This window comes from Kitasatospora sp. NPDC056184 (assembly GCF_042268405.1).
Classification (GTDB): domain Bacteria; phylum Actinomycetota; class Actinomycetes; order Streptomycetales; family Streptomycetaceae; genus Kitasatospora.
In genome coordinates, this window is the sequence record NZ_JBHJUI010000028.1 from 1 (window position 1) to 54,569 (window position 54,569).

At 73.6% G+C, this 54,569-nt stretch carries 52 protein-coding genes and 2 pseudogenes (1 of these 54 running past the window's edge); 25 read left to right on the forward strand and 29 right to left on the reverse strand.

Going from position 1 to position 54,569, the window contains the following annotated elements:
* Positions 1 to 2: 2 nt before the first annotated feature.
* The gene (locus ACFC0B_RS34760) at positions 3 to 368 is read right to left on the reverse strand and encodes an ATP-binding protein (protein WP_376095300.1); all 366 of its coding nucleotides are present in this window, start codon (positions 366 to 368) and stop codon (positions 3 to 5) included.
* 247 nt (positions 369 to 615) lie between these two features.
* Between ACFC0B_RS34760 and ACFC0B_RS34765 the strand changes: the two genes are divergently transcribed.
* The 3 genes from ACFC0B_RS34765 to ACFC0B_RS34775 all read left to right on the forward strand — a co-directional run bounded on the left by ACFC0B_RS34765 (position 616) and on the right by ACFC0B_RS34775 (position 2,401).
* Positions 616 to 1,479: a helix-turn-helix domain-containing protein gene (locus ACFC0B_RS34765; protein ID WP_376095303.1), complete on the forward strand. Its 864-nt coding sequence runs from the start codon at positions 616 to 618 to the stop codon at positions 1,477 to 1,479.
* Positions 1,472 to 1,675 (forward strand): DUF397 domain-containing protein, encoded by a 204-nt coding sequence (locus ACFC0B_RS34770; RefSeq protein WP_376095306.1) that lies wholly within the window; start codon positions 1,472 to 1,474, stop codon positions 1,673 to 1,675. Before ACFC0B_RS34765 ends, ACFC0B_RS34770 begins: the two co-directional genes overlap by 8 nt.
* A gap of 201 nt (positions 1,676 to 1,876) precedes the next feature.
* On the forward strand, positions 1,877 to 2,401 hold the full coding sequence (locus ACFC0B_RS34775; RefSeq protein ID WP_376095309.1) for a peptidylprolyl isomerase: 525 nt from the start codon (positions 1,877 to 1,879) through the stop codon (positions 2,399 to 2,401).
* A gap of 38 nt (positions 2,402 to 2,439) precedes the next feature.
* On the opposite strand, the gene ACFC0B_RS34780 is transcribed toward ACFC0B_RS34775, so the two are convergent.
* Positions 2,440 to 3,024, reverse strand: a complete 585-nt coding sequence (locus ACFC0B_RS34780; protein ID WP_376095312.1) for a TetR/AcrR family transcriptional regulator — start codon at positions 3,022 to 3,024, stop codon at positions 2,440 to 2,442.
* A 92-nt stretch (positions 3,025 to 3,116) separates the two neighbouring features.
* Between ACFC0B_RS34780 and ACFC0B_RS34785 the strand changes: the two genes are divergently transcribed.
* The gene (locus ACFC0B_RS34785) at positions 3,117 to 3,554 is read left to right on the forward strand and encodes a DoxX family protein (protein WP_376095314.1); all 438 of its coding nucleotides are present in this window, start codon (positions 3,117 to 3,119) and stop codon (positions 3,552 to 3,554) included.
* Between the two features lie 697 nt (positions 3,555 to 4,251).
* Here ACFC0B_RS34785 and ACFC0B_RS34790 read toward each other — a convergent pair.
* Positions 4,252 to 4,746: a peptidylprolyl isomerase gene (locus ACFC0B_RS34790; RefSeq protein ID WP_376095317.1), complete on the reverse strand. Its 495-nt coding sequence runs from the start codon at positions 4,744 to 4,746 to the stop codon at positions 4,252 to 4,254.
* Positions 4,747 to 4,870: 124 nt separating this feature from the next.
* Here ACFC0B_RS34790 and ACFC0B_RS34795 point away from each other — a divergent pair, with 124 nt between their 5' ends.
* Positions 4,871 to 6,712, forward strand: coding sequence for a tetratricopeptide repeat protein (locus ACFC0B_RS34795; RefSeq protein ID WP_376095320.1), 1,842 nt, complete (start codon positions 4,871 to 4,873; stop codon positions 6,710 to 6,712).
* A 17-nt stretch (positions 6,713 to 6,729) separates the two neighbouring features.
* Here ACFC0B_RS34795 and ACFC0B_RS34800 read toward each other — a convergent pair whose 3' ends face one another.
* Positions 6,730 to 7,383 carry a class I SAM-dependent DNA methyltransferase gene (locus ACFC0B_RS34800; protein ID WP_376095323.1) on the reverse strand — a complete coding sequence of 218 codons (654 nt, stop codon included), beginning with the start codon at positions 7,381 to 7,383 and terminating at the stop codon, positions 6,730 to 6,732.
* Between the two features lie 64 nt (positions 7,384 to 7,447).
* Between ACFC0B_RS34800 and ACFC0B_RS34805 the strand changes: the two genes are divergently transcribed.
* The 3 genes from ACFC0B_RS34805 (at position 7,448) to ACFC0B_RS34815 (ending at position 9,645) form a co-directional block, all read left to right on the forward strand.
* Complete coding sequence (locus ACFC0B_RS34805) at positions 7,448 to 8,041, forward strand: NAD(P)H-dependent oxidoreductase (RefSeq protein ID WP_376095569.1); 594 nt, start codon at positions 7,448 to 7,450, stop codon at positions 8,039 to 8,041.
* 184 nt (positions 8,042 to 8,225) lie between these two features.
* Positions 8,226 to 8,732 (forward strand): hypothetical protein, encoded by a 507-nt coding sequence (locus tag ACFC0B_RS34810; protein WP_376095326.1) that lies wholly within the window; start codon positions 8,226 to 8,228, stop codon positions 8,730 to 8,732.
* 289 nt (positions 8,733 to 9,021) lie between these two features.
* Complete coding sequence (locus ACFC0B_RS34815; protein WP_376095329.1) at positions 9,022 to 9,645, forward strand: hypothetical protein; 624 nt, start codon at positions 9,022 to 9,024, stop codon at positions 9,643 to 9,645.
* 99 nt (positions 9,646 to 9,744) lie between these two features.
* Here the strand turns inward: ACFC0B_RS34815 and ACFC0B_RS34820 are convergent, their stop codons facing one another.
* The 4 genes from ACFC0B_RS34820 to ACFC0B_RS34835 all read right to left on the reverse strand — a co-directional run bounded on the left by ACFC0B_RS34820 (position 9,745) and on the right by ACFC0B_RS34835 (position 14,265).
* Positions 9,745 to 10,227 (reverse strand): GNAT family N-acetyltransferase, encoded by a 483-nt coding sequence (locus ACFC0B_RS34820; RefSeq protein WP_376095332.1) that lies wholly within the window; start codon positions 10,225 to 10,227, stop codon positions 9,745 to 9,747.
* Positions 10,228 to 10,270: 43 nt separating this feature from the next.
* Entirely contained in the window at positions 10,271 to 11,518 is a 1,248-nt protein-coding gene (locus ACFC0B_RS34825; protein ID WP_376095335.1) for a beta-ketoacyl-[acyl-carrier-protein] synthase family protein, read from the reverse strand.
* 236 nt (positions 11,519 to 11,754) lie between these two features.
* A complete protein-coding gene (locus tag ACFC0B_RS34830; protein WP_376095338.1) occupies positions 11,755 to 12,921 on the reverse strand; it encodes an acyl-CoA dehydrogenase family protein in 1,167 nt (388 codons plus the stop codon).
* 114 nt (positions 12,922 to 13,035) lie between these two features.
* The gene (locus tag ACFC0B_RS34835) at positions 13,036 to 14,265 is read right to left on the reverse strand and encodes an LCP family protein (RefSeq protein ID WP_376095341.1); all 1,230 of its coding nucleotides are present in this window, start codon (positions 14,263 to 14,265) and stop codon (positions 13,036 to 13,038) included.
* Positions 14,266 to 14,446: 181 nt separating this feature from the next.
* On the opposite strand from ACFC0B_RS34835, the gene ACFC0B_RS34840 reads away from it, so the two are divergent.
* Complete coding sequence (locus ACFC0B_RS34840; protein WP_376095344.1) at positions 14,447 to 15,784, forward strand: UDP-glucose dehydrogenase family protein; 1,338 nt, start codon at positions 14,447 to 14,449, stop codon at positions 15,782 to 15,784.
* Between the two features lie 64 nt (positions 15,785 to 15,848).
* Here the strand turns inward: ACFC0B_RS34840 and ACFC0B_RS34845 are convergent, their stop codons facing one another.
* The 4 genes from ACFC0B_RS34845 to ACFC0B_RS34860 all read right to left on the reverse strand — a co-directional run bounded on the left by ACFC0B_RS34845 (position 15,849) and on the right by ACFC0B_RS34860 (position 19,286).
* A complete protein-coding gene (locus tag ACFC0B_RS34845) occupies positions 15,849 to 16,268 on the reverse strand; it encodes a CoA-binding protein (protein WP_376095347.1) in 420 nt (139 codons plus the stop codon).
* Between the two features lie 89 nt (positions 16,269 to 16,357).
* The gene (locus ACFC0B_RS34850; protein WP_376095350.1) at positions 16,358 to 17,593 is read right to left on the reverse strand and encodes a dipeptidase; all 1,236 of its coding nucleotides are present in this window, start codon (positions 17,591 to 17,593) and stop codon (positions 16,358 to 16,360) included.
* Positions 17,594 to 17,628: 35 nt separating this feature from the next.
* On the reverse strand, positions 17,629 to 18,171 hold the full coding sequence (purE, locus tag ACFC0B_RS34855; RefSeq protein WP_376095353.1) for a 5-(carboxyamino)imidazole ribonucleotide mutase: 543 nt from the start codon (positions 18,169 to 18,171) through the stop codon (positions 17,629 to 17,631).
* Entirely contained in the window at positions 18,168 to 19,286 is a 1,119-nt protein-coding gene (locus tag ACFC0B_RS34860) for a 5-(carboxyamino)imidazole ribonucleotide synthase (protein WP_376095356.1), read from the reverse strand. Before ACFC0B_RS34860 ends, purE begins: the two co-directional genes overlap by 4 nt.
* Positions 19,287 to 19,582: 296 nt before the next feature.
* On the opposite strand from ACFC0B_RS34860, the gene ACFC0B_RS34865 reads away from it, so the two are divergent.
* On the forward strand, positions 19,583 to 20,155 hold the full coding sequence (locus ACFC0B_RS34865; RefSeq protein WP_376095359.1) for a GtrA family protein: 573 nt from the start codon (positions 19,583 to 19,585) through the stop codon (positions 20,153 to 20,155).
* Between the two features lie 162 nt (positions 20,156 to 20,317).
* Positions 20,318 to 20,611: pseudogene (locus tag ACFC0B_RS34870) on the forward strand (ester cyclase); the annotation flags it as partial.
* A 25-nt stretch (positions 20,612 to 20,636) separates the two neighbouring features.
* On the opposite strand, the gene ACFC0B_RS34875 reads toward ACFC0B_RS34870, so the two are convergent.
* Together ACFC0B_RS34875 and ACFC0B_RS34880 are read right to left on the reverse strand one after the other, a co-directional pair.
* Positions 20,637 to 21,884, reverse strand: coding sequence for an ATP-binding protein (locus ACFC0B_RS34875; RefSeq protein ID WP_376095362.1), 1,248 nt, complete (start codon positions 21,882 to 21,884; stop codon positions 20,637 to 20,639).
* Between the two features lie 38 nt (positions 21,885 to 21,922).
* Positions 21,923 to 22,597: a response regulator transcription factor gene (locus tag ACFC0B_RS34880; protein WP_030300686.1), complete on the reverse strand. Its 675-nt coding sequence runs from the start codon at positions 22,595 to 22,597 to the stop codon at positions 21,923 to 21,925.
* A gap of 329 nt (positions 22,598 to 22,926) precedes the next feature.
* On the opposite strand from ACFC0B_RS34880, the gene ACFC0B_RS34885 reads away from it, so the two are divergent.
* Complete coding sequence (locus tag ACFC0B_RS34885; protein ID WP_376095365.1) at positions 22,927 to 24,435, forward strand: peptide MFS transporter; 1,509 nt, start codon at positions 22,927 to 22,929, stop codon at positions 24,433 to 24,435.
* Between the two features lie 110 nt (positions 24,436 to 24,545).
* Positions 24,546 to 26,708: a prolyl oligopeptidase family serine peptidase gene (locus ACFC0B_RS34890; protein WP_376095368.1), complete on the forward strand. Its 2,163-nt coding sequence runs from the start codon at positions 24,546 to 24,548 to the stop codon at positions 26,706 to 26,708.
* 105 nt (positions 26,709 to 26,813) lie between these two features.
* Here ACFC0B_RS34890 and hutI read toward each other — a convergent pair whose 3' ends face one another.
* From hutI to hutU, 4 genes are read right to left on the reverse strand one after another with little or no spacing between them, the layout of a single operon-like run.
* Positions 26,814 to 27,998 (reverse strand): imidazolonepropionase, encoded by a 1,185-nt coding sequence (gene hutI, locus ACFC0B_RS34895; RefSeq protein WP_376095371.1) that lies wholly within the window; start codon positions 27,996 to 27,998, stop codon positions 26,814 to 26,816.
* 37 nt (positions 27,999 to 28,035) lie between these two features.
* Positions 28,036 to 29,412: a formimidoylglutamate deiminase gene (locus tag ACFC0B_RS34900; RefSeq protein ID WP_376095374.1), complete on the reverse strand. Its 1,377-nt coding sequence runs from the start codon at positions 29,410 to 29,412 to the stop codon at positions 28,036 to 28,038.
* On the reverse strand, positions 29,403 to 30,587 hold the full coding sequence (locus tag ACFC0B_RS34905; protein ID WP_376095572.1) for an allantoate amidohydrolase: 1,185 nt from the start codon (positions 30,585 to 30,587) through the stop codon (positions 29,403 to 29,405). Before ACFC0B_RS34905 ends, ACFC0B_RS34900 begins: the two co-directional genes overlap by 10 nt.
* 17 nt (positions 30,588 to 30,604) lie before the next feature.
* A complete protein-coding gene (hutU, locus tag ACFC0B_RS34910) occupies positions 30,605 to 32,290 on the reverse strand; it encodes a urocanate hydratase (protein WP_376095377.1) in 1,686 nt (561 codons plus the stop codon).
* A gap of 136 nt (positions 32,291 to 32,426) precedes the next feature.
* Here hutU and ACFC0B_RS34915 point away from each other — a divergent pair, with 136 nt between their 5' ends.
* Positions 32,427 to 32,957 (forward strand): Uma2 family endonuclease, encoded by a 531-nt coding sequence (locus tag ACFC0B_RS34915; protein WP_376095380.1) that lies wholly within the window; start codon positions 32,427 to 32,429, stop codon positions 32,955 to 32,957.
* A gap of 47 nt (positions 32,958 to 33,004) precedes the next feature.
* On the opposite strand, the gene ACFC0B_RS34920 is transcribed toward ACFC0B_RS34915, so the two are convergent.
* Entirely contained in the window at positions 33,005 to 33,325 is a 321-nt protein-coding gene (locus ACFC0B_RS34920) for a hypothetical protein (RefSeq protein ID WP_376095383.1), read from the reverse strand.
* A 106-nt stretch (positions 33,326 to 33,431) separates the two neighbouring features.
* Between ACFC0B_RS34920 and ACFC0B_RS34925 the strand changes: the two genes are divergently transcribed.
* Complete coding sequence (locus ACFC0B_RS34925) at positions 33,432 to 33,911, forward strand: SRPBCC family protein (RefSeq protein WP_376095386.1); 480 nt, start codon at positions 33,432 to 33,434, stop codon at positions 33,909 to 33,911.
* A gap of 3 nt (positions 33,912 to 33,914) precedes the next feature.
* Here the strand turns inward: ACFC0B_RS34925 and ACFC0B_RS34930 are convergent, their stop codons facing one another.
* Positions 33,915 to 34,784, reverse strand: coding sequence for a MurR/RpiR family transcriptional regulator (locus ACFC0B_RS34930; RefSeq protein WP_376095389.1), 870 nt, complete (start codon positions 34,782 to 34,784; stop codon positions 33,915 to 33,917).
* 219 nt (positions 34,785 to 35,003) lie between these two features.
* Between ACFC0B_RS34930 and ACFC0B_RS34935 the strand changes: the two genes are divergently transcribed.
* Positions 35,004 to 35,444 carry a hypothetical protein gene (locus tag ACFC0B_RS34935; protein ID WP_376095392.1) on the forward strand — a complete coding sequence of 147 codons (441 nt, stop codon included), beginning with the start codon at positions 35,004 to 35,006 and terminating at the stop codon, positions 35,442 to 35,444.
* 118 nt (positions 35,445 to 35,562) lie between these two features.
* On the opposite strand, the gene hutH is transcribed toward ACFC0B_RS34935, so the two are convergent.
* On the reverse strand, positions 35,563 to 37,140 hold the full coding sequence (gene hutH / locus ACFC0B_RS34940) for a histidine ammonia-lyase (protein ID WP_376095395.1): 1,578 nt from the start codon (positions 37,138 to 37,140) through the stop codon (positions 35,563 to 35,565).
* Between the two features lie 171 nt (positions 37,141 to 37,311).
* Between hutH and fdhD the strand changes: the two genes are divergently transcribed.
* Complete coding sequence (gene fdhD, locus ACFC0B_RS34945) at positions 37,312 to 38,136, forward strand: formate dehydrogenase accessory sulfurtransferase FdhD (RefSeq protein WP_376095398.1); 825 nt, start codon at positions 37,312 to 37,314, stop codon at positions 38,134 to 38,136.
* Here fdhD and ACFC0B_RS34950 read toward each other — a convergent pair.
* Positions 38,129 to 39,334: a macrolide family glycosyltransferase gene (locus ACFC0B_RS34950; RefSeq protein WP_376095401.1), complete on the reverse strand. Its 1,206-nt coding sequence runs from the start codon at positions 39,332 to 39,334 to the stop codon at positions 38,129 to 38,131. The two genes, fdhD and ACFC0B_RS34950, sit on opposite strands and share 8 nt — an antisense overlap.
* A gap of 126 nt (positions 39,335 to 39,460) precedes the next feature.
* Here ACFC0B_RS34950 and ACFC0B_RS34955 point away from each other — a divergent pair, with 126 nt between their 5' ends.
* Positions 39,461 to 40,069, forward strand: a complete 609-nt coding sequence (locus tag ACFC0B_RS34955; protein ID WP_376095404.1) for a TetR/AcrR family transcriptional regulator — start codon at positions 39,461 to 39,463, stop codon at positions 40,067 to 40,069.
* Between the two features lie 13 nt (positions 40,070 to 40,082).
* Here ACFC0B_RS34955 and ACFC0B_RS34960 read toward each other — a convergent pair whose 3' ends face one another.
* The 4 genes and pseudogenes from ACFC0B_RS34960 to ACFC0B_RS34975 form a co-directional block, all read right to left on the reverse strand.
* Positions 40,083 to 40,454, reverse strand: coding sequence for a hypothetical protein (locus ACFC0B_RS34960; protein WP_376095407.1), 372 nt, complete (start codon positions 40,452 to 40,454; stop codon positions 40,083 to 40,085).
* Positions 40,455 to 41,207: 753 nt separating this feature from the next.
* A pseudogene (locus ACFC0B_RS34965) lies at positions 41,208 to 42,350 on the reverse strand (diguanylate cyclase domain-containing protein); the annotation flags it as partial.
* A 485-nt stretch (positions 42,351 to 42,835) separates the two neighbouring features.
* Entirely contained in the window at positions 42,836 to 43,987 is a 1,152-nt protein-coding gene (locus ACFC0B_RS34970) for an adenylate/guanylate cyclase domain-containing protein (RefSeq protein ID WP_376095410.1), read from the reverse strand.
* 220 nt (positions 43,988 to 44,207) lie between these two features.
* Positions 44,208 to 45,107 (reverse strand): biotin--[acetyl-CoA-carboxylase] ligase, encoded by a 900-nt coding sequence (locus ACFC0B_RS34975; protein WP_376095412.1) that lies wholly within the window; start codon positions 45,105 to 45,107, stop codon positions 44,208 to 44,210.
* Positions 45,108 to 45,353: 246 nt separating this feature from the next.
* Here ACFC0B_RS34975 and ACFC0B_RS34980 point away from each other — a divergent pair, with 246 nt between their 5' ends.
* From ACFC0B_RS34980 to ACFC0B_RS35005, 6 genes are all read left to right on the forward strand, one after another.
* Complete coding sequence (locus tag ACFC0B_RS34980) at positions 45,354 to 46,943, forward strand: acyl-CoA carboxylase subunit beta (protein ID WP_376095415.1); 1,590 nt, start codon at positions 45,354 to 45,356, stop codon at positions 46,941 to 46,943.
* A gap of 35 nt (positions 46,944 to 46,978) precedes the next feature.
* A complete protein-coding gene (locus tag ACFC0B_RS34985) occupies positions 46,979 to 47,200 on the forward strand; it encodes an acyl-CoA carboxylase epsilon subunit (protein ID WP_376095418.1) in 222 nt (73 codons plus the stop codon).
* Positions 47,201 to 47,402: 202 nt separating this feature from the next.
* Positions 47,403 to 47,528 carry a morphogenic membrane protein MmpB gene (mmpB, locus tag ACFC0B_RS34990; RefSeq protein WP_376095421.1) on the forward strand — a complete coding sequence of 42 codons (126 nt, stop codon included), beginning with the start codon at positions 47,403 to 47,405 and terminating at the stop codon, positions 47,526 to 47,528.
* 46 nt (positions 47,529 to 47,574) lie between these two features.
* The gene (locus ACFC0B_RS34995; RefSeq protein ID WP_376095424.1) at positions 47,575 to 48,174 is read left to right on the forward strand and encodes a nucleoside triphosphate pyrophosphatase; all 600 of its coding nucleotides are present in this window, start codon (positions 47,575 to 47,577) and stop codon (positions 48,172 to 48,174) included.
* A gap of 160 nt (positions 48,175 to 48,334) precedes the next feature.
* Positions 48,335 to 49,111: a hypothetical protein gene (locus ACFC0B_RS35000; RefSeq protein ID WP_376095427.1), complete on the forward strand. Its 777-nt coding sequence runs from the start codon at positions 48,335 to 48,337 to the stop codon at positions 49,109 to 49,111.
* 243 nt (positions 49,112 to 49,354) lie between these two features.
* The gene (locus tag ACFC0B_RS35005) at positions 49,355 to 51,127 is read left to right on the forward strand and encodes an acetyl/propionyl/methylcrotonyl-CoA carboxylase subunit alpha (protein ID WP_376095430.1); all 1,773 of its coding nucleotides are present in this window, start codon (positions 49,355 to 49,357) and stop codon (positions 51,125 to 51,127) included.
* Between the two features lie 166 nt (positions 51,128 to 51,293).
* Here ACFC0B_RS35005 and ACFC0B_RS35010 read toward each other — a convergent pair whose 3' ends face one another.
* Positions 51,294 to 52,265 (reverse strand): DeoR/GlpR family DNA-binding transcription regulator, encoded by a 972-nt coding sequence (locus ACFC0B_RS35010; protein ID WP_376095575.1) that lies wholly within the window; start codon positions 52,263 to 52,265, stop codon positions 51,294 to 51,296.
* Positions 52,266 to 52,501: 236 nt separating this feature from the next.
* Positions 52,502 to 53,956, reverse strand: coding sequence for an NAD(P)H-quinone dehydrogenase (locus ACFC0B_RS35015; protein WP_376095433.1), 1,455 nt, complete (start codon positions 53,954 to 53,956; stop codon positions 52,502 to 52,504).
* A gap of 78 nt (positions 53,957 to 54,034) precedes the next feature.
* Between ACFC0B_RS35015 and ACFC0B_RS35020 the strand changes: the two genes are divergently transcribed.
* Positions 54,035 to 54,472, forward strand: coding sequence for a gamma-glutamylcyclotransferase (locus ACFC0B_RS35020; protein WP_344331090.1), 438 nt, complete (start codon positions 54,035 to 54,037; stop codon positions 54,470 to 54,472).
* A gap of 9 nt (positions 54,473 to 54,481) precedes the next feature.
* On the opposite strand, the gene ACFC0B_RS35025 is transcribed toward ACFC0B_RS35020, so the two are convergent.
* Positions 54,482 to 54,569, reverse strand: the end of a protein-coding gene (locus ACFC0B_RS35025) for a hypothetical protein (RefSeq protein WP_376095438.1). It continues 764 nt past the right edge of the window; the window shows 88 of its 852 coding nt (coding positions 765–852); the start codon falls outside the window, past its right edge; it ends in the stop codon at positions 54,482 to 54,484.

A 54,569-nucleotide genomic window follows, 5' to 3' on the forward strand; every position in this document is an offset into this window, starting at 1 on the left:
GTTCACGCGGCGGCGTCCAGCTCGAACCAGGTGACCTTGCCGGTCTTGGTGGGGGTGGCGCCGAAGCGGTGGGTGAGGGCGTGGACGAGGTGGAGGCCACGGCCGGAGAGCGCGAACGGGTCGGTGGCGGTGGGCGGTTCGGGGAGGGTGGGGCTGTCGTCGCAGACGGAGACGCGGAGGGTGCGGGGGCGCAGCACGACGATGACGTGGGGCGCCTGGGACCCGGCGTGCTTCCACGCGTTGACGAAGAGCTCGTGGAGGGCGAGTTCGGCGTCGGCGATGGCGTCCGGCTGCCAGTTGGAGGCGAGGAGGGCGGCGCGCAGCTCGTCACGGGCGGCGGACCAGTCGGGCGGGTTGAAGGCACGCATGGGAGACCTCCGGGATGGTGAGGGGTGGGGAGGTGTCGACAGGCAGAGGGTGCCTACTGCCTGAGAAACGGACATTTCTGACGATCCGTCGGACCGTAGAACGACCATAGCGCGCGGTCACTAAAAATTTAGTGCAGAAGCCCAAAGTTCCCCCTGAAGTGGGGCTGCCGGCCGGAGGGTCCGTTCCAGTTGGACCCCCAAGTGGCCCGCGCGGCACACTGGCCCCACTCGATGCCGAAAGGACACCATGCCCGGTCGCAGCAACCCGACTCTTCGCCAGCGACGGCTCGGCGCGGAGCTACGCAAGATGCGCGAGCAGGCCGGACTCGGCGGCACGGAACTCGGCCGACTCCTCGGCGCAAGCCCGTCAGTGGTGACGCAGATGGAGAGCGCGAGAATCGGCGTGAACGCGGAGCGCGTGCGCTCCTTCGCCGCAGCCTGCAAGTGCACCAATCAGCCCCTCATCGACGCGCTGGTCGAGATGGCCGCCGAACGCGGCAAGGGCTGGTGGGAGGAATATCTGGGAGTCCTACCGACAGACTTCCTAGAGGTCGCAGAGATGGAGGCACATGCCCATAAGCTCTACACCTGGGCCACCACCTACATCCCTGGACTTCAGCAGACCGGGACCTACGCTTCGGCGGTCTTCTCCCGCATTTCCCCGCCGCTGCCGCGCCATGACATCGACGTCAGGACCGCGTTTCGCGTGCAGCGCCAGCGCGTGGTCAGAACCCGCCGGACACCATACGTCTCGTTCATCCACGAAGCCGCGCTCCGGATGCAGTTCGGGGGCCCCAGGGTCCTCGCGGACCAACTCGCAGCCCTGATCGAAGCTTCCGATCAACCCAGCATGTCCGTGCGCGTTGTCCCCTTCGACATGGACACCTTCCCTGGCGCTGGCGAGAACATCATGTACGCCGAAGGTCCGGTTCCGGAGCTCGACACCCTTCAGATGGACAGTGCCCAGGGCGTCCTCTTCTTCCACTCACAGGCAGACCTGGCAAACCAGCGTGCGACGTTCGCAGGGCTGGACTCCACGGCTCTCCCCGAGGAGGACTCACGAGATTTCATCCGGAATATCGCAAGTGAGCTGAAGGGCAAGTATGAGTAAGTCTGCATGGCAGAAGTCCAGCTACAGCGGCGCGTCAAATGAATGCGTCGAGGTACGCAACATGGACATCCTGGTCGAGCTACGTGAGTCCGACAGCGGAGAGATCGTCATCCGCACCACGCCTCGCAAGTTCGCCAAGTTCCTCCAGGACATCAAGAACGGCGAGTTCGACCACCACGCCGAGCACACGGCCTGACTCGAACCCCCGTGTGGCTCCTCGCCGAACAAGCGAGGAGCCACACGGGATCGATCACTACATCTTTAGTGAAGTGTGGCTGCAAGAGTACCGGAACGACAGGCTCAGAGGCCCTGTTCAGCACTCACGAACGGGTGAATCTGGGCCTGCATGACAGGATCAGGGCGGTCTGGCCACCCCGTAGAAAGGCTCTCCCTCGCCATGGGCTCGCAGCACTACGCCGTCATCACGACCAACCACGGCTCCATCACCGCCAAGCTCTTCCAGTTCCACACCCCTCGCACCGTGCGCAACTTCGTCGAACTGGCCGAAGGCTCCCGGGAGTGGACGGATCCCTCGACCGGGACCACCACCACCGCTCCCCTCTACAACGGGACGACCTTCCACCGCGTCATCCCCAACTTCATGATCCAGGGCGGCGACCCGCTCGGCGACGGCACCGGTGGCCCCGGCTACGCCTTCCCCGACGAGTTCCACCCCGAACTCTTCTTCACCAAGCCCTACCTCCTGGCCATGGCCAACGCGGGCCCGAACACCAACGGCTCGCAGTTCTTCATCACCACCCGCGCCACCCCCCACCTCAACCGCAAGCACACCATCTTCGGCGAGGTCACCGACCCCGCCGGCCAGAAGGTCGTCGACTCCATCGCCGCCACCCCGACCGGCCCCGGCGACCGCCCCCTCGAACCCGTCGTCATCGAGTCGATCACCATCGAAGTCCGCTAACCCCCCACCCGGAGTAGGAAGTCGACCCCGCCGACTTCCTACTCCACACCCTCCGCGCCACCCCCGAACACCACCCGCAACACCTCCTTCGCCAGCTCCTCCACGTCCCCCTCCCCCCGGCTCTCCGGCAGCGCGCCGTTCAGCCACAGGCTCGCGAACCCGTGCGCCAGCGACCACGCCGCAATGGTCGTCGCCCGCTCCTCCCCCGTTCCCGCCCCCCGTGAGAGCTTCCGGCCGCTCGCCGCCAGCACCGCCCCCGCCCGCTCGCGCGACGCCGCCAGCTCCGGGTCCTCCGCCCGGTACAGCTCCGGCCGGAACATCACCTCGAAGTACGCCCGGTGGTCCACCGCGAACCGCACGTACGCCACCCCCGACCCGTACGGATCCCCCGCCGCCCGCTCCAACGCGTCCGCGAACTGCTCGAACCCCTCCGCCGCGACCGCCGTCAGCACCCCCGCCTTGTCCCCGAAGTGGTGCGCCGGCGCGGCATGCGACACCCCCGCCCTTCGCGCCAGCTCCCGCAGGCTCCACCCCGACGGCCCCGACTCCTCGATCGCCGCCAGCGCCGCGTCCAGCACCGCCCGCCGCAGGTTTCCGTGGTGGTAGCTCTCGGCCTTCCCCATCCCCGCTCCCTCTCCTCTCGACGTCACATCTAGCCATTGACAAGATTACCCCGCCGCGCAAATCTTGTCAGTGACAAGATTGGAGCGTCCCCATGGCCCCGCTCATCGCCCTCCTCGGCGGCTTCGCCGTCCTCCGCCTGCTCGGACTCCTCGCCGTCGACGGCCTCGACGCCTGGCAGCCCGCCGTCCGCGGCGCCCTCGCGCTGATGTTCGTCACCACCGGCGTACCGCACTTCCTGCCCGCCTTCCGGCGCGACTTCGCCGCGATGATCCCGCCCGCGCTCCCCCGCCCCGCCCTGCTCGTCACCCTCACCGGCGTCCTCGAACTGGCCGGCGCCGTCGGCCTGCTCGTCCCGCCGCTCGCCCCCTACGCCGCCGCCGGGCTCGCGCTGCTGATGCTCGCGATGTTCCCCGCCAACGTGTACGCCGCCCGCCACCGCCTCACGCTCACCGGGAAGCCGGTCACCCCGCTGCCCGCGCGCACGGCGCTCCAGGTGCTGTTCGTCGCGGCGGCGGTGGCGGCGGTCTGACCGGAGTAGGAAGTCGGCCGATCCGACTTCCTACTCCGCAGCCGGGCCTCACCGAGATCGGCCAACGCGTACGCCGCTCCCCGGTGACCGCCGACAGCCCCGAACAGCTCCACGGCCCGGGCGGTCGTGAGCTGGTGGTGGTGCAGGCGGGCGCGGGCCTCCTCCCATGAGTCGGCGCGACCTCGGTCGTCCGCGTAGAGGCGGACGAGGTCACGCAGGCGCCGGCGGCGCCAGGGCTGGCCGGGTTCCGCCAGTTGGGCGCGGGCGAGGTCCTGGAGGAGCTCCTCCGTGGCGTACGGGTCGTCGGTGGAGTCGGCGAGCTGGGCGGCGGACTCGGTCGATATGTCGGGCCCGGATTGAGCGGGAGGAGGCGGAAGAGGCGGGCGTGGGGCTCGTCGAGGGCCTGGTGGGACAGGTCGAAGGCCGCCCGCACCGCCCGGTCCTCACCGCGGAGGCGGTCCGGGTGAGTATGGGCGGCCGCCAGCGCCTGAACGAGGGAGGCGGCCGGCCGAGCGGGAACGTCGGCGAGCAGGGCCACCGCGATGCGCGGGGCGAGCGGCAGCCCGGCGCAGAGGCGGGCGAGGGCGAGGACGTCCTCAGGTGCGTCGGCGGGGCTGGGGTCGGCGGCGAAAACGCGCGGACGCGGCCCGCCATGGTGTGCGGGCCGCGTCCGAATGCGGAGGGAAGGGGCGAGCCCTTACTCCACGATGCCGGACTTGGCGATGGTGACCTTCGCCTTGGGCGCACCGCTCTGCGAGCCGAGCGCCTCGATCTGCTTCACGAGGTCCAGGCCGTCGACGACCTCGCCGAAGACGACGTGCTTGCCGTCCAGCCAGTCGGTGACGATGGTGGTGATGAAGAACTGCGAGCCGTTGGTGTTCTTGCCCGCGTTGGCCATCGAGAGCTGGCCCGGCTTGGTGTGCTTGACCTGGAAGTTCTCGTCCGCGAACTTCTCGCCGTAGATGCTCTTGCCGCCGGTGCCGTTACCGCGGGTGAAGTCACCGCCCTGGAGCATGAACGCCGGGATGATGCGGTGGAAGGACGAGCCCTCGTAGCCGAAGCCGTTCTGGCCGGTGGCCAGCTCACGGAAGTTCCTCGCGGTCTTCGGGACGATGTCGTCGAAGAGCGTGAAAACGATGCGGCCGGCCGGCTCGTCGTTGATGGTGATGTCGAAGAAAACGTTGCTACCCATGCAGGGATCATGGCATGCCGGGCGCCCCGACGCGCGGCACCCCCCGGCCTCCGGTCACGCTCCGCCGACCGGTGATCAACCGGTTCGGTCCCCCGCGGGGCGGGGCTTGAGCCAGGATGGCGGCGTGGGAAACGGGGAGGACAGGGTCCGCAACGAGGTCAGCGGCAGCGAGGCCGGCAACGTGTTCCAGGCCGGGACCATGCACGTCGCCCTCGGGGCAGCAGTGGGTGGCGGGCCCGCGCCGACGGCGCTCGCGTCGCTGCCCGCGCCCCCGGTGGACCTGGTGGGGCGCGGCGAGGTGTCGGAGGCGCTGCTGGCACTGCTCGCGCCGTCGGCGGGGGACGGCGGGCCGGTGCTGGTGTCCGCCGTCGCCGGGCTCGCGGGCGTCGGCAAGACGGCGCTCGCGCTCTACGCGGCGCACGAGGCCGTACGGCGCGGCTGGTTCCCGGGCGGGGTGCTGTACGTACCGCTGCGCGGCTACCGGCCCGGCGCCGCGGTGAGCGGCGAGCAGGCGGTCGGCGCGCTGCTGCGGGCGCTCGGCGTCCGCGACCACGACGTGCCGCCGACGGCGGAGGAGCAGGCCGGACTGTACCGCTCCGAGCTGGCCCGGCGGGCGGCGGAGGCCGGGGCGGTACTGGTGCTCGCGGACGACGCCTCGGCGGCGGAGCAGGTGGCGCCGCTGGTACCGGCGGACTCCTGCCACCGGCTGCTGGTCACCTCCCGGGACAGCCTGCACTCCCCCGGCTTCCCGGCGCGGCTGGTGCCGCTCGGGGTGCTGGGGTCGACGGAGGCCGGGGAGCTGGTGGCGACGGCGCTGCGCCGGGCCCGGCCGGAGGACGGACGGGCGGCGGCGGATCCGCAGGCGCTGGCGGCGATCGCGGAGCACTGCGGGCACCTGCCGCTGGCCCTGCAGATCGCGGCGGCGCTGCTGGTGGACGACCCGGGGCTGCCGCTCGCCGATCTCGCGGAGGAGCTGGCGGACACCGGGAGCCGACTGGACGCCCTGCGGCACGGCGACGGCGGCGGGATGTCGCTCGCGGTGGCGGGAGCGTTCGAGCTGTCCTACCGGCGGCTGCCGGAGGAGACGGCCCGGGTGCTGCGGCTGACGACGGTGAACCCGGGGCCGGACGTGTCGACGGAGGCGGTCGCCGTCCTGGCCGAGCTGGGGAAGCCGGCGGCCCGGCGGCACCTGGCGGCCCTGGCCCGGGCGAACCTGCTGGCGGAGCAGCCGGTGGGCTCGGGGCGGTGGCGGGCGCACGACCTGGTGCGGCTGTACGCGGCGCGGCTCATGGAAGCGGACGGGGAGGAGGCCGGGGCGGCGTGGAGCCGGCTGCTCGGGTACTACGTGGGCCACGGTTACGCCGCACGACGCAACGGGGAACAGGAGGACATACAGCGCCCTGAAGTGGCGCGTTTCCCGGATGAGGCGAGTGCCGACGCCTGGCTACGGGCAGAGTTCGACAATCTCATGGCTTCCTTGGATTCCAGCGTCGCCGACCATCGGACCAGGCTCGACCTGGCCAGGATCCTCACCGACCATCTGGGGGTCCAGTTCTACCTGACTGCCCTTTCGACGGCCCAGCTCGTGATCAAGGCCAACGCAGAACGCGGAACCGGCCGGGTCTCGGCCACCCTCAACGTACTCCGCGATGCTCTCGCGATGCTGGGAAGGCTCGACTGGGCCCGGACCACCGAAGGCCGCAGGCATACGATCGAACCACCCACCAAGGCCGCCGTCCTCACCAGTGCTGCGGGAATGCTGTTCCAAGCCGGCCGGTACGAGGAGGCCGTCGAAGCCGGACACCATGCCCTCGTTGTCCACCGCGCAACGGGAGACCGGTTCGAGGAGGGTGTCGTCCTGAGTCTTCTCGGGCTCGTGTTCGGATCCATGGGGCGCCTCAAGGAGGCCGCTGATGCCCTCACCCAAGCCCTCGCCATCCACCAGGGAGCAGCAGCCGGAGCCTGACGAGTAGCCGCTCGCGTCTACTCCGCCTTGTGGGCGAGGAGGTAGGCCTGCTGGGTCCGCTCGTCCTCCTCCGGCTCGCGGACGAGGCGGGTGGTGACCTTCAGGCCGGCCTCGGCGGCCAGGGCCTCGATGTGGGCGGGCTGTTGGCGGCGGAAGTCCAGGGTGACCGGGTGGCCGAAGGGGTCCTCGATGCGTAGCGCGGCATCGCCTACCTGGAAGGCGAGGACCAACGGGGCGCCGGGGGCGAGGGTGCGGTGGAACTCGGCGAAGACCCTCGGCAACTGCTCGGCCGGGGTGTGGATGATCGAGTACCAGGCCACGACGCCGGCCAACTCGCCGTCCGCGTAGGGCAGGTCGAGCAGGGAGCCGACCTGGAACGGGATCTCCGGGTGCGCGGCGCGGGCCACCTCCACCATGCGCGGGGAGAGGTCGAGGCCCGAGACGTCCAGGCCGAGGGCCGCCAGGTGGCCGGTGATCCGGCCCGGGCCGCAGCCGAGTTCGGCGACGCGGCCGCCGCCCGCCGTCGTGACCAGCTCGGCGAAGGCGGCGAGCACGGCCCGGTCCCAGGTCGCGGTGGCCAGCGCGCCGCCGTAGCGGTCGGCGTAGTCCGCGGCGACGGCGTCGTAGAACGTCCGGGCGGCGGTGAGGAATTCGGGCTCGGTGGTGGTCACGCCGGTCGACCCTACCGGGGTTAGGATCGGCCGATCGGGAGGGGCGGAAGGGGAGGTTGTGAAGATGCGGGTCGGGGTCTATCTGGCACATCCGAGGCCGGGGAGCTTCAATCACGCGCTGTTCGAGGCCGTGGTGGACGAGTTGCACGGCCGGGGCGCCGAGGTCGTCGCGCACGATCTGTACGCCGAGGGGTTCTCGCCGCTGCTCACCGCCGACGAGACGGAGACGGTGGCCGCGAGCGAGGACGCGGGGGACGGGCAACTCGCGCTGCACCGGGCCGAGGTGGCGACGCTGGACGCCCTCGTGCTGGTGCACCCCAACTGGTGGGGCATGCCGCCCGCCGTGCTCGCCGGGTGGGTGCAGCGGGTGATGGTGCCGGGCGTCGCGTACAAGCTGGGGACGGCGGACGGGGAGCCCGTCGGGCTGCTGCGGGCCGGGCGGGCGCTGGTGCTGAACACCTCCGACACCCCCGAGTCCCGGGAGCGCGAGGAGTTCGGGGATCCGCTGGAGCGGATCTGGGCGGCGTGCGTACTGCCCTACGTCGGGGTGGCGGACGTTCGTAGACGGGTCTTCCGCACCGTGACCGATTCCTCGGACGGCGAGCGCGCACTGTGGCTGCGCCAGGCGCGGGAGGACGCGGCGGCGCTGATCGGCTGACGCGGACCGGAGGCATCGGGCCCGGGTGCGTAGACGGCGGGCGGCGGGCTGATCGTCCGGGGCCGCGCACCGGGCTGACGGCCCACCGTGCGTGCTAGAACCGTCGGCGGCAGTGACCGCTCACCCGCGATCACCGCCCCCTGCACCGTGCATCCACCGACAGTTCCTCCACCGAAGGAGAACCATGTCCGTCGCACGCACCGCACGCACCGCACGCACCGCACGCACCGTCCGATCCGGCCTGCTCGCGGCCTCGGCCGCGGTGACCCTGCTGCTCTCCGGCGCCGCCGCCACCGCGCCCGCCTCCGCCACCGCCACGACGACCACCGGCCTGGACGGCACCTACGCCTGCTCCGTCCCGGCCGGCTACGTCTACGACGGGGTGTCCATGAACCGCGCCTGCAGCGGCGGCGGCAGCTGGAACACTCCGCAGTTCCACCTGCGCACCCCCGTCGACGGCCTCACCGCCTGTACCGGCGCGCCGGGCTTCACCTACGACTCCATCGGCCACAGCACCACGTGCAGCCAGTCGTCGGGCGCCACCGCCAGCACCTTCCACCTGCGGATTCCGGCCATCGGCATGTGGGCGTGCAGCGTCCCGGCCGGCTGGACCTACAGCGCCACCGGCTCGGGCCTGGACTGCGCCGCCGTCCAGGGCGTGCCGGGCACCAGGTTCCTCCTGGCCCACTGACCGGGCTCGCCCGTGGCCACGGACGGGTGGCCCGGCGGCGGCCGGGCCACCCGTCCGCACCGGCTGCGCCGGGCGCGGCAGCGGGCGGCGACGCCGATCGGCTGACATGAACCGGAGGAAACGCACGGCGGAGCGTAGACGGCGGGCGGCGGAATGATCGTCGGGTGCGGAGCACCGGGCCGACGGCCCACCGTGCGTGCTAGAACCGTCGACGGCAGTGAACGCTCACCCGCGACCACCGCCGTCAGCACCGTGCACCCATCGGCAACTCCTCCACCGAAGGAGAACCATGTCCGTCGCACGAACCGCCCGTACGCTCCGGAGCGCCCTGCTCGCGGCCTTCGCCGCGCTGGCGCTGCTGCTCTCCGGCGCCGCCGCCACCGCGCCCGCCTCGGCCGCCACGACCACCACGACCACCACCACCGGTCTGGACGGCGTGTGGGCCTGCGACGTGCCGGCCGGCTACGTCTACGACCAGGTCTCCATGAACCGCAGCTGCAGCGGCGGCGGCAGCTGGAACTCGCCCCAGTTCCACCTGCGCACGCCCGTCGACGGGCTGACCGCGTGTATCAGCAACCCGGCGTTCGTCTACGACTCCATCTCCTGGGGCTACGCGTGCAGCCAGCAGTCCGGCGTGATCTCCAACGCCTACCACCTGCGCACCCCGTACGACGGTCTCACCGCGTGCGTGGGCACCCCGGCCTTCACCTATGACTTCACCGGCCGCAGCACCTCCTGCAGCCTGTTGTACGGGAGCAGCATCCCGTCCACCACCTTCCACCTGCGCACGCCGGTGAACGGCATGTGGGCGTGCGACGTCCCCCGCGGCTGGACCTACAGCGCCACCACCTCGAACCTGGACTGCGCCAGCGGCCCGAACGTCCCGACCACCAAGTTCCTCCTGGTCCACTGAGGCCGAGCACGGCCCGCGGAACGGACGGGCGGCCCGGCAACGGCCGGGTCGCCCGTCCGGCCCGCCTTCCCCGTCCGGCCCGCCCCCCGTTCGGCCCGGCTACAGCTCCAGCTCCGCGACCTCCTGGTCCCCGCTGAACCCGCCCGTCGGCCGGAAGCCGAGGCGGGCGTAGAAGCCCGCCGGGCCGCCCTCCCCGGGCACGTAGGTGACGCCGACCCGGGTGCCGCCGCGGCGGCGGATCTCGGCCGCGACCTGCTCGACCGCGAAGCGGCCGTAGCCCCGGCCCTGGGTGTCGGCGGCGATGTTGAGGCGCCAGAGACCCGAGCGCGGTTCGTCGCCGGGCTGGAAGACGACGTCGAAGAAGGCCATCACGAAGCCGACCAGCCGCTCGCCGTCGTAGACCAGCCGCGGCCAGGCGGTCCCGCCGTACGCGTACGCCTCGGCCAGCGAGGTGGCCACCGGGGCGACCAGGTGCGCCTGGTCCGGACGGACCTTCAGCTCCAGGGCGGCGTCGATGTTCTTCGGGGTGACCGGTTCGAGCCGCAGGGCGGGTGCCGCGGACGGTTCCGTGGACGTCAACATGCCCGTCACCCTAGTGAGCGCCCGCCCGCCGGTCGCCCGGTTTTCACGGCGCCGGCGTGAACACCAGCGAGGCGTTGTGGCCGCCGAAGCCGAAGGCGTTGGTGAGCGCCGCGCCGAGCGGGCCCCGGCGGGCGGCGCCCGCGACCACGTCGAGCTTGACCGCCGGGTCCTGCCGCTCCAGGTTGCGGGTGGGCGGGACGGCGCCGTCGCGCAGCGCGAGAACGGTCGCGAGCGCGCCCACCGCGCCGGCCGCGCCGAAGAGGTGGCCGGTCATCGACTTGGTGGCGGTGACCAGCGGGTGGGCGCCGATCGCCGCGGTGACCGACTCGGCCTCGACCAGGTCCCCGAGCGGGGTGGAGGTGGCGTGGGCCTGGACGAGCGCGATGTCCAGCGGCGACAGCCCGGCCTCGGCGACGGCCCGGCGCATCGCGCGGACCTGGCCCTCGGCGGCGGCCGCGGTGATGTGGTGGGCGTCCGAGGTGACCGCCGCGCCGGCCAGGGCGGCGTGGGCGCGGGCCCGGCGGGCGGCGGCGAAGCCGGCCCGCTCCAGGACGACGACGGCCGCGCCCTCGCCGATCACGAAGCCGTCCCGGTCGGTGTCGAACGGGCGGGAGGCGCGGCCGGGCTCGTCGTTGCGCAGCGAGTGGGCCCTGGCCTGGGCGAAGCCGGCCAGCGTCAGCGGGCAGATGCACGCCTCGGCGCCGCCCGCCACCACCACGTCGGCCCGGCCCAGGCGGATGAGGTCCAGGCCGAGCGCGATCGCCTCGGCGCCGGACGCGCAGGCGCTCACCGGGGTGTGGGCGCCGGCCCGGGCGCCCAGCTCGATGGAGACCCAGGCGGCCGGGCCGTTGGCCATCAGCATCGGCACGGTGTGCGGGGAGACCTTCCGGACGCCGGAGGCCTCCAGGACGTCGTCCTGGCCGAGCATGGTGAGCGCTCCGCCGGTGCCGGTGCCGATCACCACGGCCAGCCGCTCGCCGTCGACCTCGGGGGCGCCGGCGTCGGCCCAGGCCTCGCGGGCGGCGACCAGCGCGACCTGCTCGCAGCGGTCGAGCCGCCGGGCCCGGACCCGGTCGAGGACCTCGGTGGGTTCGACCGCGAGCTGTCCGGCGATCCGGATCGGGAGGTCGGCGGCCCAGTCCGCCTCGATCGGCCGGATGCCGCCGTCGCCGGCCAGCATGGCGGTCCAGGTGGAGGCGACGTCGCCACCGAGCGGTGTGGTCGCCCCGAGGCCGGTGACCAGCACCGGCTCTGCGACGGGGCCCCGGGTCCGGTTGTTGTCAGTACCCATCGAAAAAGCTCCATGGCTTCTGTGGAGGTTGTGGGACAGGCACAACTCCCCGCTCCGGTGGGAGTGGGGGGCCTTCGCCTCTCAACCCACCCTGCCACGGGAATGACGGCCGTTCAGGTGTGTCTGGCAACCGATTCACCGGACCGGCGATTGTGGGAACCCCATAGTTCCGGTGCAACGACAGGAGCCCCCGGCCGAGGAGGTCGGCCGGGGGCTCCGGTGGGTGCCGAAGGGTGTTACGGCAGGTTGCGGGCCATCACGATGCGCTGGATCTGGTTGGTGCCCTCGTAGATCTGCGTGATCTTCGCGTCCCGCATCATCCGCTCCACCGGGTAGTCCCGCGTGTACCCGTACCCGCCCAGCAACTGCACCGCGTCCGTCGTGATCTCCATCGCCGCGTCCGACGCGAAACACTTCGCCGCCGCACCGAAGAACGTCAGATCCCCGTCCCCCCGCTGCGACCTCGCCGCCGCCGCGTACGTCAGCTGACGCGCCGCCTCCAGCTTCATCGCCATGTCCGCCAGCATGAACTGCACACCCTGGAAGTCACCGACCGGCTTCCCGAACTGCCGCCGCTCCCGCACATACCCCTTCGCGTAGTCCAACGCCCCCTGCGCGATCCCCAGCGCCTGCGCCGCGATCGTCACCCGCGTGTGGTCCAGCGTCCGCATCGCCGTCGCGAACCCCGTCCCCTCCGCACCGATCATCCGGTCCGCCGGAATCCGCACATCGTCGAAGTACACCTCACGCGTCGGCGACCCCTTGATCCCCAGCTTCCGCTCCGGCGCACCGAACGACACCCCCGCGTCGCCCTTCTCCACCACGAACGCCGAGATCCCCTTCGAGCGCTTCTCCGGATCCGTCACCGCCATCACCGTGTAGAACTCCGACACACCCGCGTTGGTGATCCACCGCTTCACCCCGTTCAGCACCCAGAAGTCCCCCTCGCGCACCGCCCGCGTCCGCATCCCCGCCGCGTCCGACCCCGCCTCCGGCTCCGACAGGCAGTACGAGAACATCCCCTCGCCCCGCGCCAGCGCCCCCAGGTACCGCGCCTTCAACTCCTCCGAACCCGACAGCTGCACCGGCAGCGAACCCAGCTTGTTCACCGCCGGGATCAGCGACGACGAGGCGCACACCCGCGCCACCTCCTCGATCACGATCACCGTCGCCAGCGCGTCCGCCCCCGCACCCCCGAACTCCTCCGGCACGTGCACCGCGTGCAGATCATTCGCCTGCAACGCCTCCAGCGCCTCCCGCGGGAACCGGCCCTGCTCGTCCACCTCCGCCGCGAACGGAGCGATCTTCGCCTCCGCCAGCGAACGCACCGCCTCACGGAGCATCCCGTGCTCCTCGGAGACCCGGAAGAGATCGAAGTCCGCCGCCCCTGCGCTGCCCGCCATGATGCCTGCCTCTTCGGAGAGTCGATGTCGGAGAGTCGTTCCAGCCGCTCCAGCCCTGGAACCGGTTAATTACCGTTCAGTAGATCCTAGGCCTCCGACCTGCGGCTGCCTAGGTCAGTCGACGTCCGCCCCGAGGGTGTCGCCGGCGCCGCGCTCCTGGAAGTACTGCTCCGTGCGGTCGTTGCGGATCGCCTCCCAGAGCCGCTCCGCCGGGCGGTCGGCCAGCAGCACCACGCTCTGCTCGCCCCGGGTCGCGAAGCCGCCGAACGGCGCGTTCAGGAAGCGCACGCCGTCCGGGCGCAGCGAGCGCAGGCTCCAGGCGAGCTGGAACAGGTCGGTGTTGGAGAGCCGGTCGTCGACGCTGACCACCTCGCCGACCGTGCCCAGCAGACCGCCGAGCCGCGCCGGGCTGCCGAGCGTGCCGGAGTCCATCACCTTGAGCATCAGCGCCCGCAGGAAGTTCTGCTGGCGCTTGGTGCGGTCGAGGTCGCCGCCGGGCAGTCCGTAGCGCTCGCGGACGTAGAGCAGCGCGGTGGCGCCGTCCATGTGGTGGGTGCCGGCCTCCCAGGCGCGGGCCTCGCCGACGCCCTCGATGGTGCGCGGGACGGTGATGTCGACGCCGCCGACCGCGTCGGTGAGGGCGCGGAAGCCGTTCCAGTCGATCACCGCGAGGTGGTCGACGCGGATGCCGGTGAGGTTCTGCACGGTCTCGGTCATCAGCGCCGGGCCGCCCCAGGAGTAGGCGGCGTTGAGCTTGGCCTCGCCGTGGCCGGGCACCGGCACCCAGGTGTCCCGGGGCAGCGAGACCAGGGTCGCGGAGCGGCGGTCCTCGGAGAGGTGCAGCAGCATCATGGTGTCGCTGCGGGCCGCGCCGGCCTGCCAGGCCGGGGCCTTGGCGGCGCTGCCGGTGGTGGGGGTGTCGGAGCGGGCGTCCAGGCCGACCAGCAGGAGGTTGAGGCCGCTGTCCGGGACGGGCTTCGGCTGGGCGGCCTCCGGCGCGGTCGGGAAGGCGTCCGGGATGCGGCGGACGGAGGAGGCGTAGTGCTCGGCCGTCCACCAGAGGGCGCCGCCGGCGCCGAGGACGAGGGCGAGCAGGGTGGCGACGGTCCAGAGCAGGACCCGCCGGGTGCGGCGGCGCCGGGACGGCGGCTCGGGGGCGTCCCCGGGCAGGTCCTCGGGTCGGTCGCCGGCTCCCCCACCGGGCTCCTCCGACGGTTCCCCCGGCTGCTCCCCCGGCCGATCCCCCGACGGTTCCCGCGGCTGTTCCCGCGGCTCGAAGAGGCTCAGCCCGGAGGGGGCCGGCCGCCGTTCGGGCTCGCCCGACTGCTCGTCCTCCGGCTCCATGGGCGTATTGTGCCGTCGGCCCGGGTCCGTGTGCAGGGGCTTTGCCGAGCTTCGCGGACAACGGCCGGAACCGGGGCCCCGCGGGACGGTCTGGGACCTCCCCGTAGGGCCGGATAGCATCGGTGGGCGCGGCCGCCACCCGGCGCCGTGCGCCGCCCGTCGCCCGCCCGAAGGGGAAACCGTGACCCTCCGCATCTCCGTGATCGGCACCGGCTATCTCGGCGCCACCCACGCCGCCGCCATGGCGGAGTTCGGCTTCGAGGTGCTGGGGCTGGACATCGACCCGGAGAAGATCGCGACGCTGACCGCGGGCAAGGTCCCGATGTACGAGCCGGGCCTGTCCGAACTGCTGCTCAAGCACGTGGCCGGGCACGAGGGTTCGACCGGGCGGCTGCGGTTCACCACCTCCGTCGAGGAGGCCGCGACCTTCGGCGACGTGCACTTCGTCTGCGTCAACACCCCGCAGCGCAAGGGCGAGTTCGCCGCCGACATGTCGTACGTGGACGCCGCGATCGACGCGCTGGCCCCGCACCTGACCCGCCCGGTGCTGGTGGTCGGCAAGTCCACCGTGCCGGTCGGCTCGGCGGGCCGGCTGGCGGAGCGGCTGGCCGCGCTGGCCCCGGTCGGCGAGGGCGCCGAACTCGCCTGGAACCCGGAGTTCCTGCGCGAGGGCTTCGCCGTCCAGGACACCCTGCGCCCGGACCGGATCGTGGTCGGCGCCCACAGCGAGTACGCCGAGCGGATGCTGCGCGCGGTGTACGCCGAGCCGATCGCCGCCGGGGTGCCGTTCCTGGTCACCGACTACGCGACCGCCGAGCTGGTGAAGACCGCCGCCAACTCCTTCCTGGCCACCAAGATCTCCTTCATCAACGCGATGGCCGAGGTCTGCGAGGCGGCCGGCGCCGACGTCACCCAGCTGAGCGCGGCGCTCGCGCTGGACGAGCGGATCGGCGGCAAGTTCCTCAACTCCGGCCTGGGCTTCGGCGGCGGCTGCCTGCCCAAGGACATCCGGGCGTTCATGGCGCGGGCCGGCGAGCTGGGCGCCGACCAGGCGCTGACCTTCCTGCGCGAGGTCGACTCGATCAACATGCGCCGCCGCTCCCGGATGGTCGAACTGGCCCGCGAGCAGTGCGACGGCGGCTTCCTGGGCCGGCGGATCGCCGTCCTCGGCGCCGCGTTCAAGCCCAACTCGGACGACATCCGGGACTCGCCGGCGCTCAACGTCGCCGCCCAGATCCAGCTCCAGGGCGCGCAGGTCACCGTCTACGACCCCAAGGCGATGGACAACGCGCGCAAGATGTTCCCCGGCCTCGCCTACGCGCCCTCGGCGCTGGAGGCCGCCGAGGGCGCCCACGTCGTGCTGCACCTCACCGAGTGGCAGGAGTTCCGCGCGCTCGACCCGGCCGAGCTGGGCGCGGTGGTCGCCGAGCGCCGCCTGCTCGACGGCCGCAACGTCCTGGACGCCGAGGCCTGGCGCGCGGCCGGCTGGACCTACCGCGCCCTCGGCCGCCCGAGCTGACAGCACGCACCCCCCGGGCCCCGCCGGACGCCGGTCGTCCGGCGGGGCCCGGGAGTGTGCGGCGTCAGCCCCGGACCGGGCCGAGGCGGGGGATCTCGATGGCGGGGCAGCGGTCCATCACCATGTCGAGGCCGGCGGCGCGGGTGCGCTCGCGGGCGGCCTCGTCGATCACGCCGAGCTGGAACCAGACGGCCCGGGCGCCGGCGGCGACCGCCTCGTCGGCGACCTGGCCGGCGAGCTCCGAGCGGACGAAGACGTCGACCACGTCGACGTCGAACGGGACGTCCGCGAGGGACGCGTACCCCTGCTCGCCGAGCACCGTCTCCGCCTTGGGGTGCACGGGCACGATCCGCTTGCCGAAGCGCTGCAGCACCTCGGCCACCCCGTAGGCCGCGCGCCCCCGGTTGGAGGACAGGCCCACGACGGCCCAGGTGTCGCCCAGCTCGGTGAGGATCCTGCGGACCGTCTCCCGGTCGTCGTCCATGCCCTGCCTCCTCGTCTCCGGGCACCCCCGGTCGGGGTGCCTCCCCCTCGGCCCCAGCGCGGCCGGGGGTCCGGTCATTCCCGGCCCGGTCAGCCGTCCACGCCGGGCAGGCCCGCGAGGGTGGCGAGGGACGGGGTGCGGCCCTCGGCGCGCAGGCGGGCGGCGGCGGACTCGGCGTCGCGCAGGACGCGGACGGCGTTGTGCCAGGTGAGCTTGCCGAGGTCGGTCTCGGACCAGCCGCGGCGCAGCAGTTCGGCGATCAGGTTGGGGTAGCCGGCGACGTCGTCCAGGCCGTCCGGGAGGAAGGCGGTGCCGTCGAAGTCGCCGCCGATGCCGATGTGGTCGATGCCGGCGACCTCGCGCATGTGGTCGAGGTGGTCGGCGACGGTGGCCGCGGTGGCGATCGGGCGCGGGTTGGCCTGCTCGAAGGCGCGCTGGCAGGCCATCCCGGCCGGGGTGGTGTCGAGGTGGTCGAACCCGTGGGCCTCCATGTTCTCGTCCGCGGCGGCGGTCCACTCGATGGCGGCGGGCAGGATGAACTTGGGCACGAAGGTGGCCATCGCCACGCCGCCGTTGCCGGGGAGCAGGCCGAGCACGTCGTCGGGGATGTTGCGCGGGTGGTCGCAGACGGCGCGCGAGGAGGAGTGCGAGAAGAGCACCGGTGCCTCGCTGACCCGCAGGGCGTCGCGCATGGTGTCGGCGGAGACGTGCGAGAGGTCGACGAGCATGCCGAGCCGGTTCATCTCCCGGACGACCTCCTCGCCGAAGGCGGTGAGGCCGCCCGCGGCGGGCTTGTCGGTCGCCGAGTCGGCCCACGGGGTGTTGTCGTTGTGGGTGAGCGTCATGTAGCGGACGCCGAGCGCGTACAGGGCGCGCAGGGTGGCGAGCGAGCAGTCGATGGAGTGGCCGCCCTCGGCGCCGATGAGGGAGGCGATGCGGCCCTCGGCGCGGGCGGCCTCCAGGTCGTCGGCGGTGACGGCGAGCCGCAGCCGGTCGGGGAAGCGGTCGACCAGGGCGTGGACGAAGTCGATCTGTTCGAGGGTGGCGCTGACGGCGTGGTCCCCGGCGAGGCGGCTGGGCACGTAGACGGACCAGAACTGCGCGCCGACCCCGCCCGCGGTGAGGCGGGCGAGGTCGGTGTGCAGACGGGCGCTCTGGTCGGCGGCCAGGTCGAGCGCGTCGAGGTCGTAGCCGACCTGCTCGCGCATCGCCCAGGGGAGGTCGTTGTGGCCGTCCACCACGGGGGTGGCGCTCAGGACCGCCCGGGCGCGCTCCAGCAGGGCGGCGTCGTCGGCGGGGGTGGAGTCCAGCAGCTCAGAGGTCATACGAGCTGTTGTATCCGATAGGACTACTTTTGGGACTACTTCCCGAAGCCGAAGGAGGCCGAACCCGCCACCTTGGCCCGGAGCTTCTTGCCCTTCTCGGTGGCCTGGCCGTTCAGCTCGGCCTGGAAGTCGGTCATCCGCTCGGTCAGCTCCGGGTCGAACGCGGCCAGCATCCGCACCGCGAGCAGGCCCGCGTTGCGCGCGCCCGCCACCGAGACGGTCGCCACCGGCACGCCGGCCGGCATCTGCACGATCGACAGCAGGCTGTCCATGCCGTCCAGGTAGCGCAGCGGCACCGGCACGCCGATCACCGGCAGCGGGGTGACCGAGGCGAGCATGCCCGGCAGGTGCGCGGCGCCGCCGGCGCCGGCGATGATCGCCTTCAGCCCGCGCTTGTGGGCGTTCTCGCCGTAGGCGACCATCTCGCGCGGCATCCGGTGCGCCGAGACGACGTCGACCTCGTAGGGGATCTCGAACTCGTCGAGGGCCTGGGCGGCGGCCTCCATCACGGGCCAGTCGGAGTCCGAGCCCATGACGATGCCGACCACCGGAGAGGTCGGAGAGGTGGGGGCGCTCATTCGGTGATCGTTCCTCGCAGGTAGGCGGCCGCGTGGCGGGCGCGCTCGCGGACGTCGTCGAGGTCGTCCCCGAAGACGTTGACGTGGCCGACCTTGCGGCCGGGCTTCACGTCCTTGCCGTACATGTGGATCCGCAGGCCGGGGTCGCGGGCCATGCAGTGCAGGAAGGCGTGGTACATGTCCGGGTAGTCGCCGCCCAGGACGTTGACCATGACCGTCCACTTGGCGCGCGGCCGGGGGTCGCCGAGCGGCAGGTCGAGGACGGCCCGCAGGTGGTTCTCGAACTGCGAGGTGACGGCGCCGTCCTGGCTCCAGTGCCCGGAGTTGTGCGGCCGCATGGCCAGCTCGTTGACCAGGATCCGGCCGTCGCGGGTCTGGAACAGCTCGACGGCGAGGTGGCCGGTGATGTCCAGCTCGCCGGCGATCCGCAGGGCGAGCTGCTGGGCCTCGTCGGACAGCGCCGGGTCGAGGTCGGGCGCCGGGGCGGTGACCTCGGCGCAGACGCCGTTCTCCTGGACGCTCTCCACCACCGGGTAGGCGACGGCCTGGCCGCTGGGCGAGCGGACCACGTTGGCGGCCAGCTCGCGGACGAAGTCGACCTTCTCCTCGGCCAGCACCGGGACGCCGGCGAGGAACGGGGCCGCGGCCTCCTCCTCGTCGCCGACCACCCAGACGCCCTTGCCGTCGTAGCCGCCGCGGACGGTCTTGAGGACCACCGGGTAGCCCGTGCCCTCGCCCGCGAACGCGGTCACGTCGGCCGGGTCGGCGACGATCCGGTGCCGGGGGCAGGGGACGCCGATGGAGTCCAGCTTGGCCCGCATCACGCCCTTGTCCTGGGCGTTGACCAGCGCCTCCGGGCCGGGGCGGACGGCGACGCCGTCGGCCTGCAGGGCCCGCAGGTGCTCGGTCGGCACGTGCTCGTGGTCGAAGGTGATCACGTCGCAGCCCTCGGCGAAGCGCCGGAGGGTGGCGAGGTCGCGGTAGTCGCCGAGGACGACGTCGGAGACGACCTGCGCCGCCGAGTCCTGGGGAGTGTCGGCGAGGAGCTTGAACCGGATCCCGAGCGGGATGCCCGCCTGGTGTGCCATGCGGGCAAGCTGCCCGCCGCCGATCATGCCCACCACTGGAAAATTCGCGTTGCCCGGGGAAGTCACCCGGCCAGGATATCCGGGCCGGTCGGAGGGCGTGGAACCGCTCCCCGCACAACGGCGTCCCAGAGGACGGGCCCGGGTGGACGCGCGGGAGGGGCTGAGCCGATCGGCGGAACGGGGTAGCCTGGGCGGCTAGGTCCTGGTACGCGCGGTCCGATCATGTGCGTGCACGCAGGGCTCAAGGGGTTGACGGCGCTCAGGCCGCGGCACCCTTTCGTCCGCAGGCACGCAGGCACGCACGCACACGGAGGCAGCCCGGTATGGCGACGACCACGGCGTCGAACCCCTCGCTGGCGCAGAAACTGCGCGGCCTGTCGGGCGAGGCGGTGAAGTTCGGCGTGGTCGGCCTCAGCGGTGTCGTGGTGAACTTCGCCGTCTTCTGGGTCTGCATCAACGGCCTGCACCTGGCCTCGCTGCGCTCCAACATCGCCGCCACGCTGGTCGCGATCGCCACCAACTACCTGGGCTACCGCTACTGGCTGTACCGGGACCGGGACGCCGCCTCGCGCAAGCGGGAGATCACGCTGTTCCTGGTGTTCAGCGGCGCCGGCATGCTGATCGAGACCGGGGTGCTCGGCTTCTCGGTGTACGCGCTGGGGCTCTCCTCGCACTTCGAGCAGCTGGCCGCGAAGGTCGGCGGCCTGGCGCTCGGCACGGTGTTCCGCTTCATCTCCTACCGCACCTGGGTGTTCAAGGCCGTCCCGGAGCCGACCGAGGAGCAGCTCGCCGCGGCCCGCGCCGAGTCGGCCGCGGACGCGCCGGCCGCCGGCGTGGTCGCCCAGGCCGAGCTGATGCTGGCCACCGAGCAGATCCGGTTCGCCAAGGCCGAGTAGGGCCTCGTAGGACCGAGTAGTGCCTCGCAGGACCGAGCGGCGCCGAGCGGCCCGGCCACCCCCCTCCGGTTGCCGTCCGGGCCGCCACGGGAGGACAGTGGTGGCGGAGGGCGAGCACGGTCCGCGAACGATCGAGGCCGCGGGGGACGCAGGAGGCTCGCCATGACCTTCGTCCAGATCATCGACTGCCGGACCGACCACCTCGACGAGTTCAACGGGCTGCTGGACCGCTGGGTGGACCAGACCGAGGGCCGGCGGACGGTCGACCACGCGATGGTCGGCACCGACCGCTCCGACCCGCGGCACGTGGTGGAGATCGTCGAGTTCCCGTCGTACGAGGCCGCGATGCGCAACTCCGGCCTGCCGGAGACCGACCGGATCTACCGCGAGATGGTCGCGCTCTGCGACGCGCCGCCCACCTTCACGGACCTGGACGTCGTCCGGGACGCCCAGCTCTGACGCCGCGTTCCGGCGCCGGGCCTCACCCCTCGCGCTGGCTGCGGCCCAGGAAGAGCGCGAACACCGCCGGCCGCAGCGAGAGCAGCTCCAGCCGCCCGCCGTCCGCCTCCGCGAGGTCGCGGGCGACGGCGAGGCCGATGCCGGTCGAGTTGCGGCCGCTGACCGCGCGCTCGAAGACCCGGTTGCCCAGCTCGGCCGGCACCCCGGGGCCCTCGTCCTGCACCTCGACGACCACCGACGTCCCCGACGGCCGCGCCCGCAGGGTGATCGTGCCGGCGCCGTGCATCAGCGAGTTCTCGATCAGGGTGGCCAGCACCTGGGCGACCGTCCCCGGGGTGCCGACGGCGGTGACCCCGCGCAGGCCCTCGACCTGGAGCACCCGGCCGGTGCCGCGCAGCGACGGCCCCCACTCCTCGACCTGCTGCTTGACCACGTCGTCGAGGTCGAAGGCGACGGCCGTGGGGCTGCGCGGGTCGCGCTGGGTGGTGAGCAGCCGCTGGACGACGTCGGTGAGCCGCTCGACCTGCTGGAGGGCGATGGTGGCCTCCTCCTTGACGGTCTCCGGATCCTCGGCGAGCGCGGTGATCTCCTCCAGCCGCATGGAGAGCGCGGTCAGCGGGGTGCGCAGCTGGTGCGAGGCGTCGGCGGCGAGCCGGCGTTCGGCGGTGAGCATCCGGGCGATCCGTTCGGCGCTGGTGTCGAGCACCTCGGCGACCCGGTCGAGTTCGGGCACGCCGTAGCGGCGGTCGCGCGGGCGCGGGTCGCCGGAGCCGAGCCGTTCGGCGGTCTCGGCGAGGTCGGTGAGCGGGCGGGCCAGCCGCTTGGCCTGCCAGACGGCCAGCGCCACGGCGGCCTGCACGGCGAGCAGCGCGACCACGCCGAGCAGCAGCAGCATGTTGGCGATCTCGTGGTCGACCGCCTCGCGGGACTGCTCCACGGTGACGGTCTCGCCGCTGGCGCCGCGCTCGACGGCCGTGAGCAGATGGGTGCTGTCGGGCCGGGCTCCGCTGGAGACGACCCCCTGACCGGGGATGTCGACCTCGACGTACTGGCCCTCGGAGACCTGGTTGGCGAACTTGTCGCCGGTGACCGGCTCCTTGGCGGCGAGCCGGTTCTCCACCAGGGCGAGCACCCGGACCGCGGCGGCGTCCACCCGGTCCTGGGCGCTGTTGACGATGGTGCGCTTCTCGACCAGGGCGAGCGGGACGCAGAACACCACGACCACCACGAGGACGACGCACAGCAGCGAGTTGATCATCCGGCGTTTCACGCTGCCGCTCCCCGTGCTGGTACCTGCCCCTGCCGGGGCTAATTCTTCTCGAACCGGAAGCCCACGCCGCGCACGGTGGCGATGTAGCGGGGGTTGGCGGCGTCGTCGCCGAGCTTCTTGCGCAGCCAGGAGATGTGCATGTCCAGGGTCTTGGTGGAGGTCCACCAGGTGGTGTCCCAGACCTGCCGCATGATCTCCTCGCGGGTGACCACCCGGCCGGCGTCCCGGACGAGCACCCGCAGCAGCTCGAACTCCTTGGCGGAGAGGGTGAGCTCCTCCTCGCCGAGCCAGGCGCGGTGCGACTCGATGTCGATCTTGACGCCGTGCGCACCGGTGGTGAGCTGGTCGACGTTGCCGCGCCGGAGCAGGGCCCGGACCCGGGCGAGCAGTTCGGCGAGGCGGAAGGGCTTGGTGACGTAGTCGTCGGCGCCGGCGTCCAGGCCGACCACCGTGTCGACCTCGTCGGCGCGGGCGGTGAGGACCAGGACGGGGCAGCTGCGGCCGTCCGCGCGCAGCCGGCGGCAGACCTCCAGCCCGTCCATCTCGGGCAGGCCGAGGTCCAGGACGACGAGGTCGACCTCCTCGCCGAGCCCCGCGGCCAGTGCGGACGGACCGTCCTCGCGGACGAGAACCTCGTATCCCTCGCGGCGCAGTGCCCGGGCGAGCGGTTCGGAGATCGCCGGATCGTCCTCGGCGAGCAGCACACAGGTCATGTGGTGATGGTAGTCGGCCGGGGAATGCCCGTCGGCGCCGTGAGGTAGTTCACACTGCGTGATCGTTATACAGAGTGCGATCACACCCCAACCGACACGCCCGGACCGCTCGTTCGGTGAAGATCTTCCGTTTTGATCTTGCAACTGAAGGAATTTGGCCGGTCGTACCATGGATCATCGAAGCGAATCTGTCGCTGGCTTTACCATCGCCATACCTAATTGGCCTCTTTTGTCAGCTGATAACGCCAAATGTCGCCACGTAGAGTGGTTCTGTCCACGTCCGCCGCCACCCCCCTTGGCGGACGCTGTCAGGCAAGGAACCACTACTCATGGCGTCTACGACCATGGAGTCCGGCGTTCAGTCGGCCTCTCACGGCGGCAAGACCTTCCTCGGGCACCCCCGGGGCCTCGCCACGCTCTTCATGAGCGAGATGTGGGAGCGCTTCAGCTACTACGGCATGCGTGCCCTGCTGGTGCTCTACATGACCGCCTCCGTCACCGACGGCGGCCTCGGCATGAAGCTCGCCACCGCGAGCGCGGTGTACAGCGTGTACACCGCGATGGTCTACCTGCTGGCCCTCCCGGGCGGCTGGATCGCCGACCGCTTCCTCGGCGCCCGGAAGACCGTCGCCCTCGGTGGCTCGATCATCATGATCGGCCACTTCCTGCTGGCCCTGCCGGTGAGCGTCTCGTTCTTCGGCGGCCTCGTGTTCATCGCGATCGGCTCGGGCCTGCTCAAGGCGAACATCTCCACGATGGTCGGCCACCTCTACGACGGGCCCAACGACCCGCGCCGGGACGGCGGCTTCACGATCTTCTACATGGGCATCAACCTCGGTGCCTTCGCCGCCCCGCTGGTCATCGGCACCATCGGCCAGAACGTCAACTGGCACCTCGGCTTCGCCCTGGCCGGCGTCGGCATGGCCCTGGGCCTCACCCAGTTCCTGCTCGGCACCCGCCACCTGAGCGCCAAGAGCGACGTGGTCACCTCGCCGATCTCGGCCGCCGAGAAGAGCGCCATCTTCAAGAAGGCCGGCCTCTGGCTCGCCGCCGCCGTCGTCTTCTACGCGGTCGTCGCGCTGACCGGCCACTTCACCATCAACTGGGCGATCTGGCCGCTGTCCATCGCCGGCCTGGCGATCCCGGTCTTCGTCTTCGCCAAGGTGAAGCGCGACAAGGACCTCGACGCGACCGAGCAGTCCCGGATGAGCGGCTACATCTGGTTCTTCGTGGCCGCCGCCGTGTTCTGGATGATCTACGACCAGTCCGGCTCGACGCTGAACATCTTCGCGCAGGACCACACCTCGTCCACGCTGTTCGGCTTCGACTTCCCGTCCAGCTGGTTCCAGTCGCTCAACCCGCTGTACATCATGGCCCTGGCCCCGGTCTTCGCCTGGATCTGGGTGGCGCTGGCCCGCCGCTCCAAGAACCCCAGCACCACGGCGAAGTTCTCCTTCGGCCTGCTGATGATCGGCGCCTCGTTCATGGTCATGATGCTGGCCATGGCCGCCGCCTCCGGCGGTGCCGAGGTCACGCCGCTCTGGCTGGCGATGGTCTACCTGATCCAGACCGTCGGCGAGCTGACCCTCTCCCCGGTCGGCCTGTCCGTCACCACCAAGCTGGCGCCCACCAAGTACGCCAGCCAGATGATGGGCGTCTGGTTCCTCGCGGTCACCGCCGGCGACTGCGTCGCGGCCATCTTCCAGCTCGTCCTCGGCGACAACGTGGTGGGCTCCACCTGGTACTTCGCGGTCCAGGGCGCCATGGCGATCGTCGCCGGCCTGGCCCTCTACGCGTACCGTCGCAAGGTCGTGCGGCTGATGGGCGACGTGCACTGACGCCCGTTCCACCCGGCCCCGGGGCCGTCGCGGATTCCTGAGATCCGCGGCGGCCCCGGTCGCTCTTTATCCCCTCGACCCCGGCCCCGCGGGTGTGCCTATGGTGCCCCATGCCGACCGAACCCGAGCACGTCCCGACCGAGCCCGCGCCGACCGAGCACGTCCCGACCGAGCCCGTCCCGACCGATTCACTCCCCCGCCAGCTCGCCCGCACCCGGCGCCGCACCCTCGGCGCCCCCGCCCAGCCGGTCATCGGCGCCGACGGGCGCACCGTGCTCTTCCTGCGCAGCCGGGCCGGCGACGACCCCGTCACCTGCCTCTGGGCCCTGGACACCGACAGCGGCGAGGAGCGCCTGCTCGCCGACCCCGCCGCCCTCGGCGCCGACCGCTCCGAGGCCGAGCTGCCCGAGGCCGAACGGATCCGCCGCGAACGCGCCCGCGTCCACGCCCGCGGCGTCACCGCCTACGCCACCGACGCCGCCGGCCGGCTCGCCGCCTTCGCCCTGGGCGGCGAGCTGTGGCTCGCCGACACCGCCACCGGCGAGGTCCGACGCGTGCCCACCACCGCCGAGGTGTACGACCCGCGCCCCGACCCCGCCGGCCGGTGGATCGCCTACGTCGGCGGCGGCGCCCTGCGCGTCGTCCGCGCCGACGGCGGCGAGGACCGCGCGCTCGCCGAGCCCGAGCACGCCGAGGTCCGCTACGGCGTGCCCGACCACGTCGCCGCCGAGTCCATGCACCGCACCCGGGCCCACTGGTGGTCCCCCGACGGCACCCGCCTGCTGGCCGCTCGCGTCGACGAGCGCCCGCTGAGCCGCCTCCACCTCGCCGACCCGGCCGACCCCGCCCGGCCGCCGCGCGTCATCCGCTACCCCCTGGCCGGCACCGACAACGCCGAGGTCACCCTCTGGCTGCTCGGCCTCGACGGCGGGCGCACCGAGGTCCGCTGGGACCGGGCCGGGTACGAGTACCTCACCGCCGCCGGCTGGGACGGGCACGGCCCGTACGCCGCCGTGCAGAGCCGCGACCAGCGCACCGTGCTCACGCTCGCCGTCGACCCCGCCGACGGCGCCACCCGCGTCCTCGCCGAGCGGCGCGACGAGCACTGGGTCGAACTCGTCCCCGGCCTGCCCGTCCGCACCGCCGCCGGCGCGCTCGTCGACGCCGCGGACCAGGGTGGGACCCGGCACCTCACCGTCGACGGCGAGCCCGTCACCCCGCCCGGCCTCCAGTTGCGCTCCGTGCTCGGCACCGACGGCGAGCGGGTGCTCTTCACCGCCAGCGACGAGCCGACCGAGACCCACGTGTGGTCGTGGGAGCAGGCCTCGGGCGCCGTCCGGCTGAGTGACGAGCCGGGCGTGCACACCGGCGCGCAGCGCGACGGCACGCTCGTCCACACCGCGCACACGCCCGGCGCGCCCACCGGCCGCACCACCGTGCACCGCGACGGCGGCCACCCGGCCCGCACACTGGCCTCCCACGCCGAGACCCCCGTCCTCACCGCCCGCCCCGAACCGCTCCGGCTCGGCCCCCGCGAGCTGCGCGCCACGCTCTTCCTGCCCGCCGGCCACCGCCCCGGCGACGGCCCGCTGCCCGTCCTGGTCGACCCCTACGGCGGACCCGCCCTGCAGAAGGTCACCGCCGCCCCGCACTGGTGGGACCTCACCTCCCAGTGGTTCGCCGACCAGGGCTTCGCCGTGCTCGCCGTCGACGGCCGCGGCACCCCCGGGCGCGGACCGCGCTGGGAGAAGAGCATCTTCGCGGACATCGCCGACCCCGTCCTCGCGGACCAGGTCGAGGCCCTGCACGCGGCCGCCGCGCTGCGCCCCGGCCTGCTCGACCTCGACCGGGTCGGCATCCGCGGCTGGTCCTTCGGCGGCTTCCTGGCCGCCCTCGCCGTGCTGCGCCGCCCCGACGTCTTCCACGCCGCCGTCGCCGGCGCCGCCCCCACCGAGCACCGGCTCTACGACACGCACTGGAAGGAACGGTTCCTCGGCCACCCCGACGAGCACCCCGAGCGGTACGACGCCGCCTCGCTGCTGCCCGACGCCCCCGGGCTGCGGCGTCCGCTGCTGCTGATCCAGGGCCTCGCCGACGACAACGTGCTGCCTGTCCACGCCCTGCGGCTGTCCGCCGCGCTGCTCGCCGCCGGGCGCCCGCACGAGTTCCTGCCCCTCGTCGGCGCCGGCCACTCGCCGAGCGACGAGGCGGTGGCGGAGCACCTGCTCCACCACCAGCTGGACTTCCTGCGCAGGTCGCTGGACCTCGCGTAGCGACGGAGGCGGGGCCGGGGAGCGACTGCCCCCGGCCCCGCCTCCGTGGCGCGCGCCCGGACCTCGCGCAGGCTCAGGCCTCGCACGCTCAGGCCTCGCGCACACTCACACCTCGCGCACGCCCGCCCGCCAGACCGCCGCCGTCAGCGGCACGCCCGGCCGGTAGGCCAGGTGCACGTGCGAGGGCGCGTCCAGCAGCTGGAGGTCCGCCCGGGCACCCACCGTCACGGTGCCGACGTCCGTACGCCGCAGCGCCCGCGCACCGCCCGCCGTCGCCGCCCAGACCGCCTCGTCCGGCGTCATGCCCATCTCGCGCACCGCCACCGCGATGCAGAACGCCATCGAACTGGTGAAGCTGGACCCCGGGTTGCAGTCGGTGGAGAGCGCCACCACCGCCCCCGCGGCCAGCAGCCGGCGCGCGTCCGGGTAGACCGCGCGGGTGGAGAACTCGGCGCCCGGCAGCAGCGTCGCCACCGTCGCGGAGCCGGCCAGCGCGGCCACGTCCTCGTCGGTCAGGTGGGTGCAGTGGTCGGCCGAGGCCGCCCCCAGCTCGACGGCCAGCTGCACGCCCGGGCCGTACGTCAGCTGGTTGGCGTGCACCCGGGGCGTCAGCCCGCGCGCCGCCCCGGCGGTGAGGATCGCCCGCGCCTGGTCACCGTCGAAGGCGCCCTTCTCGCAGAACACGTCCACCCAGCGGGCGTACGGCGCGCAGGCGTCCAGCATCGGGCCGGTGACCAGCTCGACGTAGCCGGCCGGGTCGTCCGCGAACTCCGGGGCCACCACGTGCGCGCCCAGGTAGGTGGTCTCCGGCGTGTACGAGGAGGCGATCCGCAGCGCCCGGGACTCGTCCTCGACGGTGAGCCCGTAGCCGGACTTGCACTCGATCAGCGTGGTGCCCTGGCGCAGCGCCTCGCGCACCAGCCGGGCCAGGTTGGCGTCCAGCTCGGCGTCGGCGGCGGCCCGGGTGGCGGCCACCGTGGTGCGGATGCCGCCCGCCGAGTAGGACTGCCCGGACATCCGGGCGTTGAACTCGGCGGTGCGGTCGCCCGCGAACACCAGGTGGGCGTGCGAGTCGACGAAGCCGGGCAGCAGGGCGCGGCCCGCCGCGTCGAACCGCTCGTCGGCGGCGGGCGCCTCGGCGGCCGGGCCGACCCAGGCGACGGTGTCGCCGTCGATCACCACCGCCGCGTCGGTGAGCAGGCCGAGCGGCCCGGTCCCGGCCGCGGGGTCGTTGGTGACCAGCGTGCCGATGCCGGTGATCAGCGTGCTCGGAATGCTCGGGGAGGTCACGTCATACCTTTCGGAGGAACTCGGGGGGAGCGGCGTCTCAGCAGCTCAGGGCGTCGATCGAGGTCTTCAGCGCGCCCGGCACGTCCGGCACCAGCAGGTGCGCGCCGTCCCGGACGACCTGCCGCCCGCCGACCACCACGTGCCGCACGTCCGCCGCGGCGGCCGCGAACACCGCGATCTCCGCGCCGAGCCGCGGCGCGGGGCCGGCGGTGCGCACCGAGTCCAGCGCGATCACCGTGAAGTCGGCCGGCGCGCCCGCCTCGATCCGCCCGGCCTCGGGCCAGCCGAGCGAGGCGTGCCCGTCCTCCGTCCCGGCCCGCAGCAGCGCGTTCGCCGTCCAGTGGCCGCGGGTGCGGGTGCGCAGCCGCTCGTCCAGCTCCAGCGCCCGGGCCTCCTCGAACGGGTCGATGACGGCGTGGCTGTCGCTGCCGAGGGTCACCGGGCAGCCGCCGGAGGCCAGCTGCCGGGCCGGACCGATGCCGTCGGCGAGGTCCCGCTCGGTGGTGGGGCACATGCAGACGGTGGTGGAGGAGTCGGTGAGCAGCTTGACGTCCTCCTCGGTGAGGTGGGTGGCGTGCACGGCCGAGGTGCGCGGGCCGAGCACACCGCGGTCGGCGAGCAGCCGGGTCGGGGTGACGCCGTGCGCGGCGAGGCAGGCGTCGTTCTCGGCGGTCTGCTCGGAGAGGTGGACGTGCAGCGGGGCCTCGCGCAGCGCCGCCCAGTGGGCGACGGTGCCGAGCTGCTCGGCGGGCACGGCGCGCACCGAGTGGACGGCGGCGCCGATCCGGGCGTGCTCGCGCGGGCGCAGCGCGGCGGCCCGCTCGGCCCAGGCCTCGGCGTCGCCGTCGCTGAACCGGAGCTGCGGCTTGGCCGGCTCGGCGCCGAAGCCGGAGGACAGGTAGCAGGTGTCGAGCAGGGTGATCCGGATGCCGGCCCGGGCGGCGGCCTCGATCAGCGCCTCGCCCATCGCGTTGGGATCGTCGTAGCGGACGCCGCCGGGCGCGTGGTGCAGGTAGTGGAACTCGCCGACGGCGGTGATCCCGGCGAGCGCCATCTCCGCGTAGACGGCGGTGGCGAGCGCCAGGTAGCGGTCCGGGTCGAGCGCGCCGGCGAACCGGTACATGGTGTCGCGCCAGGTCCAGAAGGTGCCGGAGCCGACCTGGACGTGACCGCGCAGCGCCCGGTGGAAGGCGTGCGAGTGCGCGTTGGCCTGGCCCGGCAGCAGCAGGCCCTCCAGCCGGACGGCGCCGGACGGGCAGGGTCCGCTGTCCGGCTGCACCCTGGTGATCCTGCCGCCGGCGCCGGTGCTGATCAGGACGTCCTGTTCGACCACCGGCCCGTTGACGTACGGCAGCCAGGCGTACTGCGCCCAGAAGGTTGTCGTTTGCGCGCCTGCGGCACGGCCTACTGACACGCCAGGTCCTCCAGTACGTCGGCGAGGGCGGCGACGCCGGCCAGGCAGTCGGCGGTCTCGGCGTGCTCCGCCGGGGAGTGCGAGACGCCGCTCGGGTTCCGTACGAACAGCATGGCGGTCGGCACGGCCGATGCCAGGATTCCGGCGTCGTGTCCCGCGCCGGTGGGCAGCACGGGGGCGCCGCCCAGCACGGCGGCGAGGCGGTCGCGCAGCGGGCCGTCGAAGTCGACCACCGGGGTGTACGACTCGCGGGTCAGCTCGACCCGGACGCCGTCGCGCTCGCCGCGCTCGGCGGCGGCGCGCTCGATCTCCGCGACCAGCGCGGTGAGGGTGGGCTCGTCGGCCGCCCGGGAGTCGAGCCAGCCGCGGACCAGGGAGGCGATCGCGTTGGTGCCGTTGGGTTCGACGGCGACCTTGCCGAAGGTGGCCAGCGCGCCCGCGAGCCGCGCCTTCTTGCGGGCGGCGAGCACGGTGGTGGCGTAGGTCAGCATCGGGTCGCGGCGGTCCTCGATCCGGGTGGTGCCGGCGTGGTTGGCCTCGCCGTGGAAGTCGAACCGCCAGCGGCCGTGCGGCCAGATCGCCGAGGCGACGCCGACCGGCTGGTGCTCGGCGAGGTGGCGGCCCTGCTCGACGTGGAGTTCGACGAAGGCGCCGATCCGGGCCAGCCGTTCGCGGTCGGCGCCGAGCGCGGTCGGGTCCTGGCCGGCCCGCTCCATCGCGTCGGGCAGCCGGACGCCGTCGGCGTCGCGCAGCTCGTACGCGGCCTCCCGGCCCAGCACCCCGGTGGTGAGGCGGGAGCCGATGCAGGCGACGCCGAACCGGGCGCCCTCCTCGTCGCCGAAGTTGACGATCGCCAGCGGCCTGCTGAACTCCGCCTTCCGGGAGCGCAGTTCGTCCAGCGCCGCGAAGGAGGACACCACCCCGAGCGGGCCGTCGAAGGCGCCGCCGTCGGGGACGGAGTCCAGGTGCGAGCCGGTGACGACGGCGCCGCCGGCCTCCGGATCGCCCAGCCAGGCCCACTGGTTGCCGTTGCGGTCCAGCTCGTAGGCCAGGCCGCGGTCACGGGCCTGCTGCTCGAACCAGGCGCGGCACTCGGCGTCGGCGGCGTTCCAGGCGAACCGGCGGTAGCCGCCGGACGCGGCGGAGCGGCCCACGGGGAGCAGCTCCGCCCACATCTCCTCGAAGGACGGCGTCACAGCTCACCCGTCGGGCTCTGCTCGGCCATCGGGATGCGCACGCCGCGCTCGGCCGCCACCTCGGCGGCCCGGTCGTAGCCGGCGTCGATGTGCCGGATGACGCCCATGCCCGGGTCGTTGGTGAGCACCCGGCGGATCTTCTCGCCGGCCAGCGCGGTGCCGTCGGCGACGGTGACCTGACCGGCGTGGATCGAGCGGCCGATGCCGACGCCGCCGCCGTGGTGGATGGAGACCCAGGACGCGCCGGAGGCGACGTTGACCATGGCGTTGAGCAGCGGCCAGTCGGCGATCGCGTCGGAGCCGTCCAGCATCGCCTCGGTCTCCCGGTAGGGGGAGGCGACCGAGCCGCAGTCCAGGTGGTCGCGGCCGATGACGATCGGCGCGGACAGCTCGCCGCTCGCCACCATGTCGTTGAACCGCTCGCCGGCCTTGTCGCGCTCGCCGTAGCCGAGCCAGCAGATCCGCGCCGGCAGGCCCTGGAAGTGCACCTTCTCCTGGGCCATCTTGATCCAGCGGTGCAGCGACTCGTTCTCCGGGAAGAGGTCGAGGACGGCCTTGTCGGTCTTGTGGATGTCCTGCGGGTCGCCGGACAGCGCCGCCCAGCGGAACGGGCCCTTGCCCTCGCAGAACAGCGGGCGGATGTAGGCGGGGACGAAGCCGGGGAAGGCGAAGGCGCGGTCGTAGCCGGCCAGCTGGGCCTCGCCGCGGATCGAGTTGCCGTAGTCGAACACCTCGGCGCCGCGGTCCTGGAAGCCGACCATCGCCTCGACGTGCCGGGCCATCGACTCGCGGGCGCGCCGGGTGAACTCGGCGGGCTTCTCGGCGGCGTAGGTCGCCATGTCGTCGAAGGCGACGCCGACCGGCAGGTAGCTCAGCGGGTCGTGGGCGCTGGTCTGGTCGGTGACGATGTCGATCGGCGCGTCCATCGCGAGCAGCTGCGGGAACAGGTCCGCGGCGTTGCCCAGCAGGCCGATGGAGAGCGGCTGCTTCTTGTCGCGGGCGGCGGTGGCCAGCTCCAGCGCGTGCGAGAGGTCCTTGGCCTCGACGTCCAGGTAGCGGTGCTCGATCCGGCGGGAGATCCGGGACGGGTCGCAGTCGATACAGATCGCCACGCCGCCGTTCATGGTGACGGCCAGCGGCTGGGCGCCACCCATGCCGCCGAGGCCGGCGGTGAGGGTGATGGTGCCCTCCAGGGTGCCCTCGAACCGCTTGTTGGCGACGGCGGCGAAGGTCTCGTAGGTGCCCTGGAGGATGCCCTGGGTGCCGATGTAGATCCACGACCCGGCGGTCATCTGCCCGTACATGGTGAGCCCGAGGCTCTCCAGCCGGCGGAACTCCTCCCAGTTGGCCCAGTCGCCGACCAGGTTGGAGTTGGCGATCAGCACCCGCGGCGCCCACTCGTGGGTCTGCATGACGCCCACCGGCCGACCGGACTGCACCAGCATGGTCTCGTCCTGCTTGAGCCCCTGCAGCGTGCGCACCATGGCGTCGAAGGACCGCCAGTCGCGCGCCGCCTTCCCGGTGCCGCCGTACACGACCAGCTTCGACGGGTGCTCGGCCACCTCGGGGTCGAGGTTGTTCATCAGCATCCGCAGGGCCGCCTCCTGCTGCCACCCCTGCGCCGTCAGCCCCGTCCCCCGCGCCGCCCGCACCTCACGGGGTCCGCTCGCCTGCTGCACCATGTCCCGGCCTCCTTGCGGATGAATTCATTCAGGATCGACTCGGCTGAATATATCCAAACATCCAGCCCCCGGCCAGAGGTCGGCCCCATCCGATCACCACCCGTGCGACCGGCTCCGCCGCGCTACGCTGACCACTGTGCCGGAACTCCCCGTACGACCGGGTGCGCTGCGCGAGGCGGCCTCGGAACTCGGCCGACTGACCGGTCTCGGCGTCGAGGTCATCGGCGGAACACTGATCCTTGCCCCGCCGCGCCGGGGCAAGCACGTGGGCACCGTCCGGCTGCTGCGCGAACGGCTCGACGCCGGCCTGCCGGAACGGCTCGCCACCCACCAGGTCGTCTCCATCGGCATGCCTGGCGACCGGGACGACTACGCCGTCCCCGATCTGACGGTCCTTCCCCGCGACTGGGCCGAGGACGACGACTGGCTCGTGGATCCGCGCGAGGCGGCTCTCGCCGTAGAGGTGGTGCCCTGGCCCAGGGGCGCGCGGGAGGTCGCGGTGAAGAGCGACTGGTACGCCGCCGCCGGGGTCGCCGCACTGCTCGCGCTGGATCCCCGCCAGGGCGTGTGGACGCTCCACACCGCCCCCCCGCGCAGGGGTCTACCGAAGGCTGCTGCACGGGGTGTACGGCGAGCCGGTTCCGCTCGCCGCACCTCTTCCGGGTGAACTGCGCACCGACGGGCTGCCGCGGTACGCGGGCGCGGACCGGCGGGTCACGCCGCGGCGTCGTCGTCCCAGTTGATGCCGATCTCGGCGAGCCAGCGGCGGTCGGCGTCGTCGGGGACGGGGGCGCGGGGCGGGCGGGGGATCTCCTGGACGGGGCCGAGGCCGTACTGTTCGGCGGCCGCGGCGGCGCGGGCGTCGGGTTCGATCACGCCGACGTGGACGACGGTCTCGTCGCCCGGGTCGAGGACGGTGAGTTCGGGGTCGGGCAGACGGCGCAGGGTGACGCGGCGTCCGCAGGTCGGGCAGGACCACTCGTCGGCTCCGGAGGCGAGCCGGCCGACGAACTTCATCTCGTGGATCACGCGCATGGCGGCACCCCCTGACTGGAGTGATGCCCGCCCTGGGCGGATCGCCAACCTGCGGGTACGGTCGGCGGAGCCGGTGAACCGGCCGGGGGCGACGGGGAGGGGCGGCATGGACCGCGAGTGGGGCGTCGAGGAGAGCATCGGACTGGCGGCGAAGCCCGCCGCGGTCTACCGCGCCGTCAGTACGGTGCGCCGCACGGGCAAGTGGAGCCCCGAGTGCCGGGCGGTGTGGGCCCGCCGGGGGCCGCTGCGGGCCGGCGACCGGTTCGTCGGCTTCAACCGGCGCGGGCTCCGCGTCTGGTTCACCACCTGCCGGGTGACGACGGCCGAGCCCGGGCGCGAGTTCGCCTTCCGGGTGGGGTCGTTCGGGCTGCCGATCGCCGAGTGGGGCTACCGCGTCGAGCCGGACGGGGACGGCGGCACGACCCTCACCGAGTACTGGCGCGACCTGCGGACCGGACGCGGGGCGCCGGTCGCCGAGCTGCTCGGCAAGGTGTTCACCGGGGTCCCCGCGGAGCGGCGGGCGGCGGCCAACCGGACCGGCATGCGGCTGACCCTGGAACGGATCCGGCGGGCGCTCACCGCCTGACCGCTACTCCAGGAACAGTCCGCGGGCCGCCGCCGACTGCTCGATGGCCTCCAGTCGCGCCTCGGCGCCCGGGAGTTCGTCGCACATGGTCTGCAGCAGCACCCGGCCGAGCATCATCGGCGCGCAGGCGGTGTCGAAGACCAGACCGGTGCCGACGGCGGCCGGCAGCATCAGGTCGGAGAGCTTGGCGACCGGCGCGAAGACGCTGTCGGCCACGGTGATGACGGTCAGTCCGCACTCGCGGGCCACCGCCAGGGCGTCCATCAGCTCGCGCGGGTGGCGCGGAAGGGCGAAGCAGAGCAGCACGCTCGCGCCGGCCGCCGCGGCCTGTTCGAGGCGGTCGGCGAGCATGCTGCCGCCCTCGTCGAGCAGCCGGACGTCCGGGTGCACCTTGGCGGCGAAGTACGCGAAGCCGCGGGCCTGCGCGGAGGCGGCGCGCAGGCCGAGGACGGGCAGCGGGCGGGAGGCGGCGAGCAGCCGGGCGGCCCGGGTGATCGGCTCGGGGTCGGCGAGCAGTTCGGCGAGGTGGCGCAGGTGCTCGATCTCGGCGAGGACGGCCTGCTGGTGCTCGTTGCGGACGGCGTCGGCCGGGGTCTCGGGGGCGGCGGGCTCACCGGCGCCCAGTTCGCGCAGCTGCTTGCGCAGCGCCGGGTAGCCGTCGTAGCCGAGGGCCACCGCGAAGCGGGTCACCGAGGGCTGGCTGACGCCGGCGAGTTCGGCGACCTCGACGCTGGAGAGGAACGGTGCCTCGGTGGCGTGCCGCACCAGCGAGTGCGCGATCCGCCGCTGGGTGGGGGTGAGCCGATGGCCCTCGAAGAGCTGGAGCAACCGGGCGGAGGGACCGACCGGGCCGGCGTCGTCGGTGGCGGTCATGGCGGTACCTCCGGATGCGAGCTGTTCGGATGACTGTGCAGCAGCGGACCGCCGCTGGCAAAGACGTCTCGTACGACGGGACGCCGGCTGAGACGTCCGGGATACGGACCCGTCCGGGCCGCGCGCGGCCTCGGGGTGACCCTGAAATCCCCCTGAGACCCCCCTGAATACCGGCGAACGGGTGGACCCGCGCGACCCGGCGGGCGCAGTCTGGTCCCCATGGACACTCGCCAGGACGGCCTGGGACGCGATCTGGACGCCACGCTGCAGGCCCGCAAGGAGCTCGGCAAGGAGTACGAGTCGGAGCTCATCGACTCCTTCCTGTCCCGGCTCGACGCCCGGCTGGACGCCCGGGTGGAGCGCCGGGTCAGCGAGCGGCTCGGCCCGGCCGACGGGTACGGCCACCCGGCCGAGGCCGGCCGCCCCTACGGCCCGGGGTACGGGCACGGGGCGCACCGTTTCGGCCGTTCGACCGCCAAGCTGCCGATCATCTCGATGGCCCTGGGCATCCCGCTGTCGGCCATCTCCGGCGGCGTCGCCGGGTTCTGGGGCCTGCTGGTCTGCTGGGGCGGCATCGTCGGCGTCAACATCTCGGCCGCCCGGGCCGAGCGGCGCGAGGAGAAGGGCCGCTCGTCGGCCGCGCGGAGCGAGTGGGAGTAGGCCCCCTCCTTCGGATCCTGCCGGGCGGCGATCCGCCGAGATCCGAAGGAGGGGGCCCGGCCCGGGGCGCCGAGCCGCCGTCACCCGTCCCACCCGCTCCGCACGACCGGGCCGACCGTCAGGCCAGCGGCCCGGTGACCTGCTCGACCGCCCGCACCAGCTCGCCGGAGGCGACCAGCGCGGCCGCGGCCTCCAGGTCGGGCGACAGGAAGCGGTCGCGCCCGGCGCCGCCCACCCCGGCGGCACGGGCGGCGGCCAGCGCCGCGGCCGTGGCCGGAGCCGGGGCGACGTCGGCGCCTGCCTGCTGCCGGATCTCCAGGGCCCGGGCGGCGGCGGTGAGTTCGACGGCGAGGATGCGGCCGAGGTTCTCCACCGCCTGGCGCAGCTTGCGCGCGGCGGACCAGCCCATCGAGACGTGGTCCTCCTGCATGGCCGAGGAGGGGATCGAGTCGACCGAGGCCGGCACGGCGAGCCGCTTGTTCTCGCTGACCAGCGCCGCCTGGGTGTACTGGGCGATCATCAGACCGGAGTCCACGCCCGGGTCGTCGGCCAGGAAGGCCGGCAGGCCGTGCGAGCGGGCCTTGTCGAGCAGCCGGTCGGTGCGGCGCTCGGAGATCGAGCCGAGGTCGGCGGCGGCGATGGCGAGGAAGTCCAGCACGTAGGCGACCGGGGCGCCGTGGAAGTTGCCGTTGGACTCGACCCGTCCGTCCGGCAGCACCACCGGGTTGTCCACCGAGGCGGCCAGCTCGCGGGAGGCGACCAGCTGGGCGTGCGCGAGGGTGTCGCGGCCGGCGCCGGCCACCTGCGGGGCGCAGCGGATCGAGTAGGCGTCCTGGACGCGCGGGGCGTCGTCCTGGTGGTGGCCGGTGAGGCCGGAGTCCTTGAGCACGGCCAGCATGTTGGCGGCGGACAGCGCCTGACCGGGGTGCGGGCGGATCGGGGCGTGCAGCTCGGGGGCGAGCACCTTGTCGCTGCCGAGCAGCGCCTCCAGGGTCATCGCGGCGGTGATGTCGGCGGTGGTGAACAGGCGCCGCAGGTCCGCGATGGCCATGACGAGCATGCCGAGCATGCCGTCGGTGCCGTTGATGAGGGCCAGGCCCTCCTTCTCCAGCAGCTCGACGGGCTCGATGCCCGCGGCGGCGAGCAGCTCGCCGCCGGGCTTCTCGACGCCGTCGGGGCCGGTCGCCACGCCCTCGCCCATCAGGACGAGCGCGCAGTGGGAGAGCGGCGCGAGGTCGCCGGAGCAGCCGAGCGAGCCGAACTCGCGGACCACCGGGGTGATGCCGGCGTTGAGGATCGCGGCCATGGTCTCGGCGACCAGCGGGCGGACGCCGGTGCGGCCGCTGGCGAGGGTCTTCATGCGCAGGAACATCAGCGCGCGGACCACCTCGCGCTCGACCGCCGGGCCCATCCCGGCGGCGTGCGAGCGCACCAGCGAGCGCTGCAGCTGGGCGCGCAGCTCGGGGCTGATGTGCCGCACGGCGAGGGCGCCGAAGCCGGTGGAGACGCCGTAGACGGGGCGCGGTTCGGCGGCCAGGGCGTCGATCCGGGCGCGCGCGGCCGCCATCTCGGCGAGCGCGTCGGGCCCGATCTCGACCCGGGCGTTCCCCCGGGCGACGGCCAGCACGTCCTCGGCGCTGACGTCGGCCTTGCCGACCTGGACGAGCGGCGCGTGGGGGGCCGCAGCACTGTGCATATCCATATACACCATCTCACCAGGTGAATGAAGATATGACAACCACCCCGGCGCGGTGGAACGTCGGCCACCACACCGGCCGGTCACCTGGATTTTCGGATATCCCGCCCGGTGGCGCACGCTGTGGGGGAGGCTGACGGCACGGTGCCGGGCGGAGAGGCGGACCAGGCGATGACGCGGGCGACGGCACGGCGGCGGGTGCTGCGGCTGCGCGGGGACGGGCGCACCACCCGGCCGGACGCGCTGGCCGCCGAGGAACCGCTGGAGATCCGGCTCGGCGGCGAGCCGCTCACCGTCACCATGCGCACCCCCGGCCAGGACTTCGACCTGGTGGCGGGCTTCCTGGTCGGCGAGGGCATCGTCCACGCCGCCGAGGACCTCGCCGCGCTGCGCTACTGCGCCGGCACCGACGAGAGCGGCGCCAACACCTACAACGTGGTCGACGCGACGCCGCGCGGCGGCGCCCGGGCGCTGCCGCTCTCCGCGCACCGCAACCTGCTCACCACCAGCGCCTGCGGCCTGTGCGGGCGGGACACCGTGGACGCCGTGCGCACCCACGTCCGCCACCCGGTCGGCGACGACCCGCTGACCGTCCCGCCCGCGCTGCTCTACGGGCTGCCGGACCGGCTGCGCGCCGCCCAGCGGACCTTCGACTCCACCGGCGGCCTGCACGCCGCCGGTCTGTTCGACGGCCGCAGCGGCGAGCTGCTCTGCGCCCGCGAGGACGTCGGGCGGCACAACGCGGTGGACAAGGTGGTCGGCTGGGCGCTGCGCGAGGGCCGGCTGCCGCTGACCGGGCACGTGCTGCTGGTCAGCGGCCGGGCCTCGTTCGAGCTGACCCAGAAGGCGGCGCTGGCCGGGGTGCCGCTGCTGGCCGCCGTCTCGGCGCCGTCCTCGCTGGCCGTGGACCTCGCCGAGGAGCTGGGCCTGACCCTGGTCGGCTTCCTGCGCGGCGAGGGCGCCAACGTCTACACCCGACCCGACCGGATCAGCTGAGCGGAGCCCGCCGCAGCTCCGCCTCGACGAGGTCCGCCGCCCGCGCCGTGCCGCCCTCGGCCCGGGCCTCGGCGCGCAGTGCGGCCAGCCGGTCGGCCACCTCCGGGTCGCCGACCAGCTCCAGCAGCGCGGCGCGCAGCGCGGCGGCCGTCGCGTCCTCGGTGTCCAGCCGGCGGGCCACGCCGAGCGCCACCAGCGAGTCCGCGTTGGCGAACTGGTCGACCGCCTGCGGCACCGCGATCATCGGCACGCCGTGGAACAGGCCCTCGCCGGCGCCGCCGGTCCCGGCGTGGGTGACGAAGGCGTCGGCCTGCGCCAGCACGTCGAACTGCGGCACCCACCGGTGCACCTCGACGTTGGCCGGCACCTCGCCCAGCGCGGCCGGGTCGGTGTGCTGGCCGATCTGCAGGACGACGTGCCAGCCCGGCAGGCCGCCGAAGGCCTCCACGCACGCCCGGTAGAAGGCCGGCCGGTCGGTGAAGGCCGAGCCGAGCGAGACCAGCAGCACCTTCTCCGCGCCTTCGGGCCGCTGCCAGCGGCCCTGGTGCGAGCGGTCGCCGAAGCACTGGCCGACGAAGGTGATCCGCCCGGTGTCGACCCGGTCCGCGTTGGGCTGCAGGGCCCGCGGGATCAGGGCGAGCGCGCGGTCGGGGCGGTTCTTGAAGCGGTCGACGTCCCGGACGGCCGCGCCGGTGTCGGCCAGCCAGTCGCCGAACCGCCGGTAGTGCTCGGGGCCGCCGGGGCCGGTGCGGAGCGCCTCGAAGAGCTCGGCCATGTCCTGCTCGAAGCCCTCCCAGCCGACCATCGTGGGCGAGAGCTGGACCAGCGGCACGCCGTGGGCCTCGGCCACCGCCCGCGCGGCGAAGGCGCCGATGTCGTGGAGCACGAGGTCGGGCCGGTCCTCGGCGAAGAGCTTTTGCAGGACGGGGGTCATGGCGACGGCGTCGTCGAGGAAGACGTCCTGGACCGCGACCGGGTCCTCCGGCCACCCCGAGGGGTCGTCGGCGAGCGGCAGCGCCGTCGGGTACGGGACGAGCGCGGCCCCTGCGGCGGCGACGGTCCCGGCGAAGGACGGGTCGTTGACGTAGCTGACCCGGTGGCCCCGGGCGACGAGCTCGGCGATCACGGCGAGGCTCGGGTTGACGTGGCCGTGGGCCGGGATGGAGGCCATGACGATGTGGGCGGAGCGGCGGGTCATCGCGGTGTTCCCCTCGATAGTGCGAGACGAGACGTTTCGTCTCGCTGATGCCCCATAAGAATGCGCCCCCCGGAGGGCGCTGTCAAGACGATACGCATCGTCTCGTCGACTCGTAGGATGGCGCCCATGGCCAGACAGCAGAGCGCCCCCGACCCCAGCCGCCGCAACGAGCAGAGCCGCTCCGCGATCCTCACCGCCGCCGGCGAGCTGGTCGCCGAGATCGGCTTCGGCAAGCTCACCATCGAGAAGATCGCCGCCCGCGCGGGTGTCGGCAAGCAGACCATCTACCGCTGGTGGCCGTCCAAGGGGGCCGTCGTCTTCGACTCCTTCCTCGCCGCCAACGAGAACGCCTCCGGCAGCCTGGCCCTCCCCGACAGCGGAGACCTCGACGAGGACCTGCGGACCCTGCTGCGGGCCACCGTCCTCGAACTCGCCGACCCCGCCTTCAACCGGACCGGACGCGCGCTCGCCGCCGAGGTGCTCACCGACCCCGAGCTGCTGCGCGAGTACCGCGAACGGCTGCTGGACCCGCTGCTGGAGGTCACCCGCGACCGCCTGCGGGCCGCCCGGGAGGCCGGGCGGCTGCGGGCGGACGCGGACCTCGACCTCGCCGTCGAACTCCTCTACGGTCCGCTGTACTACCGCTGGCTGCACGGGCTCGGCCCGCTCGACGCCGACTACGCGGACCAGGTGGCGGCGGCCCTGCTGGCCGCGTTCGGCACCACCGGCGGCTGAGCCGCGCCCGGGCTCAGGACCGGTTGCGGCGCCGCAGCAGCAGCACCACGGCGATGACCGCCACGATCACCACCAGCACCACGACGGCGCCGATGATCAGGGCCAGGAACTTACCGAGGCCCTTCTTTTTCTTCTTCTTCGACTTGTCCTTGGCCAGCTGGGCGGTGGCGTGCCGGTCCGCCGACACACCGGTCCGACCGGCCTGCGCCGCGTGGACGGCGCCGCCGGCCACCGAACCGCCGGACGGCGCGCCGTCCACCGCCGTGCCCACCGCCGTGCCCACCGCCGCCGTCCGCGGCGCGGCCACCGCCGCCGAGGCCGCCGGAGCGGCGGCCAGCGCGGTGCCGCCGAAGGCGAGCACCGCGGAGAGAACCAGACCCGTCAACCGAGCGCGCACAGGAATCAACCCCCGACATCCGACCCGGCGGCGCCCCGACGGCCCGCCGACCGCCGACACCCTCCCACGCGCGCCCCGCCGCGCCCACCCCCGCGACCGGACCGCGACCCGCTCGGGACGGACCGGTCACCGAAGCGCCACACTCCCCCGGCCGGACCCTCAGCCCTCCGGCGGGGAGGCCGGGCCGGCCAGGGCCACCGCGGCCAGGGCGCGCAGCGCGGAGGCCACCTGCCCGAGCGGCAGGGTGGCGTCGTCGGCGAACAGCTCCAGCAGCCAGCCGCCCGCCGCGTTCTGGCCGCCGGCCGCGACCATCCCGCGGTAGCCGGAGACCACCAGCATCGCCTCCTCCGCCGGGTCGTTGCCCGCGGCGCCCGCGCGCAGCGCGAAGGACCCGCCGCGCACGGCCCGCCGCGTCATCGGGTAGTGGCGCAGGTCGAAGACGGCGTCCGGGGCCTCGATCTGGGCCCGCTGGGTCTCCGCCCGGGAACTGCTCGGCCCGCTGGTCATCCGGTAGACGGCGTGCCGGGCGGTGCGCATCAGCTGCGAGCCGGGCGGCACGTACGAGATCCACCAGCCGACCGCGTCCAGCAGCCGGGCCGAGGTCTCGGCCACGATCGTGAGCTTGCCGATGGTGTCGGCCGGGTGCACGGCCCGCACCGCGCCCTGCCGGTCGAGCGCGGTGAGCACCGCCGTCAGCAGCTGCCCCGGGTCGGCGCTGTGCGCGGCACCGCGGAACCGCCGCCGGTCCCCGGCCCCGGCCCGGCCGCCGGGGCGGAACCGGCCGTCGCCGCGGTGCTGCGGCTCGGCGGCGTCGGCGAGCAGCACCGTCGGGTCGGGGGCGAACCCGGGGCCGTGGCTGCGGCCGGCCACCACGGGGTGCGCGGCCCGGGCGGCCTTGGCCCGGTACTGGGCGGCGTCGGCGAGCCGGAACAGCCGGTCGGGGGTGGTCACGGGGCCGATCGAGTCACCGGTGGAGGCGACCCCGCAGGCCACGCCCTCGCCCTCGGCCAGGGCCAGCGCCCGGGCACACAGCTCCTCGGCGACGGCCACCACCTCGTCCGCCTTCTGCCCCTCGACCAGCAGGCAGAACTCGTCCCCGCCGAGCCGGGCCGCGAGGCTGCCGGGGAGCTTGGCGGCGGCCAGCGACAGCTGGTGGGCGAACCGTTCCAGCAGCCGGTCGCCGACCTCGTGCCCGAGCTGGTCGTTGACCCGCTTGAGGCCGTTGACGTCGCAGACCACCAGGGAGACGACGGTGTTGTCCCGGTTGTGCGCGGCCAGCGCGTTCTCCAGCCGGGCGTCCACCGCGCGCCGGTTGGCGAGGCCGGTGAGCGGGTCGGAGAAGGCGAGCCTGCGCAGGTCGGCGAGGCGTTCGGTCTGGGCGAGGCCGGCCGAGATCTGGGCGGCCAGCAGGGTCGCGTAGTCGGCGTCGGCGTCGGTGAAAGCGGCCGTTCCGGCGGTCCGGGCGAGGTAGAGCTCGCCCCAGGCCTGCCCGTGCAGCACGATCGGCGCGACCACGCAGCAGGCCCGGCCGCGCCGGCGCAGCGCGGCAGCGCGCTCCTGGCAGTACGCGCCCGCGGTCGGGTGCGCGTGCCCGGCGTGCGGCTGGCTGTTGTCGGCCGTCTGCACCCAGGCGCGCGGCAGCCGTCCGGTGGTCCAGCGCTCCTCCAGGTACGTGACGATCTCGGGGAAGTCGGCCACCGGGTAGGACTCGTCCTCGGGCAGCTCCTCCTCACCCGGGGCGAGTTCGCCGTGGTTGACCAGGACCCGCAGTCGGCCGGACTCGCGGTCCCAGACCGAGACGGCGGACATCGTCGCGCCGAGCGCCACGGTGGCGCGGGCGGCGGCGGCCCGGACGGCCTCCAGCGGGGTGAGCGCGCCGGCCATGTCCTGGGCGAGTTCGACCACGGCCCGCAGCCGCGCGTCGGTGGCCGGGGCTCCCCCGCCGGCCGTCCCCGCCCCGGGCTCGGGGACGGCGGGCGGCGGCTGCTGGGCCCGGCCGCGGTCCGTCATGATCGCCTCACTGCTCACCGGCTCGCCTCGCTCCCTGTGCTCGGTCCTGCTGGTGGTCCGCCCGGACGCCCGCGTCGGCGGGCGGGGGCCGTACCCGCGCCCCGACCGCTCTCCTACCCGTCCGGCGGCACCGCCCCACGGCCGATCGCACCGAGGCGCCTGCACCCAGACTATGGCGGTTTCGTTCGGTTATGCCCCGTTTGCGGCTCGGCACCCGCAAGACCGCGCGGCCGTCCGCCGTTCGGCGTGTCGCGGCGCGTCACGGTGTGTCACCGGCGCGGCCCGGGCGGGAGCGCGGTCCCCGGCGGGCGGGGCGCGGGGGCGGCGCGCGGGTGTGGGCGCGCGCCAGTCGGTGCGCGCTAGTCGGTGCGCGGCCGCCGGGAGAGCAGCCAGGGCTCGACCAGCCCGAGCCCGCGCACCGGCCGGCGCCACATCGGCTGCAGGTGGAACCGGTGCGCCGCGTCCGGCCCCGGCGCCGACGGGCCGGGCGGCGGCATCCCGGCCGCCGCCGACAGCGCCTCGGCCAGCCCCGGGCCGTCCGTGTCGGCCGGCGCGACGCTGCCGTTCTGCTCCAGCGCGGCCGCGAACTCGCCGTCGATCAGCACCGCGTCCTTGGGCGCGATCGAGGTGAGCCGGCTGGCCAGGTTGACCGTCGTGCCGAACACGTCGCCCATCCGCGAGGTGACCGCGCCGAAGGCCATGCCGACCCGCAGCGCGGGGATGGTGTCGTCCTCGGCCAGCGCCTCGATGAGGCCGAGCGCGATCCCGGCGGCGGTCACCGGGTCCTCGGAGACGAAGAGGATCTCGTCGCCGAGCGTCTTGATCACCCGGCCGCCCTGGCCGGCGATGAGGTCGGAGCAGGTGTTCTCGAAGGTCTCGACCAGCTCGCCGAGCTCCTCCTCCTCCAGCCGCCGCGACAGCCGGGTGAAGCCGACCAGGTCCGCGAAGCAGACGGCGAGCCGGCCGCTGGTGATCTCGTGGTCCTCGGCGGCCTGCACCACCCGGCCGGTGACCGCGGCCAGCTGCCGCCGCCAGACGTACACCAGGAACTGCTCCAGCTCCGGCAGCAGCAGCTCGACCAGCGGGTACGCGACATCGGCACGGGTCAGGCCGGGTTCGACGGACTGGGTGAGGTTCTCCAGGAAGGTGTCCATCTGCCAGCCCGCCAGCCGGGCCGTGGTCTGACCGGTGGACCGGGCCACCTGGATCGCCATCGACTCGCTCAGCAGGCCCGACTCGACCAGGCCGGCCAGCCGGCGCAGCGCGATCACGTCGCCGTCGGTGAGCGCCCGGGACTGCCCGATGTCCGGGAAGCCCATCGCCCGCCAGAAGCGGGTGGCCAGCTCCATCGGGACGTCGGCGGCCCGGGCGGCCTGGTAGGGGGTGTAGCGGCGGGGCGCGTCCAGGATCAGGCGTTCGAGGTCGAGGGCGACGGTCTGGTCGTCGGAGCCCGCCGGGCCGCCGTTTCCTCCGGCGCCGTTGCCGCCGCCGTTGCTGCCGTCCTCTGCCACCGGTCCGTCCCCGTGCGGTCGCCGCACTCGCCTCGTGTCCTGCGTGTCCGGCGCACCCGCCACCCGGCGGGCAGTGGCGCGCCTCACACTGCTGCCAGGTGGAATGTTCGCACGGAATCACGCGATCCGGGGCATCCGCCCGGGTCAAGGGGAGGTAAGGGGACGCACGGGGCGCCCGTCCGGCGCACGGCACCGGCGCCCGCCGGGCGCGCGGGGGTGGCTACCTCGCGACGCGCGGCTCCGGGCGCACGTGGACGACGTCGCCCGCGCCGACCGCCTGCCGGGCGCCGTCCGGGGTGCGGACCACCAGTCGGCCGTCCCCGTCCACCGCGACGGCCTCGCCGCGCAGCTCGCGGTCGCCGGGCAGCAGCACCTTCACCTGGCGGCCCAGCGTGGTGCAGCGGGCCGCGTAGGCGCGCAGCAGGCCGCTGGTGTGCGGGTCCCCGGCGGCGGCCGTCCACTCCCCGTACAGCTCGGCGAACTCGCGCAGCAGGGCGCGCAGCAGGGTGGACCGGTCGGTGACGGCGGCGCCGGCCAGGGCGAGCGAGGCGGCGGTGGGCACGGGCAGTTCGGCGGCCCGCAGCGAGACGTTGAGGCCGAGTCCGGCGACCACCGCCCCGCCGCCCAGCTCGGTGAGGATCCCGCCGAGCTTGCGCTCCGCGCCGTCGACCTCCACCTGGAGGTCGTTGGGCCACTTCAGGCCGACCTCGACCTCGGCGACCCGGCTCAGCGTGCTCGCGGCGGCGACGCCGACCAGGATCGGCAGCCAGCCGTACCGTTCGACGGGCACCCCGTCCGGGCGGAGCAGGACGGAGAGGAAGAGGCCGGAGCGCGCGGGGGCGCTCCACTGCCGCTCCAGCCGGCCGCGTCCGGAGTTCTGGGCCTCGGCGACCAGCACCGCGCCCTGCGGGGCGCCCTCGCGGGCGCGGGCGGCGAGATCGGTGTTGGTGGAGCCGGTCTCCTCGACGACGTCGATCGAGGTCCAGAGCCCGCCGGGGCGCAGCAGGTCCCGGCGCAGCCCGGCGGCGTCCAGCGGCGGGCGGTCCAGGTCGGTCCACGGGGACGGCCCGGCGTGGCCGAGGCCGCGCAGTCCGCTGCGGCGGGGGGTGTCGGAGGTCATGCGGCTCACCCTAAGTCGGGTGGCCGCCCGGTGGCCGCAGGCCGCCCCATCGTCCCCCACAACGGGCGCCGACACACTGTGTCGCTGGCCATAACGGTGGAGCGTTACGTCGGACCCTCCGCGCTGGCTACGCTACCCAACGGTAGTTCGTTGTGCCGCCCTGCACCCCTCGTCCGCGCCGGCCCCACCCGGCCCGCGCGCCCTCGAAAACAGGTCGCGGCCCAGGATGCAGGGAGAGCCACCGGAATGACCGAGGCGCCGCACGACCCGCACACCACCGCCGGAAAGCTCGCCGACCTCCGGCGCAGGATCGACGAGGCGGTGCACTCCGGCTCCGCCAAGGCGGTGGAGAAGCAGCACGCCAAGGGCAAGCTGACGGCCCGCGAGCGGGTCGCGGAGCTGCTGGACGAGGACTCCTTCGTCGAGTTCGACGAGTTCGCCCGGCACCGCTCGACCAACTTCGGCCAGGAGCGGAACCGGCCCTACGGGGACGGCGTGGTGACCGGCTACGGCACCGTCGACGGCCGTCAGGTCGCCGTGTTCGCCCAGGACTTCACCGTCTTCGGCGGCTCGCTCGGCGAGGTGTTCGGCGAGAAGATCGTCAAGGTCATGGACTTCGCGCTGAAGACCGGCTGCCCGGTCATCGGCATCAACGACTCCGGCGGCGCCCGGATCCAGGAGGGCGTGGTCTCGCTCGGCCTGTACGGCGAGATCTTCCGCCGCAACGTGCACGCGTCCGGGGTGATCCCGCAGATCTCGCTGATCATGGGCCCCTGCGCGGGCGGCGCGGTCTACTCCCCCGCGATCACCGACTTCGTCGTGATGGCCGACCGGACCTCGCACATGTTCATCACCGGCCCCGACGTGATCAAGACCGTCACCGGCGAGGACGTCGGCATGGAGGAGCTGGGCGGCGCGCGCACCCACAACACCAAGTCCGGCAACGCCCACTACCTCGCCGCGGACGAGAAGGAGGCGGTCGAGTACGTCAAGAGCCTGCTGTCGTACCTGCCCTCCAACAACCTCTCCGACCCGCCGTCCTTCCCGGAGGAGGCGGACCTGTCCGTCACCGACGAGGACCTCGAACTGGACACCCTGGTGCCGGACTCGGCGAACCAGCCGTACGACATCCACCGGGTGATCGAGCACGTCCTCGACGACGGCGAGTTCCTGGAGACCCAGCCGCTGTACGCGGGCAACATCGTCACCGGCTTCGGCCGGGTCGAGGGCCATCCGGTCGGCGTCGTCGGCAACCAGCCGATGAACCTGGCGGGCTGCCTGGACATCGCCGCCAGCGAGAAGGCCGCGCGGTTCATCCGCACCTGCGACTCCTTCAACATCCCGGTGATCACCTTCGTCGACGTGCCCGGCTTCCTGCCCGGCACCGAGCAGGAGTGGGACGGCATCATCCGCCGCGGCGCCAAGCTGATCTACGCCTACGCCGAGGCGACCGTGCCGCTGATCACCGTGATCACCCGCAAGGCCTTCGGCGGCGCGTACGACGTCATGGGCTCCAAGCACCTGGGCGCCGACCTCAACCTGGCCTGGCCGACCGCGCAGATCGCCGTGATGGGCGCGCAGGGCGCGGTGAACATCCTGCACCGGCGGGAGATCGCCGAGGCCGAGGCGGCCGGGAACGCCGAGGAGAAGCGGGCCGAGCTGATCGCCTCCTACGAGGACACCCTGCTCAACCCGTACCTGGCCGCCGAGCGCGGCTACGTGGACGCCGTGATCGCGCCGAGCGAGACCCGCCGGCACATCGTCCGCGGGCTGCGCGCGCTGCGCGGCAAGCGCGAGGTGCTGCCGCCGAAGAAGCACGGCAACATCCCGCTGTAGTGGTTCCGCGCAGGAGGATCGCGAGAGGATTGAGCATGGCCCCGATCCACGTGCTGCACGGGCAGCCGACCCCCGAGGAGCTGGCCGCCGTCCTGGCGGTGGTCCAGGCCCGGGCCGCCGCCGCGCAGGCCGCCGCCGAGGCCGCCCGCCGCGCCGGCGCCGGCCCGGGCTCCGCCTGGAACGACCGCGCGCGCCGGATGCGCGCCACCCCGCGCCCGGGCGTCAACGCCTGGCGCACCTCCGGCTGGGCCGGGTAGGGCGGACGCCGCCCCGGCACCGCACCACGGCCGGCGAGGGCCGCCCCGGGCACCCGCCCGGGGCGGCCCTCGCCGCTGTGCGCACGCGGGCACGGGCTCCGCGCGGGCCCGCGCCGCCATAAGCCCGGATTGCCCCGAAACCCCCGAAACCTGAGTACGGATACTCAGGCGCCCCACCGGCCCGCCGGAGCACCCTGGAACGATGCTCTGGTCAGACCCCCGCGACGAGCCCTCCCCGGAAGCCCGGCGGATGCAGCGCAAGCTGCACCGGGCCGGGTACGTGCTCGCCGCCCTCGCCCTGCTGATCGCCGTCCTGCTGATGATCTGACGATCACTGGACGACCGCCCCGGGGCCTCCCTCTACCCTGGTGGGCATGACCGACCGCCGCACCCTCGTCCTCGCCTCCGCCTCCCCCGCCCGCCTCGGGCTGCTGCGCCAGGCGGGCCTCGACCCGAAGGTGGTGGTCAGCGGCGTCGACGAGAACGCGCTCACCGCCCCCACCCCCGGCGAGCTCGCGCTCGTCCTCGCCGAGGCCAAGGCCGCGGCCGTCGCCGCCGGCCTCACCGGCGGCGAACTGGTCGTCGGCTGCGACTCCGTGCTGGAGCTGGACGGACTGGCCCTCGGCAAGCCCGCCGACGAGGCCGAGGCACTGACCCGCTGGCAGTCGATGCGCGGCCGGGCCGGCGTGCTGCGCACCGGCCACTGCGTGATCGACACCGCCACCGGCCGTCGGTCCTCCGCCACCGCCTCCACCACGGTGCGCTTCGGCACCCCGGACGACGCCGAGGTCGCCGCCTACATCGCCACCGGCGAACCGCTGCGCGTGGCGGGCGCGTTCACCCTGGACGGCCGCTCGGCGCCGTTCGTCGAGGGCATCGACGGCGACCCGGGCAACGTCATCGGCCTCTCCCTGCCGCTGCTGCGCACGCTGCTCGCCGAGGTGGACGTCCGGATCACCGACCTCTGGGCCTGACCACCCCGCCACCTGACCACCCCGCCAACGACCGTCGACGGTGCGCCAAACAGCGGCGCAATTGTCGCCAACCACCCTGTTGATAACCTCATTTGATGCACGCTAGTGGAGCGTCCGGACGACATCGCCGCTCCGGAGCGACGGGGGAGGTGGCGAGCGGATGACCGACAGTCTGCTCAACGTGCTGCTGGGCCTGGTGGCCAGCGCGATCAGCGCCGCACTCGGCTGGCTCGGCCAGAGCCTGCGCCGAAGACGCCGGCTCGACCGGGCCAGGGCCTTCCTCGGCCTGCCCGCCGGCAGCGAGTGCCTGATCGTGGTCAACCGCAGCATCGGCACCGGCGCCCACCACCGGACGGTCACCCGGCGCGACGCCTACGCGCTGATGGAACTGGCCGCCCTCGTGAAGGAGTGCGGCGCGCACGCCGACCTGGTGGCGCACGACGCCGCGCCGCGCGGCCTCGGCACCAGGACCGAACTCTGCTTCGGCGGCCCCGTCTCCAACGAGCGGATGGCCGCCCACCTGGCCTGGGGCCTGCCCGGGGTGACGATCTCCAGCGACCACGCCGTCCTGGACAACACCATCACCGTCGGCGGCCGCTCCTACGCCGCCGACCCGGAGGCCGGGGAGTACGTCCTGCTGGCCCGGCTGGCCACCCCCGGGGACGGCCGCCCCGTCTTCCTGATCTCCGGACAGACCGGCATCGCCAACCACGCCGGCGTCCGCCACCTGGTGACCCACCACCGCCGGCTGGCCCACCGCTACGGCACGGACGGCACCTTCGCCCTGCTGCTCAAGGTGGTCAACCCGGCCGCCTACGGCCCCGACGTCGTCGAGCAGGTCGCCGACGTCACCGACCGGGCCCTGGAGCGCGGACCGACCCCGCCGGGCGCGCCCGCGCCGGGCGCACCGGCCCCCGCGACCGCCGCCACCGCTTGAGCCCCGCTCGCGGCGCGGCCGGGTGTGGCCAAGCCCACCGCCGCGCCACGCCGCGCCCGTCACCGAGCGCGCACGCCGGGCCGCCGTGACCGCACCCGCCACCACCTGCGAGGACTCCCGTCGGGCCGCCCACCGCCCGCCCGGGCGCATCACCCTCCGTGTGGGATAGTTCACAACCTGGGGCTACTCGCCGGTACTGCCCAGGAATCCATAAACTCAACGAGGTTCAAGAAGGGAGCCACAGTGCGCAAGGTGCTCATCGCCAACCGCGGGGAAATCGCCGTCCGCGTCGCCCGTGCCTGCTCGGACGCCGGTATCGCCAGCGTCGCCGTCTACGCCGAGCCGGACCGGGATGCGCTGCACGTCCGCGCGGCCGACGAGGCTTACGCGCTGGGCGGCGACACCCCCGGCACCAGCTACCTGGACATCGCCAAGGTCCTCCAGGCCGCCGCCGACTCGGGTGCGGACGCCGTCCACCCCGGTTACGGCTTCCTGTCGGAGAACGCCGACTTCGCCCAGGCCGTGATCGACGCGGGCCTCACCTGGATCGGCCCGCCGCCGCAGGCCATCCGCGACCTCGGCGACAAGGTGACCGCCCGGCACGTGGCGCAGCGCGCCGGTGCCCCGCTGGTGGCCGGCACGCCGGACCCGGTCTCGGGTGCCGACGAGGTCGTCGTGTTCGCCCGGGAGCACGGCCTGCCGGTCGCCATCAAGGCGGCGTTCGGCGGCGGCGGCCGCGGCCTGAAGGTCGCCCGCACGCTGGAGGAGATCCCGGAGCTGTACGAGTCCGCGGTGCGCGAGGCGGTCGCCGCCTTCGGGCGCGGCGAGTGCTTCGTCGAGCGCTACCTGGACAACCCGCGGCACGTCGAGACCCAGTGCCTGGCCGACAAGCACGGCAACGTGGTGGTCGTCTCGACCCGTGACTGCTCGCTGCAGCGCCGGCACCAGAAGCTGGTCGAGGAGGCGCCCGCGCCGTTCCTCACCCCGGAGCAGAACGCCGAGCTGTACCGGGCGTCGAAGGCCATCCTCAAGGAGGCCGGCTACGAGGGCGCCGGGACCTGCGAGTTCCTGGTTGCGCTGGACGGCACGATCTCCTTCCTGGAGGTCAACACCCGTCTGCAGGTGGAGCACCCGGTCACCGAGGAGGTCACCGGGATCGACCTGGTCCGCGAGATGTTCCGGATCGCCGACGGCGAGGAGCTCGGGTACGACGACCCGGAGGTGCGCGGCCACTCGTTCGAGTTCCGCATCAACGGCGAGGACCCGGGCCGCAACTTCCTGCCGGCGCCGGGCACGGTGACGCTGTTCGCGCCGCCGTCCGGTCCGGGCGTGCGGCTGGACTCGGGCGTGGAGACCGGTTCGGTGATCGGCCCGGCCTGGGACTCGCTGCTGGCCAAGCTGATCGTGTCCGGCCGCGACCGCAAGCAGGCGCTGGAGCGGGCGAAGCGCGCGCTGGCGGAGTTCAAGGTCGAGGGCATGGCCACGGCCATCCCGTTCCACCAGGCGGTCGTCGCCGACCCGGCGTTCGCGCCGGAGGTGCACGGCGGTGACGGGCCGTTCAAGGTCTTCACCCGGTGGATCGAGACCGAGTTCGACAACACCATCCCCGCGTTCGCCGGTGCGGCCGGCGAGGGCGAGGAGGCCGAGGGCCGGGAGACCGTGGTCGTCGAGGTCGGCGGCAAGCGGATCGAGGTCTCGCTGCCGTCCTCGCTGGGCGTCTCGACCGCTCCGGCGGCCGGTGCGGGGGCCGCGAAGGCCAAGCGCCGGGTGGGTGCGAAGAAGGCCGGTTCGGCGGTCAGCGGTGACGCGCTGGCGTCGCCGATGCAGGGCACCATCGTCAAGGTCGCGGTCGAGGAGGGCCAGGTCGTCGCGGAGGGCGAGCTGATCGTCGTCCTGGAGGCGATGAAGATGGAGCAGCCGCTGAACGCGCACAAGGCGGGCACGATCGTCGGCCTCAAGGCCGAGGTCGGGGCGAGCGTCTCCAGCGGCGCGGCGCTCTGCGAGATCAAGGACTGACGCCTCCCGCGTCGTCCGCCGCCGGTCCGTACACCTTCGGGTGTGCGGACCGGTCGCGTTCTCGGCGGCGGTGCGGGCGTTCCGGATCGTGCGGGTCGTACCTGGTACGGGTCGTACCTGGTGCGGGTCGTACCTGGTGCGGGTCGTACCTGGCGCGGCCGGGCGGTCAGCGCCCGCGCGGGAGGCCGAGTTCGGCGAGCCTGGCCGGCAGCGGACCGCCCGGGCCGGCCGGGCCGCCGGGGCCGTGCACGCCCGGGCGGCGCTGGCCGGGCAGCGGGGCTCCGCCGCCGGGCGGCGGCGGGACGGCGCGGCGGGCCATCGGGCCCGGCTGGGTCTGGTGGACCGGGCCGCTGCCGGTCCCGTGCACCGGGGCGTCGCCGGACGGCGGGGAGCCGAGCGGGGCGAGGTCGATCTGCACGCCGCAGTCGGCGAGCGCGTCGAGCTCGCGGGCGGTGGCGTCGTCGGCGGTGGCGTGCTCGTCGGTGACCAGGCGGGTGATGGCCTCGGTGGGGACGGTCTGGAACATGCTGTCCGCGCCGAGCTTGGTGCGGTCGGCGAGGATGATCACCTCGGCGGCCGACTGCACCAGGGCCCGGTCCACGCTCGCGGAGAGCATGTTCGTGGTCGACAGACCGCGTTCGGCGGTCAGTCCGCTGCCCGAGATGAAGGCCTTGGTGACCCGCAACCCGTGCAGGGACTGCTCGGCGCCGCTGCCGACGAGGGCGTAGTTGGAGCCGCGCAGGGTGCCGCCGGTCATCACCACCTCGACCCGGTTGGCGTGCGCGAGCGCCTGGGCGACCAGCAGCGAGTTGGTCACCACGGTCAGCCCGGGCACCCGGGCCAGGCGCCGGGCGAGTTCCTGGGTGGTGGTGCCGGCGCCGACCACCACGGCGTCGCCCTCCTCCACCAGGCCGGCGGCGAGATCGGCGATGGCGCTCTTCTCGGCGGCGGACAGGTGGGTCTTCTGCGGGTAGCCGGGTTCGCGGCTGAAGCCGCCGGGGAGCACCGCGCCGCCGTGCCGGCGGTCGAGGAGCCCTTCTGCCTCCAGGGCCCGTACGTCGCGGCGCACGGTCACTTCGGAGGTCTGGACGACGCGGGCCAACTCCCGGAGCGAGACCGCTCCGTTGGCGCGCACCATTTCGAGGATCAACTGGCGACGTTCTGCTGCAAACACAGAACCGACGGTAACCTGCGTGACCGTCTGCTTTCAGGCGTTTGCTGCTAGTAGCGGGAATTGCTCACGGCGGAGCGGCGCGTGACCGTACAATGCGCGCCGTCGGTGATCCGGGACTGCGCCCGCCGTCCGGGTGACGCCCGGGAACGCGCGGAGGGCGGTCGCCGACCGGCGACCGCCCCCAACTGAGCGCCCTGGACTCAGGATTCGCCCGATTCGCGCTTGCGGATGTGGAGCTGGCGGGCGGCCTCGGCGGTGGAGCCGGAGACCGACGGGTAGACGGTGAAGGCGCTGGCCACCTGTTCGACGGTCAGATTGGCGTCCACCGCGAGCGAGATGGAGTGGATGAGCTCGCTGGCGCGCGGGGCGACGACCACGCCGCCGACCACGATGCCGGTGCCGGGGCGGCAGAACAGCTTCACGAAGCCGTCCCGGATGCCCTGCATCTTGGCCCTCGGGTTGCCGCGCAGCGGGAGCTTGACCTCGACCGCGTCCATCGTGCCGCACTCCACGTCGGCGGCGGTGTAGCCGACGGTGGCGATCTCGGGGTCGGTGAAGACGTTGGAGGCCACGGTCTTGAGGTTCAGCGGCTGCACCGCGTCGCCGAGCGCGTGGTACATGGCGATCCGGCCCTGCATGGCCGCCACCGAGGCGAGCATGAAGACGCCGGTGCAGTCGCCGGCCGCGTAGACGCCGGGGGCGCTGGTGCGGGAGACCCGGTCGACCTGGATCTGGCCCCAGTCGTTGAGCTTGACCCCGGCCTCCTCCAGGCCCATCTCGGCGGTGTTGGGGATCGAGCCGACCGCCATCAGGCAGTGGGTGCCCTCGATCACGGTGCCGTCGGAGAGGGTGACCTCGACCGTGTCCCCGATGCGCTTGGCACTCTCGGCCCGCGAGCGGCTCATCACGTTCATGCCGCGGCGGCGGAAGACCTCCTCCAGCACCTCGGCGGCGTCCGGGTCCTCGCCCGGCAGCACCCGGTCGCGCGAGGAGACCAGGGTGACCCTGGAGCCCAGCGCCTGGTAGGCGCCGGCGAACTCGGCGCCGGTGACGCCGGAGCCGACCACGATCAGCTCGCGCGGCAGCTCCTCCAGGTCGTAGACCTGGGTCCAGGTGAGGATCCGCTCGCCGTCGGGCTGGGCGTCGGGCAGCTCGCGCGGGTGGGCGCCGGTGGCGATCAGCACGGCGTCGGCGCGCAGCGACTGGACGCTGCCGTCGGGCGCGTCCACCAGCACCTCGCGGGAGCCGTCCACGGCCTGCCCGCCGGTGCCGAGCCGGCCGCGGCCGCGCAGCACGGTGACGCCGGCCCGGGTGACGGACTGGGTGATGTCGTGGGACTGCGCGATGGCCAGGCGCTTCACACGCCGGTTGACCTTGCCGAGGTCCACGCCGACCACCCGGGCCGGGCTGTCGATGTGGGGGGTGTCGTCGGCGACGATGATGCCGAGTTCCTCGTACGAGCTGTCGAAGGTCGTCATCACCTCCGCCGTCGCGATCAGCGTCTTCGACGGCACGCAGTCCGTGAGCACCGCCGATCCGCCCAGGCCGTCGCGGTCGACGACGGTCACCTCCGCGCCGAGCTGGGCGGCGACGAGCGCCGCCTCGTAGCCGCCGGGTCCGCCACCGATGATCACGATCCGAGTCACGTCAACCATTGTCCCGCACGCCGGGAGCACTGCCACGCCGGGGTCGGGGCTTCTGTCGGATCGGCCGGTGAACGTAGGCTTCCCCCCATGCCCCTTTACGCCGCGTATGCCACCAACCTCGATGCCCGGCAGATGACCCGCCGCGCTCCGCACTCGCCGCTGCGCGGCACCGGGTGGCTGTCCGGCTGGCGGCTCACCTTCGGTGGCGAGCACCTCGGCTGGGAGGGCTCGCTCGCCACGGTGGTGGAGGACGAGAAGGACCAGGTCTTCGTCTCGCTGTACGACGTGGCGCCGATGGACGAGGAAGGGCTGGACCGCTGGGAGGGCGTCCAGCTCGGCATCTACCGCAAGATCAAGCTGCGGGCGCAGACGCTGGACGGCGACGTGCCGGTCTGGACGTACGTGCTGAACGACTACGAGGGCGGCCTGCCCGCGGCCCGCTACCTGGGCCTGATCGCGGACGCGGCGGAGAGCGCCGGCGCCCCCGACGACTACGTGCTGGACCTGCGCCGCCGGCCCTGCTGAGACCCGGTCTCAGGAGGGCCGCCCCCAGGCCCCGGCCGTGCCGGCCAGGGCCGCGGCCACCCGCGCACGCCGCACCGGGTCGGTGCGCAGCGGGTTG

Coding starts and splice junctions, on each gene's coding strand:
- ACFC0B_RS34760 (WP_376095300.1), bottom strand. CDS start 368: ATGCGTGCCTTCAACCCGCCCGACTGGTCCGCCGCCCGTGACGAGCTG.
- ACFC0B_RS34765 (WP_376095303.1), top strand. CDS start 616: ATGCCCGGTCGCAGCAACCCGACTCTTCGCCAGCGACGGCTCGGCGCG.
- ACFC0B_RS34770 (WP_376095306.1), top strand. CDS start 1,472: ATGAGTAAGTCTGCATGGCAGAAGTCCAGCTACAGCGGCGCGTCAAAT.
- ACFC0B_RS34775 (WP_376095309.1), top strand. CDS start 1,877: ATGGGCTCGCAGCACTACGCCGTCATCACGACCAACCACGGCTCCATC.
- ACFC0B_RS34780 (WP_376095312.1), bottom strand. CDS start 3,024: ATGGGGAAGGCCGAGAGCTACCACCACGGAAACCTGCGGCGGGCGGTG.
- ACFC0B_RS34785 (WP_376095314.1), top strand. CDS start 3,117: ATGGCCCCGCTCATCGCCCTCCTCGGCGGCTTCGCCGTCCTCCGCCTG.
- ACFC0B_RS34790 (WP_376095317.1), bottom strand. CDS start 4,746: ATGGGTAGCAACGTTTTCTTCGACATCACCATCAACGACGAGCCGGCC.
- ACFC0B_RS34805 (WP_376095569.1), top strand. CDS start 7,448: ATGCGGGTCGGGGTCTATCTGGCACATCCGAGGCCGGGGAGCTTCAAT.
- ACFC0B_RS34810 (WP_376095326.1), top strand. CDS start 8,226: ATGTCCGTCGCACGCACCGCACGCACCGCACGCACCGCACGCACCGTC.
- ACFC0B_RS34815 (WP_376095329.1), top strand. CDS start 9,022: ATGTCCGTCGCACGAACCGCCCGTACGCTCCGGAGCGCCCTGCTCGCG.
- ACFC0B_RS34820 (WP_376095332.1), bottom strand. CDS start 10,227: ATGTTGACGTCCACGGAACCGTCCGCGGCACCCGCCCTGCGGCTCGAA.
- ACFC0B_RS34825 (WP_376095335.1), bottom strand. CDS start 11,518: ATGGGTACTGACAACAACCGGACCCGGGGCCCCGTCGCAGAGCCGGTG.
- ACFC0B_RS34830 (WP_376095338.1), bottom strand. CDS start 12,921: ATGGCGGGCAGCGCAGGGGCGGCGGACTTCGATCTCTTCCGGGTCTCC.
- ACFC0B_RS34835 (WP_376095341.1), bottom strand. CDS start 14,265: ATGGAGCCGGAGGACGAGCAGTCGGGCGAGCCCGAACGGCGGCCGGCC.
- ACFC0B_RS34845 (WP_376095347.1), bottom strand. CDS start 16,268: ATGGACGACGACCGGGAGACGGTCCGCAGGATCCTCACCGAGCTGGGC.
- ACFC0B_RS34850 (WP_376095350.1), bottom strand. CDS start 17,593: ATGACCTCTGAGCTGCTGGACTCCACCCCCGCCGACGACGCCGCCCTG.
- purE (WP_376095353.1), bottom strand. CDS start 18,171: ATGAGCGCCCCCACCTCTCCGACCTCTCCGGTGGTCGGCATCGTCATG.
- ACFC0B_RS34860 (WP_376095356.1), bottom strand. CDS start 19,286: ATGATCGGCGGCGGGCAGCTTGCCCGCATGGCACACCAGGCGGGCATC.
- ACFC0B_RS34865 (WP_376095359.1), top strand. CDS start 19,583: ATGGCGACGACCACGGCGTCGAACCCCTCGCTGGCGCAGAAACTGCGC.
- ACFC0B_RS34880 (WP_030300686.1), bottom strand. CDS start 22,597: ATGACCTGTGTGCTGCTCGCCGAGGACGATCCGGCGATCTCCGAACCG.
- ACFC0B_RS34885 (WP_376095365.1), top strand. CDS start 22,927: ATGGCGTCTACGACCATGGAGTCCGGCGTTCAGTCGGCCTCTCACGGC.
- ACFC0B_RS34890 (WP_376095368.1), top strand. CDS start 24,546: ATGCCGACCGAACCCGAGCACGTCCCGACCGAGCCCGCGCCGACCGAG.
- ACFC0B_RS34905 (WP_376095572.1), bottom strand. CDS start 30,587: ATGTGGGCGGAGCTGCTCCCCGTGGGCCGCTCCGCCGCGTCCGGCGGC.
- hutU (WP_376095377.1), bottom strand. CDS start 32,290: ATGGTGCAGCAGGCGAGCGGACCCCGTGAGGTGCGGGCGGCGCGGGGG.
- ACFC0B_RS34920 (WP_376095383.1), bottom strand. CDS start 33,325: ATGCGCGTGATCCACGAGATGAAGTTCGTCGGCCGGCTCGCCTCCGGA.
- ACFC0B_RS34925 (WP_376095386.1), top strand. CDS start 33,432: ATGGACCGCGAGTGGGGCGTCGAGGAGAGCATCGGACTGGCGGCGAAG.
- ACFC0B_RS34930 (WP_376095389.1), bottom strand. CDS start 34,784: ATGACCGCCACCGACGACGCCGGCCCGGTCGGTCCCTCCGCCCGGTTG.
- ACFC0B_RS34935 (WP_376095392.1), top strand. CDS start 35,004: ATGGACACTCGCCAGGACGGCCTGGGACGCGATCTGGACGCCACGCTG.
- hutH (WP_376095395.1), bottom strand. CDS start 37,140: ATGCACAGTGCTGCGGCCCCCCACGCGCCGCTCGTCCAGGTCGGCAAG.
- fdhD (WP_376095398.1), top strand. CDS start 37,312: ATGACGCGGGCGACGGCACGGCGGCGGGTGCTGCGGCTGCGCGGGGAC.
- ACFC0B_RS34950 (WP_376095401.1), bottom strand. CDS start 39,334: ATGACCCGCCGCTCCGCCCACATCGTCATGGCCTCCATCCCGGCCCAC.
- ACFC0B_RS34955 (WP_376095404.1), top strand. CDS start 39,461: ATGGCCAGACAGCAGAGCGCCCCCGACCCCAGCCGCCGCAACGAGCAG.
- ACFC0B_RS34975 (WP_376095412.1), bottom strand. CDS start 45,107: ATGACCTCCGACACCCCCCGCCGCAGCGGACTGCGCGGCCTCGGCCAC.
- ACFC0B_RS34980 (WP_376095415.1), top strand. CDS start 45,354: ATGACCGAGGCGCCGCACGACCCGCACACCACCGCCGGAAAGCTCGCC.
- ACFC0B_RS34985 (WP_376095418.1), top strand. CDS start 46,979: ATGGCCCCGATCCACGTGCTGCACGGGCAGCCGACCCCCGAGGAGCTG.
- mmpB (WP_376095421.1), top strand. CDS start 47,403: ATGCTCTGGTCAGACCCCCGCGACGAGCCCTCCCCGGAAGCCCGGCGG.
- ACFC0B_RS34995 (WP_376095424.1), top strand. CDS start 47,575: ATGACCGACCGCCGCACCCTCGTCCTCGCCTCCGCCTCCCCCGCCCGC.
- ACFC0B_RS35000 (WP_376095427.1), top strand. CDS start 48,335: ATGACCGACAGTCTGCTCAACGTGCTGCTGGGCCTGGTGGCCAGCGCG.
- ACFC0B_RS35010 (WP_376095575.1), bottom strand. CDS start 52,265: ATGGTGCGCGCCAACGGAGCGGTCTCGCTCCGGGAGTTGGCCCGCGTC.
- ACFC0B_RS35015 (WP_376095433.1), bottom strand. CDS start 53,956: ATGGTTGACGTGACTCGGATCGTGATCATCGGTGGCGGACCCGGCGGC.
- ACFC0B_RS35020 (WP_344331090.1), top strand. CDS start 54,035: ATGCCCCTTTACGCCGCGTATGCCACCAACCTCGATGCCCGGCAGATG.